Genomic DNA, 57,671 nt, shown 5'->3' with positions numbered 1-57,671 from the left:
ATTGGGAAGCTGAAGTTCAAGATAGAATGCAATCTAAAGTTTTGGGTGATACCAACAAAGATTGGCGGTTAAGAGAACAGAGTAAAGCTAAAGGTTTAACTCAGTAGGAGCCGAAACTTTTTGATGCTAAAAGATGGATTGCCTCTTGATAATTATGCTTGAGTTGTGATGGTAAAGTTGATGAATCTCGCAGATAAAGCCAAGGAATTTGCAATTGCCCAACACGGCAATCAACAATACGGTGAGCATCCCTATTCCTATCATCTAGCTCAAGTATTTCAAGTGCTGGCTGAATTCGGGTATGCAGGCGATGAAGCGATTGCAGCAGCAGGATGGCTCCACGATGTCTTGGAAGATACGCCTACTACCTATGAAATGCTGGTGTCCGAATTTGGGAAAGAGACGGCGGATATTGTGTGGGCTGTAACCACTGAGCCGGGACAAAACCGAGTCGATCGCTTTCGCAAGACAGCCTTAAAAATCCAGTCAAACAAAAAAGCTTTAGCGGTAAAGCTTGCCGATAGAATCGCTAACACCGCAGCTAGCCTCCAAAGCAATCCCAAGCTCTATAAAATGTACGTCAAAGAGTTTCCCCTATTCAAAGAACTGCTGTACAATCCCCAGGATGTCGAGCTAATGCCGATGTGGAATCGATTGGAAAGCTCGAACAAGTAAACTCAATAGAACAGGAATTTTACCGTGAATACCCTCACCAAAACCGTCTCAGGAGAGCAGATTAAGCGCTACTTAGAAAGTGTAGTTGCAGCAATGGAAGTACCACCCGCCCGACCGCATTGGAAGTATCAACGCTATGAAGAATTAGTTTTAGACTGCGGCTTCATTATGGAACCCCAGGCGCTACCCGAAACGATCGAATGTGGCGCACCGAAGTTTGGTTATTGGAATTGCCAACAACTAGCATTTGCCGATAACAGCCTCACCTACGTCGAAGGATACGCCCTTCATGCCGATGTTGGATTTCCAATTAGCCATGCTTGGTTGCTCACACCCGATGGATATGCCATCGACCCGACTTGGGATTCTCCCGGTTGTTATTTTGGAGTTCCGCTCTCTACAACATGGGTAGAGTCTGTTTTAGCAACGCGCACTCGCATGGATGACATCAACATATTTGATGGCAATTACATCGAGAAATTCTCGCTGCTCAAAGAGGGATTGCCTGTTGATGCTTTTGCTAACTTATTGCGGTGAATTCAACTAAACGCTGCGGATTATCTATCGCTTGCACCGTTTCTTTGATGGTTCCACAGCAATTGTACGAGCAGTTGCAGGTGTTCGAGTTCGGGCTCGAAGCCGCAACCTGCTTCCCAAGCCTCGGTTAAAGCTGCCCATCCTTCGGGAGTGTCGGGTTTTTGGCGCATGAGGGCGATGAAGTTGGTGGCGGTGCGGGCTTCTGCTGCATCAATCCCAAACCTAACCAGTTGCATTTCAAACGCGGGGTGGCTACTGTTGGCAAGGATGTCGGCATAGTCCGTGTCCAGCAAATTGATTTGTTCGAGTGGCGAGTCAGTCATTTCTCTGCATTCCATATTTCTTAGTGCCTATCTCACCATCATTTCACGCTTGACTCAGTTGGAGAGCGATCACCAACCCGATGACACAAAATACAAAGCAGCAGAAACTCGCTTGACGATCGCACACAGTCCCGCTCCCCTAAGTTTTTTAGTTTGTGACTCCTGGGCTGATGATGGTGAGGAAACTTGACAAGCAGCGGCTACACAACTTTTGTTAAGCTTGCTAGATTGGGGGAGTAGTCTAAAAAATCAAGGTAGTGCTAAGCAAGTAACGATGCACTGTAATGATGGATGAAATACCAGATAACACCCATATGGTTGGCTAATGACGCAAGAAAACGACAAGCAAACTGTAAATGCCTTGACAAGCTAGAACAGAGCTGGATGTTTATCTTCGCCTGGTCGGCCAGTTTGTTTTGTAGATGGGCAGCCCTGATCAACCAAGAATTCTCCTTGAGACTTAAGATGCCAAATATCTAAGTTATTGCACATTACTTTTGCCGATGCACCTTTTTCCAAGCGCAATTTATCCAAAGAATTAACTTTGTCACCAACATAGGCTTTTTGGTAGTATTTGAGCCCATCTCGCTTAATTTCTACCTTTTCTTTGATCTCAGAGATAAAACCCACGTTCTTTTGCTGACTAATTCCGGGTCTTCCTACACTTATCAAAAATAGACTGAAGGATATTCCAGCCAGCCAGCTCAACGTTTGGAGTTTTCGCATTTTTTTCCTGCCTTATGTAATTTTTGATGAGATAGATGCAACCAGATATCTTCATCGGGATTAAGCCGAGAACCAAGTTGACAGCATTTCTGCCACTGTTCCAACGCAGATGCTTGCTTTTGTTTATCCAGTACCTGTGCCAATAAACAATGTGCTGATGCCTGATTCTCAATATATTTTACTGTCTGTGGATTTTGGGCAATACCGATGGCAACTTGTAGGGTTTGTTGTGCTTCTTCATACCTACCTTGTTCCAGTCTAACCCAACCTAAATTTTTCAACAAGCTATACATAATTTCTGATGTGGAGTTTTGCTTCTGGGCTAACTGTAGACCATTAGCCAGGAGAGAAGCTGCCTGGGGGTATTTTTTTTCCTGTATGTACAAACGACCTAAGTTATTATAAGCATCTGGTAAATTACCTGCAACAGCAATTTGATATTCTTTCTTCGCTTTCTCCCAATATTGCCACTTCTCATACAGACTAGCTAAATTATAATGAGCTTCTACATTATCGGTATTTAGAGAAATTGCTTTTAAGTAATCCTGTTCGGCTTCTCCCAAATTACTGTTCTGATAATTTCTGAATCCATTGCGTTTATAAAAATCAGAAATTAAAGGTAAAGAACACCAAAAAATTACTAAGAATCCTAACATTATCATAGTCGAACCCAACTTAGTTCTTTCATGATATTGTTTAGGAATGTTCAACTTTTCAAGGAATTTCTCAAAACCTTCGCGGCCTGCTTGAGTAAATTCGTTACTAGCCTGTAGCAACGTTAAAATACTAGGTAAAATAACAGCAACTACTCCAGCTAATCCCACTCCGCCACCGAGAAACCGAGTTGCGATATTGACCAATAAACTGACATTCCCCGCCCAAGCCGCAACTGTCAGAACTTTCCACAACCAATCCCAATCATCCCAAGGATGGGGAGATGTAATGCTTTCTAATCTCCACCACCAAGCTTCGGGTGAAGGATTTACGGTTTCACGCCCCTGAGCTAATTGTTCTATTATTTTGTTGCTATTAGGAGCGTTAAGAATCACTTGCAATTCTTCCCTGATAGCTACATCGAGTTCTATAAGTTTATTCAATTTGCTACTAGAAACAAATCTCGATTTTTTTAAAGCAATCTGCACTGTATCTCGTGTATTTAAAGCTATTATAATTTGTTCGCTATTAATAGAAGTAGAAGCTCTCGCCTCTTTGATAAGATTAATTGTTTCTTCATAATGTGCAATAATAGTTTCTAAATAATTGGTCATAATGTCTAATTTAGTGAGGTAAATCGCTTTGATTGTTATTATGTGCGAGGGAGTAGGTTATTTACGGGAAACTAATGCCTTTTTTTTCTGAGTTAAGATACCATAGTCCGGATAATTTTTCAATTGTCCAATGGATTATTCTCGCTTGACTTAGAGCCACGGTGGATAATTAAATCAATGTCAGCTCCACCCCGCTCGTTGCATTTAATTGGACTTTTTTCTGAGCCTTGCCCCGCGTAAGCTTGTAGTATCGTTCCAAAAACGATCCGGAATATTGAGCGGTGGTGACAGCTCGCATACTGGAATGCCAGCATCAAAAAATACATCGCTTGGCGAACGAACTCTTGAATATCAGCGATGCCATCAAGATAACTTTTGCCCACAATGCCTTACTAGTCGCTTTTTTTAGTGACACTCATTTAAGCTACAGTCTGACTCTGCAACCAATAAAACTAAGAATTGCTCAACCGCTCCGAACCATCGCCTCAAACCGCATCATCCATCCACCCGCACTCCGAACAATCCCAATGCACTGGGGGCGTTTCGTACTGGGGATAAGTCATTTCACACCGGGGACACCGACCAGTAAACAAGGGGTGGGTATCCAGTAGCTCTAACTGTTGCTCTGGTGTCCACCGTTGCTTCGGTTGCAGAATGAGTTCGCCGTTGTAGTAGCTCGCCCCTTCGGGTTCCCACAGTTCATCCGGTTCAGCGTTGGAGTCTTCTCGAAAGTCAAGGCAAGTGTTGGTGTTAGGGCCTGTGGGATGCACGGCACAGATGAGGTGGGGGTTGTGCGCGTAGAGGAGACAGCGCTCGCACTCAGGAAGTTTGGGCATAGCGGGTTTGTGGGGTTTTGGTCTGGGTTTAGTTTCTCGCAAATGGGGGTGTTGGTGGTGGCGAGCGCCGTGACTTCACTTTTGTGATTGCTAGCATTGTCGGTAGTATAACAGTTGTCTTTTTTGGAATTATGAGCGCTGCCCGACAGCTTCAGCTCGCAGATTTAGCGCCATTGGATTCGATAATTGTTGCTGATTTTGGCTATGCTGAAGGTGAGCGATTAGCTCAGGTTTTAGGTGGGTGGCAAGTTATTGGTTGGGCATGGGTGATTCTCGATTTTTTCTAGGTTTTACCCACAATTTTGTTGTTTAAAAATAAGAGTTAATAGTTTCACTGAGTGCCTAATTGGGTTTGGCTTATGTGAGTATTTTTAGTCAATTTATCGCATTTTTTGCCTGCTATCATGGTAGGGCAATGGGTGAAGTTGCATAGGTAGGTCAAATTCAGTTGTGGCAACCATTTTTGACGATTCTGGCTTCGGCAATTTTGCTTGGTGAAACTCACCGAGTAGATCGCCCTAGTCACGGTCTGTTTGGTTGTGGCTAGCGTAGCTGCAGGTAAAAAAGCATCAATTAAGCGGGCAGAAGATTTGTGAGGCGCTCATTTTCTCAACAGGCTATTGACTCGGATCATTGACTTTCACATATCGACTCCATCTAACGACAGATGTAAAGCCGGGATTATTTCTGTTCAATACTACCAATCAACTGAATTTTTAAGAGAATAGTCAATCGTTAGGATTTGGCGCGAGTGATGTTTGGCATCCATGCCTTCAGTAAATAAAAACAACCGCTACAACTTAAGTCAATTGAGTTCTGAAAATCTACCCAATAAGGAGAAAATTATGACAGAGATCGTGAGCCGCGAGATTCGGCTAGTCTCTCGCCCCAAGGGGATTCCTACCGCAGATAACTTTGCGATCGCCGAGACCAAACTAGAGCCACTTCAAGATGGACAAGTGCTCGTTCGCAATCTCTACATTTCGGTAGATCCATATATGCGCGGTCGCATGAACGAGGGGAAATCCTATGTTCCATCCTTCGCGTTAGGAAAAGCACTCGAAGGCGGCGCGGTCGGTGAGGTAATCAAGTCTCGTGCCCAGGAATTTAAGCCGGGTGATGTGGTGACTTCCAACTATGGCTGGCGGGAATATTTCATAGCTGCACCAAAAGAATTGCATCAGGTTAGCCGCGATATTCAACCGTCCTCAGTTTACCTCGGTGCCCTCGGCATGACAGGTATGACTGCTTGGGTTGGGTTGAATTTGGTAGAAGTCAAAGCCGGCGATGTTATTTTTGTTTCGGGAGCAGCAGGCGCGGTGGGAAATGTTGCCGGACAACTGGCTTCATTGCGCGGATGCCATGTCATCGGGTCTGCTGGGTCAATGGAAAAAATCAAATTTCTGCGAGAAGAATGCGGATTTGATAGCGCCTTCGATTACAAGGCCGGTCCTGTCCTCGAACAACTGAATCAGGCAGCACCGGACGGAATTGATGTCTATTTCGATAATGTAGGAGGCGAAACGCTGGAAGCGGCGCTCTCGGCATTACGGGTGCATGGTCGGATTATCGCTTGTGGCAGCATCTCCGGTTATAACGATGAAAAACCGCAGCCGGGCCCTTCCAATCTATTTAATATGATTGGCAAACGCTTGACGATGAAAGGGCTAATCGTTAGGGATTGGATCGATCGCCAGAGTGAATTTGAACAAGAAGTGGGCGGCTATTTCCAAGCTGGCAAATTGAAGAACAAGGAAACAGTGGTGGTAGGAATCGAGCGAGCGGTGGATGCGTTCATCGGTCTTTTTGAAGGCAAAAATGTTGGTAAAATGGTGGTAAAATTGGGCTAGGTAGCCACTCATTGAGTGGGTACTTACTTCATTATTTGAGCAAGTTGCAATCCGACATCGCTTAGACATTATTTGGTTGAAGGATAGGATGCCATCGCTGGCATCAGATTTCAAACTATAAATCTAGCGGTACACTTTACTCTCCCAGCATTGGTCGTACCTGCAATTTCCAGAAGTTCCAATTAAAACCTCCAATGATTAGCCTTCATTGGACAACATCAAATGGCTGTGCACAGAGAGTGTAACACCTCTGTACAAAGATAGCTAACAGTTCTAGTCAGCGGTTGTTGGGATCTGAAGCATCTCACCGTATCGGCTTCAGGCAATCCGCTGCACCAGAATGTTATATTTCTTTTGATGCTATCGCCTGAACTACGGCACCAATGCCAGTGTGATAAATACCTTCTACTACATCACGCTCAAGCTCAATTAGATGCCTAAACTTTAAGCCAGCTAACTCAAGGCTTAAAGATTCTTTAGATTGCATCGAATCTACTGAATTTCCGCCACCAGTACCATGTTTCAACTGAGCGGGTGTATAAGCCTCAAGCAGAAACACACCGTTTCGCTTTAACCCGGATTCAACTTTTCTATGAAGTTGTTTTCTGATTGAAGAGGGCAATGGACAAAATATAGAGACAATTCCGTCCCATTGATTCTCGCCTAAATCATAATCTGCTAAATTAGCATGAATAAACTCAACAACCACCCCGTTCTCTTCTGCCAACTTTTTGGCTTTATTCAAACCAACTAGAGAGGCATCTACAGCGGTTACAGAGTAACCCTGTTTCGCAAGGAAAACGGCATTCCGCCCTTCTCCTTCGGCTAAGCTCAGAACTTTACCTTTTGGAATACTGTTGACGTTTGCTTCCAAAAACTCGTTCGGGTTTGTGCCGTATACGTACTCTTGGGCACTGTATCTTTCATCCCACATCTGTTTTCTCCAATTGTTGCTATGAGCACATTTGATGCCAAAAAAATATAACTGTGCATTCAACCGCAGATAGGCTGGATAATACCTTTACCGGGGGGTAGATCATCCATCATATTGGTTAGACAATATCCTAGTTTTAAGGAATTAAACAGAAACGAAAGCAGGTTAAGTCCGGGTTCTTGGGTGTTATCCATCGCGAATGATAGTTTATCCTGGAAGTCTTGGGTTATTCGTCACTTTTGCTGATAATATCCTCTATATCGGTCTTATCCAGCATTAACCTATGTCGCAATCTACCACTCCTATGTGGCTTTGCCGCTTGCTGGAAGCAGAGCCTTCGCGAATCATGTCAAGGCGGAGTATTGGAACGAGTGCGATCGCCCAAAGAGCACCAAGTAAACCTTGAGACTTAACATCTGCACAAGCGAGCTTCTTGAAGTATCTGGCGGCTGGGAATAGCTCGAAGCCCGCCTTTTCATAGGTGTGACGGGCTCTTTCATGACCAGGATCGCCCCCAGTCTCAACCATAGCCACAGACATCCCAGCGCCTTAGTTCCCTGAAGCTGAATTAAAAATCGGAGGTGGCGTTCGTCTAGGTTATTGTTTGACGATCGCACTATTCGAGATTTGGGGAACGGGTTGGTGTTGGGATTTGGTTCGGTTTTCCTCAAAACTGAGGTGTTGGGAGCGATCGCACTTCTGGTCAGTTAATTCCATCTGGCAAGTACAAATCGTCACCAGGAAGCCGCCGTTCGATAACCTCTTTTCGGTTCTCCAACATAACCGAATCAAAGGATTTACCAAACCGCACGTTGTACTCAAATTCAGTGCGCTTGATGCTGAATGCTGCATCAGCCCGCCGTTCGATGGATTCTGCCATACTAGCTTGAACTAAAGCTTGGGCTTTCACGTTGCCTTTGGTTGCTTCATTGAGCCAGTAGGCCGTAGCTAATGCAATGGGAATGGGCTTGATTAATTGAGCGTTGCCTTCCACTGGAATGCTTGGAGCTTGTGTAAAATTGTATCCGCCAAAAGGCAGAGCTAAAGGTGAGTTTCCATTGATAAAGCGGGTCAGCGATTGTTTTTGCTTGTCCACCGCATTCATAACCCCAATCGCATCGACCTTGTAACCGCCGTCGGGTAGCTGGTAAACACTAAGTGGAATTGCACCTAAAAGGATGGTGGCAGAAATAGCTTTAACTGTCATTTTGGAGTTCAAATAAATTACGATTACCAGAGATTAGCTTAATTTGACTAATTAATCAACGATATCTCTGAGCAAATAATTTAGTTGGCGGACTACCGAACCTAGCAAGTAGTGTTTGCTCTACATAGAACAATCCACCGCTAAAGACGATGACTTAAAAGCTGGTGCTGGCCGTTTTAGGTCGCAGAACTTCGACATTCAGCTCTAGTTTTTCTCCCAGCCACAAAGAATGTGTTGTATGGTCTGCCACATCATCTCCTGTTTCGGGATGGACGAGAATATTTAGTTCCTCGCGATGGAGCATCAACCAGGGAACGACTGTGCCAAACTGCGGGGGTAAAAACGCAACTTGATACATCGCTTGGGGGTGGGGCCCAATGGGTGTGTCGTGCCAACGCCCTAGCTGCACCTCAAACCGAGCCAATCCTTCGCGTACACGCGCAGCAGCATCACGGCTATCATTGTCAAAGTAAATATGTGCGTGAAAACCAACAATTTCGATGGTGTCTGCTTTCATGATTTTCAGTGGGGTATTATGGGGAGGTTCATTGCAGCCAAATCCAACAAAGAAGTATACCCTAGCTTATTAATTTTACCTGCGAGTAAACATTACTCTTTCACAATAGCGCCTATATTTTAGGGTGAACCAATGACTCAAGAAAATAACTGGTTTGAGACAGCACGATTGGGAATGTTTGTTCATTGGAGTCATAGCAGCCAGTGTGGGTACGAAATATCTTGGCCGTTGGTCGGAGGCGTCTTTAGCTTGCCGTACTGCCAAGATGTCCCGGTAGCAGACTATCACCGCACCGCCCAAACTTTCAATCCGACTGAATACAACCCTCAAACTTGGGCTCATTTAGCGAAACGCTTGGGGATGCAGTATGTGATTTTGACGGCTAAACATCATGATGGATTTTCCTTATTTCATACCCAGGAATCCGACTTTTCTATCGAGTATGCGCCGTACAAAAAAGATATTGTCCGAGAATTTGTGGAGGCGATGCGGGCGGAGGGTTTGCGAATTGGGTTGTATTTTTCCTTGATTGACTGGCATTACCCTGACTACCCGGCTTTCACAGAAACCGACAAACCGTATCAGTTTGGGAAATTCCGACAGCCGACGAGTCGAGCGTGGGAGCGTTACCTAGAATTTATGTTTGCTCAAGTCAAAGAATTGTTGAGCAACTACGGAAAGATTGACTTGCTTTGGTTTGATGGCGGTTGGGAGCGAAAGCCAGAACAATGGCAAGCTAGAGAGCTACATGAAATGATTCGCTCGCTGCAACCGCATTTGCTAATCAACGATCGCCTCCCTGGATTTGGAGACTTCGATACCTGCGAACAATTCATTCCTCCCCAACCGCCTCCGCGTACTTGGGAAGCTTGCCTAACTCTGAATGAAAGCTGGGGTTACAACCCGCAGGACACCCAATTCAAGTCAGCTCGCCAACTTATTCATACCCTCTGTGAAGTTGCAGGTAAAGGTGGCAATTTACTATTGAATGTCAGTCCTATGGGCAATGGGCAGATTCAATCTGAACAATTGGAATTGTTGCAATTCGTAGAAGAATGGATGGCTGTTCATGCCCAGAGCATCGTAGGAACACAGCCTGGACTGGAACCTTGGCAATTCTACGGCCCTTCTACTCGCCGGGGCAATCGCTTTTACCTACACTTGCTGATGAAGCCCTACGAGTCAGTAACAGTACGAGGTGTACCTATAAAACGGATTCAAGCCGTTTCTAAAGTCGCTGGAGGGGAATCATTACAATACTCAACTCGCTGTGCCATTGTCGATTCTATGTTAAGTGCCGATCCTCTTGGGGAGTTAACGATTCAAGTACCTGAACAAGCTCTCAATCCCTATGCTACGGTGATTGCAGTTGATATTGCTCCAGCCAACGATACTTAAAGCAAGATATAACCAGTGTAGCGATCGCACTTCTTCACTTCCTACCCCAGTTGCAGATCGCCTCCGACGAGGGCAGCCGACAGCACTTTTGCTTCCATTCCGTACAAATCATTCAGCACAAGCTTGACGTTCGGAAACACGAAATATTCCGTTAGTTTCCCAATCCGGTAATTAAAAGCTTTGTACCGGTGTTTGAAGTAAAGCTCGACATTCCCTCGGCTCTCCCAAAGTCCCAGCAAATTAACAACCACATCCGAGTAATGCGCCCTCACATCCCGCTGTACCTCGGCGATGCGTTCTTCAATTGATCGAGTAGTAATTCCAATTTTATAGAAGCAGTGGTCGTCCGCTTTGACCTCCAGAAAATAGAGCGCGTTCACCAAAATCCGACGAAGCTGTGCTCGATAAATCAGCAAATCAGCCCGCCGTTCTTCCAAACAAGATAACCCCGCAGATAAAGCAATCTCTACAGAGCTTTCTAACTTCATCAACTCTGACAGCAGCAGCGGTTCTTGGACTTTGTTGAACAGCGCCAGGGGAAGCGCACCCACTGGGATTTTACCGAGCTGAGTGAATTGATAAGAGCGAGATCCCTCTGACTCTAGCAATCCTTTCAACTGCCACCGAAAGTTTACCAAGTCTTTGGGAATCGATCGCTTTTGGGCCCCGTACTCTTTCCACAGCACTTTCAATTGCTCCAATTCCTCTCCCTTAAGCTGGATGGTGAAATTATCGTAAAGGGGCAGTGATGGGAAAGCTTTGGTTTTAATCCGCTGCGAGACGAATTTGCAAGTTTCCCCGGTGTGCGCGAAGTGATGTTCTTTCACCGAACCCTTTTTTGCTGTTAATCTGCCACCGCAGTAGAGGCAAGCGAGGTCGGTTTTTCCGCGCGCAACCTCATCAATGCTCCTCAGTTCGCCGCTGAGAGCAACACCAAATTTAAGCCACATTGTCAAAAGTTCTCCTTAAAGCAGGTTTCGCAGATACACCCGCTCCACACGATGGCTTACGCCCCGCTTCGCTACGAGAATTGTAACAACAAATCTAGGGGTGAGGGCTTCTGCCTTGGGAAAGAAACCCATCGGCACTCGATGCTCTTGATGCGCGACTTTCATCCTTGGCATCCCAAATCTAAAATCTAAAATCTAAAATCTAAAATCTAAAATCTAAAATCTAAAATCTAAAATCTAAAATCTAAAATCTAAAATTGCTCGTCACCAATCGGGAATTTCTTGGGCCGCGTCGTCTGCTTGGGCTTGTGACAGTTGGTGGGGGGGCAACGGATTTTGTGGGCTTGGGGGTGCTATATCAGGATATGGATGTTTCCTGACGTAAGAAAGGGTAGAGAGTGCAGAGACGGCTCCCCTTACTTGGTCGGGCCGCACTTCTAAGTATTTCTGCAATTGTTCTAAGTTGCGGTGGCCGCTGATTTCTTGAATAATCCGCAATGGGATACCCGCGTTGCTCATCTGAGTGAGTGCTGACCTTCTGAGGCTGTGGGTGGAAGCGCCGATGATGCCAACTTTTTCGCAGGCTTCTTGGAATAGGTGAGAGGCGGCTTCCGGGTTTGCGTGCTTCCAGCGGTGATTGAGGTGGCGGCTGGGGAATAGGTAGGGGTGTTCGGGATGTTTGTAGGTTTCTAACAGCAGCCTCAACTCTTGAATGATGGGGATAGTGCGGGTGCCGAGCTTACCTTTGGTGTTGCCCTTGCGGATGATCATTTCGGAGCGGATGACACCCGCCGGGGTGAAAACATCGATGACTTTCAAGCTGCACGCTTCGGCAATGCGGCAGGCGGTGTACAAACAAATCCCGAATAGGGCGCGGTCGCGATCGCTCTGCAAACCTTCGTTGAACAAAAGTTCGATTTCCTCTTGCGTGAATATCTTGGCCTGTCCGTGTCCCTCTATCTTCATGCTTGGTGTATACTCGACCCGATGCTCCAAAGTCTTGCATACTTACTGCATTACTGCACCGGTAGGCGGGGATTTCTTAATGCGGCGGTTGAGCGAGAGCGAGGGGAAAGAAAGGGCGATCGCAGTCCAGTTTATTGATATGTTTGGTTAATGATACAAGCGCTGCGTTTGAGGTGAAATGATGCCACTGAGAGCATTTTTTGCAGGCCGAGAGCTATTAGCCCCTCTAATGTCCGATGAAGAATGGCTGAATGTGAAAGCTCAGCGCCCAAAAGTTAGACTGTGCTGTTGTGACTCAACTGGATACTTACGCACGTCTAAGCTCGGCACGAAGCATTTTGTTCACGGCAAGGACAGGATTTGTAATTGGGCACTAGAAACGTGGCAGCATCCATTAGCCAAGACTGAAATTGTTCGAGTCTGCCAGCGATTCGGTTACGATGCAAAAACAGAAGTTTCAGGCGTAGATTTTAAGCCTCATTAATTCAGCCAAGTATGACTGTCGCAGGCACACTACATATAGATAGTGCCTGCGGCAGTCCTCCACTATCAAGTCTGATAATGTTTGAAGATTCACTTTAAACCACCAGTGACTGATAGCACCAACTTGGACGCCGCAGCAGATTGAAGGTATCTAGGTATCGAATTCGATCGGGCGCAGAGACTACTGTAGCAGCAGCTTCCTTCGCTTCATTTAATAAGCCTTGAGGGCAATTTATATTCCACAAAGGATGAACGATAATAACGCTGATATCGCCCACGGTAAAGCCCGGTAGAGGACCAAATTCCCTGGCAGTACAATACCCAAAAGATGCACAAAAGTTATTGCGGAGGAAGATAGCATTTTCTGACCAGTATTCTATGTCGGGAAAGTTAAAATTGTCGTCTAAACCGCAAGTAAAACCAGGGTTTGCTAGCACTCTCAGCAGGGAAATACCCAATCGCCAATCCAGCAAGCCGTGATAGTTCATGTTGCGGTACTGCCGCAAGCAGTCGTAACATGAACTATCGCAATTATGGCGATGTTGCGGTGATATTAGATGTCCTGCAAAGGTGTCAGCTTCAGGGTCAGCATTCACAATGCTGCAGAGGATTTCTTGCCAGTGGTGGGCAAGCCAATAGGTAAATCCGGAACCATTTGGCAGGCGATCGCTAATTACAATTTCTCCTACTTTTTGCTCCTCTAGTTCAACTTGTCGCAAACCGCTCACGTCTAATTCTTCTGGATCGATGTCTAACTCCTCAGCAGTAACAGAGCGGACAGTGAAAGCCGCTGAGTAGAACGCGGCTTTAACGGCAGCGCCAAACGCAAGCGGATCTAGACACAAACCAGGAGGTACAGCAGCAGGTTTAATTCGCAAAACACCTGTTGTTTTTGGGGCTGCGATCGCGATCGCCTCTGGTTCTCCTTGTGACTGAAATTGCACCCCCGCGTTGCCACCTTGTTGGAAGCGATCGTCAATCCACTGAGCGGGTAACTCCAACTGATTTCTTGTTAAGGAAGCTGTTCCCATTGCTCCGCGAAAAAGAAGACCTCGATTGTCATTGACGCGGAAAACGCGACCTGTCCTTGCAAATGTAGCATTAGTATTTGTGTTTTCTATGAGCTCAAAATTCTCAAAATGTTGAGGTTGTGACTCTGCTACACTGCCAGCAACAGCAACTATCAATTCATCTTCATCTCTAGCATCAGAGCCGCGACTTAGGCTTGTACGGAAAGCCAAGGGGACAGCCCATTGAAAAATTCGGAATCCCTCATCTTCAGTTGCCGCGCAGTTGGGACACACTTCGTCTGGAAACTCACGATCGGAGGTTTGCGTAAACTGGCAGCGACTGCACCTCAACATCCAGTTACGTTGAGAAAGAGATTCACCGTTGGCGGGACGCAAATTTTGTTCCCAAAGCAACGGGGCAGTAAAACCAATGGATGTATAAATGCGTTTGTCTTTGGTCTTTTGAGATCCTGGCGCAAATTCCGTAATTGCCAAGTCTAAATCTCGGTCAATTTTATAAACCTGCTTCCTGTTCTTGTTGACGCCGTGATACAAATCCCGCACCCTTGAAGGCATACCGTACATGGGCAAAATTCCGCCTTCAGCAAGACGTTCTGCCAACCCGTCTCCTGCCAATTCTAAATTATTAGCGCAATTGTTAATCTGTTGAAATAACTCTTGGCGGGCAAACAATTCAAATTCAACCGGGTCGATGCCTGCAACATTTACAAACAGCGCGTTTACGACCTCATTAACATCAGGAGAAGTTTCCAGCCAGTCGCAAACTCGAGCGCGCCTATCTTCACTATTTCGCCATGCCTCAGTTGTGCCGAATTCCCCGTGACTGTCTGGCGGTGTTGGACTTTCCCACCAATGAACGCCAGCATCTAAGAATGCTCGCCGCAAGCATTCTTTTGCTAATAAACGCCTCGCAATTTCAACCTGTGACATTGACAAAAAAGGAACAGGCGGCCGATCGCCAGTAATTCTCTCAGGATATTGGTAATAAAATTCATCGTGGCTGCGGCCTCGGCAAAGTGTCAACACAATAGCAAAAGCTTGACCGCGACGCCCCGCACGTCCAGCTCGCTGTTGGTAATTAAAGCGCATCGGTGGCATATTTGCCATCACCACAGCCATTAAGCTGCCGATATCAATTCCGACTTCCATCGTAGTAGTAACGCTTAAAATATCGATGGTATCTACCTGACGGATAAACTGCCGTTCCTGATTGGGAGTATTGACCACAATATTGCGGAAATGGCGCTGCCTTTGGCCCTGATCGTCGGTTTGTCCTGTCAATTCCTCACAGTGGAGTCGCAAGGGTTGACGCTGATTTATAGCTTCTTTGGCGTAATAATTGCGCTCGCGCAAAGTTGCACAGGTTTTGTTATGCGATGCAGGCAACGGGGAGAGACAATTGGTACAAATACCGCCTGCACGGTGTAAGTGAGGGCGTCCGCAGGAGTTGCACTGCCACACCTGATCGTCAGGAATAGCCACTCGCACCCATAAATGCCGGGGACGAAGAATAAAGAAATTGTGTTGGCCGCGATCGCAAATAGCTGACCCCAATGAATGACGCAATTCTTGAGGCGAAAGTCCGTTCAGTGCAGCGCACTCATTGACATAATTCCGCAATTTTGCGCGAGCATCCTTCCAATTGCGCCATTCGACGATTGGAAACTGCGAATCGATTTGCTGGTATCGAAACAAGTCGCCTAAAACTCGCAAGCATCCGTCGCAGATATTTTCAAATACTTCAGCAGAAGCACCGCATTGAACAGCCAAGTTCTCGACTGTTTCTAGAGGTGAATTGAGACGGACGTAGCCCAAACCTGACGCCTCAACGCCAAAGTAAAGGCGGCTGAATAGGGGAGTGCAAACCTCAGACTGAACTTTAGGGCGAAGTTGATTTTCGCGCCGTTCTTCTGCAGCAGGAGATAAGTCAGAGTGCCATCTAGGAGATGTCAAGTCGGAATCAAACAACTCCGTCCAATGATGCCAGTCATCGTCATATTGGTACTCTTGATAAAGAATGTCGTTACCAGCAGGATTGACGCCCAAAGCTGCCAATCGCTGAATTAGCAAACCAGGAGCTTGATTTTCACCTTCAAACATCACTCTCAGAGGTACTGTGCGCGTATTTCCTCTTTGCTGAATTTCGTTAAGTGCTGCTTGCGCGCTGTCGCGCTGTACCTGGAGTGTTTGTAAAGCTATAGAAGGAAGCCCAGGGGGTAAAATCATATTACCCAACTCAATCTGCATCTGTAATTCTGCAAATCGATTGGGATTTTGGTCTGCAAATTGAATAGCTCTACGCCTCACAGGCTGACTGTGTTGTTGCAGGTCTTCTAGCAGTTGCAATTCACCGATCGCTAGCTGTGCAAGTTCATCAAATAGGGCTTCTCGGACTAGATCCTCGTAGTGCGATCGCTCGATTCCATTTGATATTGAAGCGGCATCTTCCCGACTGTCAGAAAATACTACCAATTTTCGGGATTCTTCAGTGTTCGGTAGCTGATAAAATAGTTCCTTAGAAAGCAGTTGGCTGACCTTAGAAAAGCCTGTACGGAAGGCGCGAATCGGCGATCTTCGAGTTTGTCGCCTGCTATAGTCGGCTGCACAGCAAGGGCAAATAGAAGGTAACGCTCCTATATTTTCCTGCGTTTCCAGTTGCGCCTGCCGCAAGTTAAAAATATAGCCTCTCACCCATTGGTTAGCTGGTGTATCTGTAGGTGGATCTCCTAAAATAACTCGACCGCTGCGGGTGTCTAGCGCCGCTATATCCCAATAAGCTCTCTGTCCTCGCTCTTCTTGTCTTGAGGGCTGATTCCAGTAGTTAGGGACATCTGCATTAAGAGTTCTGAACGGCCAAAATATAGCAAATTCTTGGTAGGTCCGCCGCTCCAAGAACCTTGCAGCTTGACGGTCAGGAATGCCTTCAATATCTGGTTCTGTAGGCAATAGTTCCCAGCCTTGATTGTTTTGCAGTAACAGGCGATTTCCACCCAGAAAAACCGTGCCGCACTGTTGGCAGTAAAGCAGCTCCAAAACTCGGTAATTTCCCCAGCGGATAGGGGGATTTTGTGCAAATAACCTGCCAACAGGTCGGGTTTGTTCGCCGTTGAATCGATAGCCCGGTTTAATACAAGCCCACAACCCCTCAATATTTCGGAAAAACCAGTGCAGTCTGAAGGATGGTAACGACGACGGGCCCTTATATAGACCGCGAGCCATCAGCAAACCCCTTGCTGCTAGCCGCAGGGTGTTATGTTCCAAATCATTGCCGAAGATTCCGCGGGCAAATTGAGTTAGCGATACAGCGCGAGTTTGTCCTGAAGCATCAGTGCAGGCATTTAGCATTCTGGCATTAACCGCGACACTTTCAGATTCGAGAATTTCGCGGCAGGTGTGATACTGGGGTGTTTCTTCTGAGGTTTCTGGGTTATTAGCATTCGGCAATTCCGCTAAAGCAATGAATGGTTCGCTAGAAAGGAAACCTTCACTTTCGATTGCTGGAATTGGTTCTGAACAGCCAGGAATAATCTGTTTGGGATGCCATTCTGTGCCAAAGAATTGCGACAAAAATTCTAGGCTGTTCTCATCATTTGGATCGAGAGATGCGCTAGAAGCGAGAATTCTTAGCTTGGGATGACCTGGATGAAGTCCTAAGCGTTCCAACAACAGCCGCAAAAGATATGCTACCTCTGTTCCAGCAGTTCCCCGGTAGAGGTGCAACTCGTCTACTATCAAGTGAAAGACGCTGCCATCTTTCTTTAACCATTCTTTCGTTCTGTCAAATATATTTCGATCGACATCCCGCATCAACATAATACTGAGCATACAATAGTTTGTAATTAGGATGTCTGGCGGAGCATCTTGCATATCCCAGCGCGAGCGCATTTCTGCACCATCCAACTTAGGAAAAAAGAATTGCACTTCGTCATTTTCTGTTTCACCAGCATAAATAGCAGCAGCTTGAGCCGATACAGCCATCTTCTGCATACCCTTGACCAGTTCTTCTATTTTGTTTGTGTGGGGGTTGTTGTGCTGGTTAATTTCATGCCCCGGTACGGGTGTAACTCCGTTATATCTTCCAAAGTAAATTCTGTTTCCGTTTCTATTATTTTGAAACCACTCTCTAGCTAAATCGGAATCGAGGGCGCGGCGAAGTCGAGTTAGCTGGTCTTCAACTAAGGCGTTCATCGGGTATAAAATCATTGCCCGAACAGCGACATCGCGGTTTTCATGTTCTCTTTGTGAGACGCGACAAGAACGCTGCTGTCGTCGTCTTTTATTTACCTTTGGGTAACATTCATTCTGCCAAGCCTCGTTTTCCCACCAGTCATTGAGGTGAGGTGGTTGCGCTCCTGGAGCGTCCCACGTTCTTGATTCTTTAGCAAGGTAAGCAAACAGCGGCAACAGGAAAGATTCTGTTTTTCCCGATCCGGTACCGGCCGTTACTACTGCATTTTGCCCCTCTAATGCTTTGCGGAGCATTTCCGCTTGGTGACTGTAGAGTTCGTAAGGGCCAACCAGTCCGCACGAGGCTAGTTCTTTGAAGTCTTGAATGGCTGTTTCATCTAAGCCTGGAACATCTGATAATTCAAGCTCGTGGATAGTTTTTCCAGAACGCTGATAGCGGGCTAACGGCTCAATCCAAGGTTCTTGGTAAAACACGCCTGGTTCCCGCAGTCGCCTTTCCCGTTCTTGTTCTATTTCGGGGAATTGAGTTGCGAAAGCAGTTTTTATGTACAGTAAGAAGTTGTCGCGGATTGTGTTAAATGCGTTAATTGGGTCGTGCATAAATTATCTCACTATGTTGTTATAATGTTGTTATATCTAAAGATTGCTGCAAGAGTGTTTGCCCTAATTTAGCTGCGGTCATCTCTGCTATTTGAGGTGGTACAGCGAAAAATAAATTGAATCCCTGAATTTGCGGAGCGTGCGGCAATTTTTTTACATATGTTGCTGCATAACCGGAACAAAGAGTCAAGGCTCTTTCTAGGAGTCGCGGCAGATTCGCGCTGACCGGTACGGCCATAGTGAATCTGCGTTTGTCGTATATCAGAACATTCAGCCGCCGTGCTTTGAGAATAGCATACCTTCCCCAATCAAGGTCTACTTCAGTACCCATGCCGTCTTGCCAAAGATAATAAATCTTTGTGTTTCGAGAGGGATGACTGTAGCGGCTAAGACGGATATTAATGTCTGTTTCTTTAATTTCTTCGATAAACTGTAAAGAAATAGGGTTAAAAGTTTGGCGATTCCAGTTCAATTCTGGATCGTTAGATTCTTTAAGGGTAGCTAAGTAGTCGTCAATACTGGCAGCAAAATGCAGCAAAGACCAAGCTGAGGGCGTTTCGAGAAAAGGTATGCTGAGAGATGATGCGATCACCTGTAATTCCCTTATATCCTCTGCTTGTACAGCCACTCGCTTCGGTATCAGCCCTAATTCACTCGCTTGTTCTGTGATTTCAACGTTGATGTGATTTCCCACAGACTGACAAGCATCTGATAATTGTTGAATAGTAGTAGGCGATCGCGCTCCTGCTAAAATGGCTTGAGGAAAGCCGGCACTGGGCAATCGCACCAATAGAGGGGGAGCAGCATAAACCTTACTCTTGCTACTATCCTCGCTAAAATTAAAGTCGCAGTGACCCAGAGAAGCTAGAGTGCGAAGTGCTTGAACTCTTCTATTCTTAATTTCGTCTTTGTCCGTGTTTTCTTCCCCCACGCCCGTCTCAAAATTATACAAATAATCAAAGGTTTCCTTAAAGAATAGCCAAGTAACTTCCTTTTTTGCCGAAATAATGTAGAGCAGTTTTTCGCTAGTTTCAGACACGTTCGGCCTCCTTTTGAAACTGTTGCCACAATACTTTCAAGTTAGAACGATCTGGCGGGGAAATTTTCTTGCGATCGTGCCACAATATTTCTTTCCATGCCCGCATTTTCTTGCGGTCTTTGCACTTTGACATCGACGGTTGTGAATCGGCTACGTTGGTGCTGCAAAACATTACTTGACCGCGATGACGACCTTTGGAAATAGCCCAAACAGGCTCCCAATTTGTAGGCAGTGACTCCGCAGGCCAAATTGCTATTTGACCTGGTTCTTTACCTAAAAAGAAAATCCGCTGCTTTCCTTGTATTGGTAAAAAAGTGTTGAAGTTAAAGTCCGGGAAATCAACGCCTTGTACCCATGCCCCAGCAAATCCCGCGCTCCCATTATCCCCAGTCTGAAGCTTTCCGAAACGATCAAACTGTTGCGCGTTGCTTTGGGATGGCAAAGAATAGTTTTCTACCAAGACCAGAGAACAGCGCTTGATAATATCTTCTCCACTACGTGCTTCTATTTGTAAATTTGTTTCTGCTGGAGTATTGGCGGGCAGTTCATAAATATCTGCTGCTTCGGTGCAATTTAACAGGCGATCGTTGCAATATACTTTTATTGATTCGTTACCACCTTGGAGAACCAATTTCGGTCGGGCAAAGTTAAAAAATTTATTGCCTCTTTCCAGGCGAATCCCCCCAGTTAGCTCTAACCGCAAATTAGTCGAAAAAGCCAGGATTGGGTATTCTAGTTTAATTAACTCATCACTACAAGCAGCAGCCGCCTTGAACAAGTGCCACCCGCTTGGAAAACCATCTATTATTTGCAATTTTTCAAAGCCTTGACAGCTAGATTCTCCCCATTCTGTCAGTAACTTTAAACACTGTTCGTGTGCAGCTAAATAAAAGGGCTTTTGAGTGGGCAATTGTCGCACTTCCACAAGACCTGGCAATCCCTCACTATTTCCATCAACGAATACTCGAATCGGCGATGCTGGCAGCTTAAAATACCATTTAGAGTCACCCGAGCGCATCCGCAAACCTTGCAACCAATTAAACTTAGAGGCATCAAGCGGTTTTCTATCTGCCTCAGCTACCACTGAAGACCAACCTCCCCCATGTTCGTAACAAGAAAAGGGGTGAGAATTGTTTTCTACAAATAAGAATAAATCGTCTTCAGGAAATTCGTGTTTTGTACTGCAACGCAAGGTTATAGTGGCGCGTTTGGCAATTGGATCGTGTTGGCAGCCCAATCTCAAGAGTCCGTAGATATGCGTTAGATCTGAAACTTCAGCAGTTCCATCCCAACCGCTCAATTCATCAATAATCCATTCGAGCAATGCTTGGCGAAATTCGTCACTCTCACCAGTTTTTTCTAATAAGCGCAGGGTTCGTGGTCGTAATTGTTTACGCCCATGATGGGCTAAAAAAAGTGCGATGGTGTCCTCAGTAGGATGTGAAAGAGGATCTAAGTCAGTAGTCGCAAAAATAGCAGGTAGTGCACGGCGCTCTTTTTCAGTCAAAAGAGTTTGTGATTGTGGTAAACCGATATGCTTCTTCTTCCCAACAGTAAAACAGTTGAAAATACCCCATTCACCACTTTTCTCTTCATTTGCCCACCGTGCTAAGTCTTCCCACAGTATTTTCATCTGGTCGAAATCTGGATAGTTTCCAGATCTAGGTTTTTCACCCAGTAATGTTCGGAGGCGGGGGTAGTAGGCATGGGAAGCAAAATTTTCTTCGATATCGGCAGCGAGGACGAATAGTGCTAAATAGCCGACGTAAAGAGGATAACCTTTTTGTCGCTGTCGGTACTTCCAGTAATCCATACTATGCAAGGCTTTCTGGCAGATGCTCTTTCCTGGCAACCCAATAATACCAGTCTTTACCGCCTTAATAAAATCTGCAAGATCTGCACCGTAGTTTTGACCAATATTTCTTAGTAGTTCCTCTGTGACACACAGGTGAACGCTGCGCCCTGCCATTTCATTTTTAAAAAAATGAGCAGCGATTGAATTATTCCATTGAAAATAATCCATTTTTATATTTCATATAATTTAACGGAGCTTGGTAATTATAAGTATTATAGTCCATGAATAGGCATTATAGTCCAATGGTTAAGTCGTCAAAAGAAGATAAACTTTTTGTTGTCAGCTTGCGTTAATTTACTGAGTTCAGGTAGCCTTGTAATCGGCACACTTACGAGGGAACCGCCCAACACGGACAAAAAGTGTTAGAAACATTATTTAGAGGAGTTAGTAAACGAAACAGTTACTGTACAAACGTCAGCATCTACTTGCCTAAAGATAAAACAAGTAGCCCCTACTCACTGGGGAAATTAATTGGATACATTCAGTAGACCACCTAACTAAGTATTCTGCTAAACTTGTGAGTCGTCTCGGTTTAGAACAGCTTGTGTTTTGTCCAACCGAGCAAGACAGGTCTTACAAAGTTCGTTAAGCCTTACTGCTTTACATGATGTTCACTTTTCTTAACGTAGAAAAGGGTAGAGAGTGCAGAGACGGCTCCCCTTACTTGGTCGGGCAGCACTTCTAAGTAGTGCTGCAACTGTTCGAGGTTGTTGTGGCCGCTGATTTCTTGAATAATCCGCAGCGGAATCCCGGCGTTGCTCATCTGGGTGAGGGCCGTCCTCCTAAAACTGTGGGTGGAGGCTCCCTCGATGCCGGCGCGATCGAACGCTTCTCTCAAAATCCGATCCGCTGAGTTGGGGTGCAAATGCTTCCAGTGGTGGTTCGGGTGGCGACCGGGGAATAAATAAGTCTGGCCAGCGTTAGGTTTCCAAGATGTCAGAAGCGATCGCAAATCTTCAATCACCGGAATCGTTCTGGTTTGGAGTTGACCTTTGGTGTTGCGCTTGCGGAAGTTGATTGTAGGTCGGACTGTACCTCTGGCAGTGTAAATATCGATGACTTCCAAGGAACAAGCTTCGGCAATCCGGCACGCGGTGTAGAGACAAACTCCGAAGAGGGTGCGATCGCGATCGCTCTGCAAACCTTTGTTGAACAGCAGTTCGATTTCCTCCTGCGTAAGGATTTTTGCTTGTCCGTGCCGTTCTATCTTCATGCTTGGTGTATACCCGACCTGACGCTTGAAAGTCTGGCATATTTGTTGCATTACTGCACCTGTCTGAGGGATTTCTTAACGCGGTTCCATGTCGGGATGGGGGGCGTAGAATACAGACAGCTATCACGGCGGCACTGGACGCAACAGATGGGAATGTGCGGAAGGTTCAGAAACTCAGCAGGCACAGGAACCTCAACACGCTGATGATTTACGATAATAACCGGGGTCGCGACCAAGGAGACGTTACCGATTTATTGGATGAGATGTTTTAGTCGATCAAACAGTTACATACTTGGCTTCAATCAAAAGCGAGCGCATTAATTGAGAACTCGACATCTAAATATTTTGGGCAAAGGTAAGGTTATTCCTGGACAAGCTAAACCTGCGTAACCTAACCCGTTGCCAAATTGAGAACCCAGTAAAAGTTAAATAGGTATTGTTAAAAGCACCAAGTTGTTTATAAATACAAGTAGCGGATTAAGTATAAAAAAATGAATACTGAATTTTCTTTATGGCTTTGTTATGTCAAATTACTGGTCTGTGAGCCAGATAACAACTCCTGTCACTGGAATTTAGTTTATTGTTCATTTCCTGCACTAGCCTGGTATGATTTACTGGGTTTTCAGAATGAGAATCTAAAAATAATTGCTATTTTTAATTTTCATCCTATAAACCGTTGTGCTATCGCAGAGATTGATGAACCTGAACAACTTAAAACCTCAACAAAAGTTTTAATAGTTGAAGATAATTGGTTTAATTTTAGTGTGGTAGCGAAAACATTTAGGTTTAAATCCACTTTTGTTGTATATTATGGGTTTGACGTAGAAACCGTAATGCAACTCGCAACTAATAAACAAGTGGATATAATTATAGTTAATAGTGGTTATGGGGGTAAATATAGAGAAGTGAATTGGACGGAAAATATCCGGCTGTTAAAATCTAACCCAAAAACCGCACAAATTCCCATTATTTTAAAATGGGGCGGTCAATTCATGGCAAGTGACCGGGAGAGATTCTCCGCAAGTGGTGTTGATGCTTTTATTCAGGCAGATCCTGGTAATATAAACTCCCTGATTGAAGAAATCCAATATACCCTCTCTGCGAACGATTCCAGTCCAAACACAATAATTAATTTAGAAAACGCATTGAGCAGTTCCCAGCCAGTTAAAATACAAAGAGAAAAAGAATCAGCATTAGAATTTATAGCCTTTAAAGCGTTCCAGATTTATTTATTGATAGGCTCTGTAATTGTTTATCCTTATTTGTTTATCTTACGTCGCTACAACCCATTTAGGAAATGATGTAAATAACTTGTTTAAGTTTAACTTAGGGGTGAACTCATTTACCGCAGCATTAATATGTCTTGCGGGCGTTCGGTTTCCAAGCTGCCAGGAGGCTTCGCAAGTCTTCGATTGCGGGAATGGTGCGGGTTTGGAGTTTGCCCTTGGTGTTGCCCTTGCGTCCGTTGATTTCGGGGCGGACTTTCCCCAAGGCGCGTATAAATATCTGGGCGGGCGTTGCTTAATCAGGGTATGAAAAAAATAAGTTGAAAATCCAGAAGCTTTGTGGATACTGGTTTCTATGATTTGCATATTTAGTCTTTCATACCGTAAATCAGCAACGCCAATATCTGCAACGGACAGTGAACACGCTTCGGCGATGCGGCAGGCGGTGTAGAGGCACACGCCAAACAAGGTGCGATCGCGATCGGTTTGCAAACCTTTGTTGAACAGCAGCTCGATTTCTTGTTGCGTGAATATCTTGGCCTGCCCGTGCCGTTCTATCTTCATGCAGGCGTGTATACTCGACCCGACGCTCCAAAGTCTTGCATACTTACTGCATTGCTGCATCGGCAGGCGGGGATTTCTTAATGAGGTGGGTGAGGGGTTGGCAGGTTTATATCACAAATCCGTTACAATACGCGAAATTGCGTAATTTTGAAGCGCTTGTATCAAATAAATCAGTATCATGGCATTAAAAAAAGCAGTCTTTTTAGACAAAGACGGAACCTTAGTGGTCGATGTCCCCTGCAACGTTGACCCGAAGAAGATTGTCCTAGTCAGTAATGCAGTTGCGGCATTACGCCTATTGTCGGAACTTGGGTACAAGTTGTTGGTCATCACCAATCAATCGGGTATAGCACGAGGTTATTTCTCTGAACAAGAGCTAATTTTGTACCTACACGAACTTGATACCCTGTTTAGAGAGAGTAACATTATTTTAGATGGGTTTTACTACTGCCCTCATGATAAATCAGCAGATTGTGATTGCCGCAAGCCGAAGCCAGGAATGGTTCAGAAAGCAGCTCACGAGCTGGGTATTGATTTAGCCGCGTCTTGGTTCATTGGCAACACCCTGAACGATGCTGAAGCGGGTTATCGGGCAGGATGCCGAACAATTTTGATTGACGGCGGCAATGAAACATTAGAGGAGTTTAATCGCGATAGCTCTTCGCTGCTGCAAAGCGCAGAGCGCCTCCCTCACTACATTGTTCCCGACCTCTACAGCGCCTCACACATTATCAATAGTAAAAGTAATTCATTGTGAATCGGGGTACGAGCGGGTTAGTAGCACTGCTGTACCTATAGGTCGGCATAGATTCATCCTCATTTTCTAGATTTGTCTATATTTTACTTGAATTATGACCACCTACTTATACACACTTAAAAGTAGAGTGGTGGCGAGGCCGTGTTGAGAGCGCTCCTCTTCGTTAGCTTAGCTAATGCACTTCGCTCCCCCCAATAGCCATGTATAGTGATAGCTTTTTGTATAATCTTGAGATAGACGATAAAACTGGTACACCGTATCATTAAGCATGAAACAAAACAACCAACAACGTGCTACTGCCAATAAAATCAAAAAGTGGATTCAAGCTACTAAGGAAGTTGAAAAAGCTCGACTTGCTATACCAATAACCAGGTTGACGAGTATCAAAAGTCTGTGCACTGATGAAGTTGCTGCCGAAAAGTTTGCGCTCTACATTGCTCGACTGGTGCAGCAACAGATGGAGCGGGCGAATTGTCCCGAACATTTCACGGATGAAGAATGGGAACAGCAACAACAGTTAGTGGAGGAAGCAATCACACTGATGCAAAGTTACTTAGAAAGTCCTAGTTACGAAAGCAGGCAATCTCTCAGAAACTTATTGAGAGACATTGATGGGGTGCAAGGGGATGACTACCGTAATTTTAGATGGGCAACGGTGCGTTTTGTCCGCAGCGGAGATTTACTCAAGCTAGAGTATGCACTACGGTGTTTTGTAGAGACAGATTTTCCCTATTGGGCTTACAAACTAGCTAGAGAATATGTAGAAGGCTATGGATTGCAGTCGGGTTCGGGTATCGTGGCTGAATCTGTACCCAGGTTGTTGGAGATAGCAGAATTTTGGTGTCAGTATTATTTCAATCTGAGTTTGAACGAGAAATTTCCCGATGGGGGCGATCGCTGCGTTCAACCCAACCCGTGAGAATTTTCAGATGCAGATTGAGGGTTTGTTAAGCCTGCAACCCCGTCTATTGTCAAAACCCGTGCCAATACTCAGCATCTAATTCTACAATTTCTGCCGTGACAGGGCGGGTGTACCACTAAAAATCTAGGCGCGGAAACTCAAATTTCTTATCTATGACTTGGAACCGCTACAGCTCCATCAGGATAATCTTATTTCCCCCATCTACGACTCGAAACTGCTAGGGCAAGGTCAGGATATAATAAATAACTTGTTGCGCTAACAGGTTTTTCGTGCTGGCAACTGGTTGGTAGAGGAAAGAAAGCAACAGCGAAGGTTGGTAAAATGGATGAAGTCGTCAAGAAAGTAGCTGCTTTGGGTTTACCAGGTATCATCCTGGTAGTAACGATGGCTGCGACAGGTTTGACAGGAGCGGCTGCAATCACAGCAGCTCTAGCATTTCTAGGTGGCCCAGCAGGAATGCTCGGAGGCATCGCCGTACTAGGTTTGACGGGATTGATTGCAGATGCCTTAACAAAAGTAGGGTTAGAGGACTTGCTAACAGCCATTTATTGCCAAAGGCGTTTATCTGAGCCACACGGAAAACTTTTAGAGGAGATTGAGCAATTATCCCTGTTTGATGGCGATATCAAAGAAAGGCTCAAGCAAACTGTGATAGATGGATGTGGCTGTTCAGCAGCCAGCGCTGCAAACATTTCAGATATTACGAGGCAGGCTCGCGCCATTTTAGAAGCTGTCCCAGGAATGACACCAGCACACCACAGGGATTTTAACAGCTCCAATCCGATTATCAGACTTAGGGATGGAACAGCGGTTAGGGCTTGGAAAAACCCCCTCGGCGTTGACCACATTTTTTTAGCCGATCCCGATGGCAAAATGATTTACGGTGGTTTCGTAGGCTGGATTCACAGCGAGGGCTTGAATCAAGCTATGAAGCAAATGAGAAGAGACTTGACGTAAAGTAGATAAAATAGAAAGCATATTGTAAATAAAAGTTAAGTTTTCAATCTCTACTATCCATGCTCTTATTAAGAGCTAAAGGCAATCTAGCAGAAACTTAAAGACTAAATCACTGAGAATTTACTAAGTGTTGTCAATTCAGATTCATTAATACTATCTTGCTTTACAGCAGCCCAAACTTTCAGAAATATAGCACTCGCTGTTTTCCAAAAAGTAAGCACTGTATATCAAACCAGCACTTATAAATATCTAAAATTCTGATAGTCGTCTTGGGAGGCTTTTTTTACGCCTCACCGCAAAAGCCTCGCACACTTCAAAGAACTCAGAACTCGATCGCTCTAAATCTTGCCTTCAAACCTCTGATGCCAGATGATATACCCCGACACGGTAATAACCAGAGTGATGCCTCCTCCTACCCAAGCCAGCATAGGATTGTAACCGCTAAGGCTGAGGGTCTGCATCCATAGATGGGTGAGATCGGAGGATATTAACCAATCTGCGACGACCGGAAAAAGATACATCAAAGATGCACCAACGATAAGCCAGCCCACCATAGAGGCGACCAGAAAGATAGTTTTGGCTGTAGATTGGCTACCCATGAGCAATTGCGGTAAAGAACTAACTTTGAGATTAGCTCTTGAGATGCGTTATGTCAGCACAGGTATAGACCGAGGTAGTGGGCGATGCAAGCGTGAAACTGTAGAATTGATTTGAAGCGAAAGGTAAAGGGCGTTGCTGATTTAGGGTATGAAGGGCTCAATATGCAAGTCAGAGAAACCAGTATCCACAAAACTTCGGGATTTTCAAGTTATTTTTTTCATACCCTGATTAAGCAACGCCATGATTGCAGTAAAACCTGGCTTTTTGTGCTGAGGAACGCGGGGAGTGGGAGCTTCCCCCGCCCTTGGCATCGCAATGCGCCAGCACCAAAAACAATAATTAGAAGCGCTGAGAAATACAGTTTTAAATACGGGGCTACCCAATGCACCGGAGGCAGATATTCCAAGAATGTTTCTAAATGGGCTAGATGAATTTACAAGCTGGCATTTGATATTGCTCAGGTATTTGCACGAAGGTACTTATAATGCAAGCCAACGGCAAATTTGAAAGCCGATCGACAGAATTTTCTCAATTTTGGCTTAGAATAAGCTGGCAAAATTCTTAGTGCGGGTAATTCAGGATGTGGCACAAAAAGAGTGTTTGGTGGATCTTGGGAGGATTGGGAGGAAGTGCGATCGCTATCTTTGCCCTAGCCAAATTTTCCCACTGGCACCGTCTGCGTAGGTATGAGAAGATTCTTGAATTGAGGGCCGTGCAATGGAGCGGTAAAAACTTAGCCGGTGCCGATTTTTCTCGGCAAGTTTTCCGAGAGGCAGATTTATCAGAGGCGAACCTACGACGGGCAAACCTCCAAGGGACAGACTTCTCTGGTGCCGCTACCCGCCTGATTGACACCGACTTGCGCGGAGCAAATTTAACCAATGCTTTGCTCTCCTATACTCAGGCTACCAGAGCCAATTTCTCTAATGCCATCCTCCAAGAGGCAGACTTAAGCAACGCTAGCCTGAATGGTGCGCGTTTTAGAGAGGCCAATTTGCAGGGAGCGATTATGATTGGGGCAAAACTGGTAGGCGCTGACTTCAGCGAACTCAAACATGATCCGGCTTATCTCGATCGAGCGGATTTGACCGATACGGGTATTACGAGTTTTCGCGATACACGGCTTTGCAACGCCACCATGACAAATGGCGCAATTTCTAAGCAGGGTTGCTTTTGGCCTTCATACGATTTGAAGAAAGCAGCACAAGCTGGGGATTGGCGATGGATGGATTCGGCAATCAGCGATCTATTTAAAGAGGCGGTGATTTCAACGGATGCCTTGGCACTTAAACAAACTGTAGACGAGATTACACCCGAACAAATCCGCTCGATGCCCTGTAAACATCTCAAAACTCTAGATCAACTTTGGCGACAAGCAAGCGGCTCACGTTTTGGGTTCGGTATCCAGCGCCAAATTTGGGAAAGTCCTCAAGTGAATCGAGATTACACGAAGTTTGGAGAAGTTGTGGGATGGAAGCAAAACGGAACCTGGCTCAAATTTAAGGATTTAACCACTAAACAGTCCGCTTCCAATAGCAGTGTTCTTCCAATCGGTCATTTTCCCTGGCACTCTTGGCAAGTCCTGGAACCTACTAAGATCGAGCCTACTCGCTTTCGCCGTGTGGGATTTGGGGAATGGATGGCACAGCTTAAAGCTTGTAAAATTTGACGCCAAGAAAGGCAATCGGGAATTCTTACCGGGCGGTCTAGATACCCCTCTTCTGCCACTAAGCGAAAGAAACAAATAAAAGTTCACTCTCATTGATCAAGTGAGCTTGACGAGGCCTAACCATATATCCAGCTCGGGTTTGAGAGATTTTGTTCTCTTATACTTTGGCGCAAAAGTGACATAAGAGTGACATCAGAGTAATATAGAGGAATAAGAAATGAGACGATATCTGTATAGGAGCACCATTAGCACTACCACACAGTAAAATTTAGGCTCAATGTCAAGTTAAGTATTCGTGAGCATGATTGATTAAGGACTCATTATGACTACTGGGAAGATCGCTAGAAACATCCCAGAAGAACATTCCCCCTAAACCCATGTTTTTGATATAATTAGTTTTGAGCTCTATTGATTGACTATCTTCATAGGTGCTAAAGAATCCTCCTTCAACGATGGGACTATAAATATAAGGAACTTTAGCCTCATCGTCCCAATACCTAGTATAGTTTTCTGGTTGAGTTTCTAACCGATTGTAAAGATCATCGTAGTCTAATACTCCATTTTCCCAAGTTCCTGTTGCTGCACCTGTAGCGGATTGAAAAAGTCCTCCATTGCTACTACTATTAGAAACCCCAGACCAAGCACGTCCATAAAGAGGTGCACCTAGAATGATATCTTGAGGATCTACTCCGGCTTGTAAATAAGCCTCAACGGCAGAATGAATATTCAATGTATCAACGATTTCTGCTGCTGAAGGAGCATTGGGATTAGCAAATAAAGCGGCTTGATGGTTCGTAGTATTTGGTTCCCAAGTCGAGCCATGAAAATCATAAGCCATGAGATTGAAAAAGTCGATATATTTCGAGACTTCTTGCAATTCTATATTTTCAATATTCTCCAAACCGGCGGGAGAAGCAATGCTGAGTTGATAGTCTCTCCCATCAGTAACTTCTTGTATTTTTATTTGTTCGTCCAACTCCGCTAGCAATAGAGTGTAATTGTGCTTGTCATCAGAGCTATCGTTAACTTCTTTATTAAGACGATTAGGGGCAAGAGTTTCCACTTCAGCTAAAGAAGCTCCTCCTTCACCAGGGTATTCCCAGTCAATATCAAGACCGTCAAATCCATATTCAACCATGAATTCAACCGCCGACTGAGCAAATTTTTCTCGTGATACCTCTGTAGAGGCTACTGTAGAAAATGGGCCACTAAGAGACCATCCTCCGATTGAAAGCATGAGATGTAGATGAGGATTTGCGGCTTTGAGTTTTTGTAATTCAGCAAAATTTCCGGCTTCGTTTGCCTGTGATTGTTCATAAGTATATTTTGCTTCACCTGTTGCTTCATTGAGGAAAGGAGTTTGGGTTGCTGCCCAAGTATCAAAGATTGCCACTTCTCCATTTTGATCGATTTGGGCAAAACTGTAAAAAAGATGGGTGAGCTTATCAGCAGGAATATCCTCGACCTGGAAATCACGACCATATATTCCCCACTCAGGAAAATAACCACCTATAACATAATCCCGGTCAGGAGCATCACTACTACTTACTAAGTGAGAGTGGAGTTTCTTCTTTGTTCTAAAATCATAAGTATTATTTAAGTAGTCAACAACTTGCTTGGTTTCATATCCAAAGGTATCATAAAAGTCAACAGTGACAAAATTGGGAAGCTGATTAGGTTTTTGATTATTCCCGGAATCTAATCCGTCTTCTATTCTCTTTTTGATTTTGTTAAAATCATTATCTATCTCCGATGAAACCATATCAGGAAGCACAGAGGGTGCTTGTATTCCAAAGTGATTGAAGACATATAGTTTAGGATAAGATTTATATTTATAAGTACCATTGTCCCATCTTGATTGAAGTCCATCATTTTCATATACATTCTGTATAATGTACTTTCTGTCGTAAGCTACTCCAGAAAGCGTCCCATTATCTTCCCTGCCACTAAAAATAAGTAATCGCTTATTCTCCTTAACCATTTCGGAGATTAAAGGCCATTGTTTTGCACTTTCTATATTCTCATTAATTAATATTGTATTAGGATCATCATAGTCAGGATCAAATAATAAATTATTTATATTAGGAACTTTTTCTAGTTCTTGCTCTAAATTCTCTTTAGTAGTGTAATCCTCTAAAAAAATAGTCACTATTTCTGAGGGATTTTGATTGAGAAAATCTACAATTTCATTTAAGGTTTGATGAAGTCGTTTTGTTGGACGCGAAGGATAAGTCGCGCCAGCTATCCAGCCAAGTTTATCTACTCCATGCAATAAATATACTCCAGGTTCGGGAATCACCTTAAACACGTCTCCAGAGCCTGGTTCCTTGTAATATGTATCCAACATTAAGCCTCTTACACCATCTGCAAGTTGCTGAGTAATTGTCTGGCGCTGGTTAGCTGAGAGCCAACCATCTGGGAGAGTAACATGGGAATTATGGGTTGTTAAAAAAGCATATTCATTATATCTAACTCCTTTTGGTATGACGCTATTCTGTTCAATTCCAATCATCTGACCATCCAACATCACAGTTGCAGTATCATCCTCAGCTCGTAAAACCTCTAACTCTTGCTGGCTTAAACTCTTTCCTTGCACTAACCGGGCAAAAATATCTCCTTCATCTCCTGCTGCATCTGTTAAATTAATTTTGGCGTCTATATAATGGCCTATTTCTTCCAGCAGCACATTAACAACTGCTTGAGGATTATCAATATTTGCCTCAATAAATTCTTGTGCCAAATAAATCTTACCTGTATCCGCAGAATATGCTCCAGATGCCCCATTTATTTCAGTAGTGCTACAGATTTTAACAGAAGGTAAATTGGTGAAATTTCCATTACTAAAAGTTAACTGCAACTCCCTTTCATCAATCTCTTCGCCAAAAGCTATACTAATACTGTTTCTGAAAATAAACTCATCTCTTGCAAACTGCTGCAATGTTTTTAAAGTGGTTTGCATAGATTTGTTAACCAATAATAGAAGTGAATTTTGAACAGCCATACGGTTATCCTCAATGATTAGTTATATTTGCGATCAAAAAAGGTTATAGCTTGAAGCAATTTAGCATAACAGGTACGGAAGAACCGTCATCCTTGATGGATTGGGATCTTCAAAAACCCGTCGGCAAAGTTAATATCGGATAGTACAACCACTATAGAAGGACAAATCCAATAATGGGACTAACCCATTCATTAGTTGTTTAGCTAGCCAAAAGTACAGGTGTGACTGATACTGAGTTGGAGCAAACCTAAAGTTTCATTATTTGCTTACTAGAGATAAACGCTGGGTAGAAGAAAGGGGTTTTTCCTAGGGTATGTACCTGTTTAAACTCTGGACTGACCAAATAGTTAGTTATCAAACTTTACGTTTAAACGAAACTTCCCCCGCACGCGAGACAAGTTCCAATTAAGTAACGGTTTTTTGCTCCAGAAGCCTATCTTTCTTGCCCCCACTTTTAGCGGATATTATTCCTAAACTTGGGAAATGTACAATTAAGGTGAAAGACCGAAGTCTTCCGGTTCCCACAAACTCGATGCCGCGCGACCGAACATGAGGACATCCTGAATTTGTTCCTCGGTCATGCTTTCATCGAACAGCCAAACTTTAGTGGTGGGGATGCCGGTTTCGCCGTCTCCTTTCGTCCAAATCTTCATAGTTCGAGTTTCACCAATCGCAACTTTAGAGCGGTCTGCTTCTGCAATAAATCCCAGCGGATAGAACCCGACTAATTCAGCGCTTTGGGGGTACATCAAATCTACGGCTAGCGTGGGGACAATCTTGCCGGTGCGGGGAGCTGCCCAATCCCGCAGCACGACTCTAATTTGAACCGTGCGTCCTTTCCACTTAGCCTTCGACCAATGGTTGGGCTGTTGTTTGTGGACGTTGTAGACCTCGAAGAAACTGGGCGGGTCTGGGTTTTCTTTAAGTTCGGCCATAATTTCATCGGGGAATAGGTTGAATACTAAGGAGCCAGAACTTCTCGAATCTTCTTTGACCGTATGGCTGGCCCGCCAGTAAGCTGCTGCCCAAGATTTAACGGTGTAGGGAGTGCCGTCTGTTTGAGTGACTTGTTCGATGGCTGCATCTCTTAAAGCTTGATACTTAAAGGCCACTTCGCGGATTCTAGTAGTGTCGCCCTCGTTTTCTTCTTTCCAGGCGATGGCAGCGCTCATTTCCGAAGCATACCCGTTTCTTTGCTGGAATGCGTAATTTTGTTGAGCCTCGGATACCGATACTGCGGAAAAAAGCGAATTCGCAAAGGAGGTAAGGTTTAAATTAGTTTCTAGCTGGGCTGGTTGCCAATAGCTGTTTACCAACCGAACGAGCCGAGACACTGTATCAATCGCATCGGGTGCTACGCTGCAAGGTCGGCTCAAATAGCAATCATCCTTTTTAAAATCAGAGAGCCACGGAATTTGAGCTGCATCACCGAGGCCGTTTAAATAATCTCCCACTGCTTTGAGTCCTGCATCGTTGTTGGGATACGCCGATTTGAGTGAATCAACAGCGATTTGGAGCTGCTGGGAAAGGAAATCGATAATTGCCATTTCTTCGGGTTCTGTTTGTCTCCCGCCGGGGGGAATCATCAGCACTATCCCTTCAACTCCTGCACCCCTAGCTCGTCCCATCAACGATGCGACAATGCCCGTGCTGTCGTTCATGCTGTCGATCGCTACTTGTTGGAGGTTGCCTGCAAGGGGAACCTTGGGGAGTTTCTTTACCTGCGGTGGTTGGGAGAAATTGGCGATCGCATTGCGGAGATTCGGATATTCAGTCGAGCGAATCAGTTGAATAAAATCTCCGTCTGTGTCCCGTCCCAGATTGAGCAGTAACTTCCGAGAAGCGGCCATCAATCCACCACCCTGGGCGTAAGTACCCTCGTGTACGTTTTCCCACAATTGGCAATCACCCCAGTGGCGCATGGGGTTGCAGAACACGATGTACTCACCCGTTGCCATGCCGGGGGCGCAAAACACTTTTCTGCTAAAAATTGTATTTCCGCTAGCGTCGGTAATTTCGTACTTCGCAAAATATTCATCGGGCTGTGCCATCAGCGACCAGAACCTAACTCCTGCAGCTTTCGCTAAATTCAACCAAATTACTCTCAGACGCTCTTTAACCTTGGCGATAATATAGGGGTGAAGCAGCAGTTTTCCGCGCACGTCGTATTTGATGATTTGCATCGCCGTGTTGACATATTCCGCCTCTGATTGCAGCCCTTCATTGCCCTGCTGTATTTCCTGCTCTGCTTCATTTTGGTCGATTCTCAACAACTCGGCTAAGTTTTGAATTGAGTTGAGAGCGCCGACTAAACGCTCGCATTTATTAATTAAACGGCTGATGATTCTGTCTTGTTCTAGCGTTTCGTAATCAAACCACTGAAATAGCATCCACCCAGCTTTTGCGGTGCGCTGCTCTGCCTCAAATACCAACCCGCACAGCAGTTTATCCGTATAATTTCCTAGGGCTGGTTTGTTACCCTTCAAGGATGATAGGGGAATTACCAAATCCAAACCTGAATCGTCGAGTTCGGGATTGTAGGCGATGGTACCTTTGGCTACCCATTGTTTGAATGAGGCTATCCTAAATTGGAGCGGAATTTCTGGATTAGGTTCAATCTCGGTTTCCACTGTTCCCGCTCCCAGCAATTCCATAAAATAGCGAGAAGCTTTACCGTGGCTGTCCCCGGTTTTCCAATGCCGTTGATTGGTCGGGTCATCTTGCGGATTGCCCTGAGCATCTTTTAGTTCATCATCAACCACCACATAATTGAACTTTTGAGCTACTAAATGTTTGCATCCGGTATGCAGGATGCTACCATAAATAATTCGCTTCCATTGGTCTGTTCCTTTAGTTCCGTAGTAGCTCGAACCCACGGGCGCTAAGTTAAAGGTGAATCGACCGCGATTGCGGGAGTTGCTTGCTAAATCTAGGGTGTAGCGCTCTTTATCCGCAACGAATGGATTTAACAAAAATGGGTCTTTTGCAGTTTCCGGGATTTCTCCGATACAGAATCTTTCCTTACCCGCATCTTGGTGCAAGCCTGAAAGCAGGGTATTTCGGAGAGTTACTTTAGGTTTGGTTGACCAGCTTTGGGCGACGCAATCCCACACCGACCAAACAGCAATTGTGGAAACCATCGCTACGCTTTCGTCAATCCAAGAATAAGTTAATTTATAATCGGTAGCCATCTCAGTAATTATTCCCAATCAAAAAAGCCAAATTGTCCTGATGCTATTCTCGCAATCTTATCGGCTCCAAGTGCTGCTGCAATTGCTTCGTTTCCTGACACTTGAACAGGAGAGTCGGGGTTGGTCAAAATGTAACAAACCGCATATTCTTTTTGGCGATCTAAACCGACTCCGATAATGCGTTCAATCGGCAATCGAGCTTCAGAGATTAGGTCTTTAGCGCAAGTTTTAAACTCTTCTAGGATTTCAACTCGATTGGTGTCAATCATGTGCGCCTGGGTTAAATTAAACTTGCCGGGTACATCCCTCAGTTCGGCAAAAGTATACAGCATATCCGCCAATAAAAGCTTATTCCGCATGGCTTGAATAATGATCACGGCTGCTCCGATTATCGGTGTTGCCCAAGCCATTAGGTAAGCCCAGCCACTCGCTTGCATCCCGGTTGCTCCAAAGAGTTTGGGTAGTAAGGATTGCCCTGCCTTCAGGGCGGAAGCGGCTAAATATCTCGTTGCATTAGCACCAGCGCTACCCATTACTTTCAGGACAATCGACACTACCGTATTCGTGAGCGCTGGTAGCAGTGTAGCTGGGATGTTCACCGCTTTGAGAAAGAAACTGCTCAACAACCAACTTGCAATTCCAGTGAGGATAGTTGCAGCTCCTGCTACTGTTGCTGCACCTCCAACAGCAATAGGAACTATGGCATTAAGAACAACGGGCGCTTTCCGAAAGGTGGAATGTATGGAAAGGTCGAACTGTGAGCTAATTTCATAAGGATTCATGGCGATAATTGGCGGGATATTCCCAGTTTGCATAGCTGCTATCCCGGCTTCTACTTTTCTGAGTCTGGCGCGGGCGTTGCTTCTGGGATTGCCTTGGAGTCTTTCAATTAAGGCTAAGAGTTCATTTTTCAGCTCTTCTAGCTTGGTGATAGCGTCGTTCTTCCACTGCTCTATTTGCTCAGTTGCTGTTGCTCCTTGCTGTTGAATGGCGGTGATTTCTGCTTCGATGGCGGCTACTTTTACCGAGAGTTCGGGCAAGTTGAGTGATTCGTTGTGCGCCATAACCGAGGCTTCGTAAATCGCTTTTTCGGTGTTGTTAGCGGCAAGTTTGGCTAACTCAACTTGAGCTTTACCCGCTAGGTCTTTGTGAACTTTGCTATTAAAAGCTTTGTTGATGCCGTAAACCGTTTCTAGAAACACGAGATTGCAATCAACAACCGTCCCTCCTAAATCTTGGGAAGCGGTCAGTAAATCCTTAATCCCTCCCATCACTGGGTTTGCCATAATAAATTGGAGGTGAGGCAGACTAAAGTACCATTCTTGACCCTCGTTTAGTGCTGTTGTAACTGCTTCGGATATTTGTAAGATTTCTTTATCGATCCAGATATTGTTACTAATCTGGTCGCGTAGGTAATCGAATTGTCCCATGATTTTAAGTGGAAAGCTCCTTTTCCTAATTTAACGAATATTTCATTCATTTACTACTTCAATACGTTCTCATATTGGACTATGAATCAGTCCTTGTAAATCTTGCATAACTATTAATGAATGTTACTACCAAGCAAATTCACATCAATGCGAGTATGGGCTGAATTGAGATGCACACTCTTTTATAAAAACTAACCTTTTTTCTGTGCTTTGGTATGCAGGGTTCAATCCCTGATTGGCCGGATGGTTCGTGGGCCAGCCACTATGCCACCAGCCCGCTACCAGATTTTGATGGTTTAGAGAAGTTTTTCGCTACCTTGATGCCGCTAAAACGATCGCTTTTACCCGTCCACCTCCTTAAGCCCCTCTTCCAACAGCATTCGCACTCTGGTCCACTTTCTTGCGCCCCGTCCTAGCCGCCAACATAGACAGTTTGCGGTGCAGAGTTTCGGACATATCCACGGTAAACCTGACCGTCGCTTCTTTATCCGGTGCTTGCAGTTTGCTCATCAGGCTAGGCTCCTTTGATTGAATGGGTACGGGGTCTGGTGCAGGTACTTCCGGTTTGGGTGTTAGCGTTAGCGCTGGCAATGCAGCTTCCGGTGGTGGTGATGTTGGTGCGTTGGTGCTGGCGATGCAGCTTCCATCAAAAGACTTTGGCTCGTTTTAGCGCCCAGGAGCGTGTAACAGAAAGGTTGAGGGCGATTTCCTACGGGATAGCTTCGCTAGGCGCGCTCATCTCCAGATACCAAGTGCATAAATCTTGAATTACTTACCCAGACATCTAGACGTTTAGATGATTAAATCAACCGCAGGTGATGCGACGATGCGACCCACGACAGTATCACACATTCGAGAGAGCGCATAGGGGCAAACTCTTGCAGTGTAGCAACTGCTTGATTTTGGGGAAAATCCACCGCCTCCAATTACCTGTAACCGAGCGCTACGTTGTTATCGTTAATTAGCCGAGCCAACCCGCACTATAACTCGCTCAATACGGCATCGTTTTAAACGTTCAATCATTCAAATGTCTAGACATTTAGATGATTAACAGATAAAGTTGAGTTAATCAACGTAGCGATAAACCTATGATCGTGACAATCGCCTCATTCAAGGGCGGAGTCGGCAAGACAACTACAGCACTGCACTTAGCAGCTTACTTGCAAACCAAAGCGCCCACGCTTTTGGTAGACGGCGACCTCAACCGCAGTGCTTTGGATTGGGCAGCGCGGGGTTCCCTCCCGTTCAAAGTGGTGGATGAAAAGCAAGGAGTTCGCTTTGCCAGAGATTACGAGCACATCGTGATAGACACGCCTGCCCGACCAGACCCCGATGAACTCAAAACTGTAGCTGAAGGTTGTGACTTGCTGATTTTGCCCAGCTCTCCCGATGCGATGGCCCTCACCGCTATGGTGCAAATGGTGGAAGCTCTGCATTCCCTAAACTCGAATTACCGCATTTTGCTCACGCTCATCCCACCTGCTCCCAGCAAAGTCGGGATAGAATCTCGGAGAACGATCGAGAAAGCTCAGTTGCCGATATTTAAAGCTGAGGTCAGGAGGCTGGCGGTATTTCAAAAAGCAGCGCTGGCAGGGGTTCCCGTAAGTGCTGTCAAAGATGCCTACGCCAAAGCTGCTTGGGGTTGTTATGCCGCTGTCGGTAAGGAGATATTGCCATGAGCCGCTTTGATGATTTACTGAAAGCCAAGAAACTCAAGCCTGGGGAACCTGACCTCGAACCTGCACCAACTCCGGCGTTACCCAAAAGCAAAGACCCAAACTTTGTCAGGGCCACTGTTTATTTGCCCAAACAAATGCACCGCGACCTCAAATCTGCTGCCGCACAGTCAGGTGAAGAAATTAGCGAGTTGGTTGAAAAGTCCGTCGCTCAATACCTCCAGCAGCTTAAGGTCAACAAAGACATTTGAATGCTTGGACGTTTGAACGTTTGGACGCTTGAATATTTGTCTTATCTGTTGCAGTTATCTCTCCCGTCAATTGCTGCATTCTTGAGGCAAGCGTACTGTTGTTGGTAAGCTGGCACAGGAATCATAAGGGAGCGGTGCAGCATGAACAAAATATGGCAGTTGGGGGCGATCGCTCTGATTTTGGGGATGATGGCTGGCTGCAATCTGACATCAGCCCCGCCATCTTCACGAACGCCTGTTTCTCCTAAACCAAGAGTGCAGAAACCCACAACGCAGCCACCGATCGCTTCGGCAACCAACAACCGCAATTTGCTCCTGGGCAATCCCAGCAATGCAGCTCCCAATGTTGCCAACATCGACAATTACTTGATGGTGAAGTCGCAGTTTGTGATGAGCTACAACAGTAAAACAAAGACCGCCAACTGGGTTTCGTGGCAACTGAACCGCTCTTGGATGGGAGCAGCCGATCGCCAAGACAACTTCCGCCCCGATGATTCCCTCCCAGATGCTTGGTACAAAGTGCGACCAACAGATTACACCGGAAGTGGTTACGACCGGGGACACATTGCACCCAGTGCCGATCGCACCCGCAACGAAGCGGATAACAGCAGCACATTCCTGATGACCAACATGATGCCCCAAGTGCCAGAACTCAACAGAGGCGTGTGGGGAGATTTGGAGGAATATTGCAGAGAATTAGTGCAGCAAGGAAAAGAACTTTACATCGTAGCTGGGCCCGTGGGGAGGAAAGGCAGCATCGGCAAAAAAGAAAAGATTGCGGTGCCGGCAAGGAATTGGAAAGTTATCGTGGTGATGGATAGACAAGGATTAGGGATGCAGGGAATTAGAGCCGACACTAGGACGATCGCTGTGATGATGCCCAACGATGCCAGCGTCAAAGGTTCGGGATGGAAAAGCTTTCGAGTTTCCGTGGCAAAAGTTGAGAAGGAAACAGGGCTGAACTTCTTATCGAATGTGTCTCCCCAGGTTCAGCAGGTGATTGAAAGCAAAGTGGACAGTCAGTAAAGAAGGGATACAACTTTTATCAAGTATACTTTTTTGCTTGATAATTTTAACCAACTGCATTAATATTTGCCATTACGAATCCGTAACAACCAATCCATAAAATAAACTTGATTAGCCAGTAAATTCTGACATTATATTCTCGATCAAGGAACGACCAGAGGGGAGGAAAAACAATTAGCAGCATAAGAAAGGAAGCTATAATACCCATCTGGTATGGCTTGTTCTCTGTGTAAGAGAGGAATAATAAAATCCCTAGCATACCAAAACTGTAAAGAGAAGCAAGCCAACTAAATACTTTGCCGGGTTTGTTCATATTACAACTTCTCTTCCTGACTCTAATTATGGTTGCTATGTAACTCAATGATTAACAAACAATCATAGTTCATCCTGTCTGTTGCAATCAAGTCTCGACCAATTTCGTAGACAGCCCCGCCAATCCGCCACCGTCCGTCTCCCCGACGATGTAGACATCAATCTCAATGCTGCCAACTCGGTAAACTTGCAATTGCGAGAGGTTTTGCTTCAACACGCTCACTAAGTTCTGAAAGCGCTTCGCCGTTTCCTCTTCCTCTTCATCGTGCCAATCTTCTTCTTGAGTGGAGATCGCAAAGAACTTATCAACGCTCACTAATTTTACGGGAGCATCGGGTGAATGTTCGGTGAGTTGCAGCAACTTCGCTGGAGTGAGTTCTCCCTGTGCCGGCCAATGAATGACCTCAAAAGGGGCATCGGTTTCGCTTCCGAAGAGTAAGCCCTCGGAAGCTTGTTTGAGTTGGGTGGCGATCGAGTCGGTCATAGTGGCTGTTAGTTAGCTAAAAATAAGGCAAGTTAGAACCTTTAGGGATGAAGAATTGGGGCAAACGCATCCATCAACGCTGGCTGGATAATCTTCCACAAGTGTAAACCATCGCTGTCTGTAGGTTTTGGTCTCCCAGCAATTCTAAAACCGTCCTGATGTGGCAACCAGGCTCTAGTAAGTGAGTAGAATTGGTCAAGCTTGGATGTATGCTGGAGTTTTACCAGACTTGTCGAAGCACGATGATGCGATGGCTCAGGTGGCGTTTGACGAGGTAGTGCGAACGGCGGATAGCCTCAAAGAAAGTGGAAGTCGTCAGTTCGTTCACCAGTTGCGAGTGCAGTAACTTCAGGGCTGATAAAGCATCTGATTTACTCCTATTATTCTTTAACCTAAAAATTAGGGGAGCTAGCAGTATGACAGCAAAGATTTTATGTCCGGGATGGGACAATCTCTCTAAGGAGCAAAAAGAGCTTGCAACAGAATGGATTAAGTCACTCATCAGCTTCAGAATAACTACGGTTCAATTATCTGATTCTCTTTTCGACGAGTCTTCAGATAACTCCTTAAATCCAATAGATAATGCCATCAAAAATTTTCAGTTTGAGGTAGTAGACTCTTCAAGTACGTCGGAAGGAATTAATATTAAAAGAATTATTCCACCAGGAGTATTTGATATACCAGACCGCCCCCCTGACGCTATTCCTCAATTAGTATGCCTAGTTAATTGCTGGAGAAACGGTCATGCTGACTGTGACAAAAGGTGTAGTGAAGTAGGCTGATAATTCAGTAGCTTATCATTATTTAAGAAATGCAACGACCGCATGATGTAGGGTGGGCAGAAACCTGTTTTGATTTTGCTGTTTTACAAGGAATAGATTTTACTAAGGTAAACCTTGAAAAATCAAAGTTCCATAATGTTAATTTTGGAATTAAATGGAGCTGGCAAGTTTTCCTGCTTTTTGCAACACTACTGTTAGCTAGCTTAGCTGGTTGTTTCCTAGGAGCAGGAAGCTTACTAGCAACGGGATTATTGACAAAATCTTCATTCCCTTATGGGGTTTCAGTTTTACTTTCTTTAAGTATCACATTATTTAGTAGTATACGAAAAAACTTTGTTCTGGGAACTATTATAGGTATAGGAGCCTTACTGCCACTTCTATTATTATCGATCACTCTGCCTTCCCCAACGAATAGCCTTGACGTAAGTGTTCCTTTTTTTTTAGGATCTGGAGCCATAGTGTTAGTTTCAATAAGTATAGAACTAGCCACTTTATCGCTAATTTTATTGAGAGTTTCACTAGGCTCTATTGTGATAGCTACTGTAAGTACATTTATCCCAATGCTTGCAGTAACTATTATAAGTGTACCCCTAACCAAAGTAATGCCGATCGTAATTGTAACTATTGCAATTTCCTGGCATCTTAGCCAGAAAGCACTCACTTGCAGTTTGGGTGGATTATGGAGGCTGCAAGCAGTAATAGCAATAGTGACAAGAGGAGGAAATTCCTTTAAGGGAGCCAACTTAACTGATGTAGACTTTACTGGTGCAACGCTTAAGTTTTGCGACTTCCGAGAGGCTAGTCTTACTTGTACTCGTTTCTATGAAGTTAAAGCACTTAATTATGCTCGTCTAGACAATACCTACCTTGCCAATCCGCAAATTCGGCAACTGGTCGTCACACTTAACGGACAGGCTCAAAACTTTGATGGTTTGAATTTGGAAGGAGTGAACCTACAAGGTGCAAATCTACAAGATGCCAGTTTTATTGGAACAAACCTCAACAACGCTAATTTGCGGAATGCTAATTTGTCCAGAGCCATCCTGAAGCAAGCACAACTCGATGGTACAAATATGACGGGAGCAATTCTCACGGGAGCTTGTATCGAAGATTGGGGGATTACAGGTAGCACCAAGCTAGAGGACGTGCAATGCGACTATGTATTCATGCGCCTGGAAACCAAAGATAATCCCAACCGATTGCGGAAACCGGATAACTGGGGGGAAACTTTTGCTCAGGGTGAGTTTGCTGATTTCATCAAGCCTTACGTGGATACTCTAGATTTGTACCACAGTCAGGATATTGACCCCCGCGCTATCTCCATTGCACTTAAAAACTTATCCACCAACCATCCAGAGCAAGAGCTGCGGTTTGTGGCTATCGAACGGCGGGGCAACAATGGCTTGAATCTCAGGTTTACAACTGCGCCAGGAGCCGACAAATCAGAGTTAAGCCATCAGTATTTTAGAGATTACGCTCGAATCAAGAAAGAATTGCCGCTTGCCGTTCAGCTAAAACTGGCCGAACAAGATGGTGAAATTCGTACACTTAAGGATACGATTGAGCAGTTTATCGAAACAGGTACGCATCAATCTAAGATTCACGCAGAAACAATTCAAATCATTAAAGGAGAATTAGTAATGACTCAAAACAAAGGAATCAACATTCATTCAGGGGGTGGCAGCATTGGCGACATCAGCGGGTTAGTTGGCGGTGATGGAGTCGTTAATTTGGGCACGATTAGCGGCAGCGTGACCAACACTCTCAATCAGTTGCCCGATTCCTCGGAACCTTCGGAACCCAACATCAAAGAACTCCTGGCACAACTCCAACAAGCCATCGAAAGTGATTCCGATCTATCCGACCCCGACAAAGTGGATTTATTAGAGCAGGTGCAAGCTTTAGCAGAAGCTAAGCAAACAGAGGAACCTGCTAAAAAACAAGGGCTGACACGGAAAGCGAGGAAGATGTTTGAGGCAACATTGAGCAGTTTGCCCCAGACTGCCAGCATTGTAGAGGCGTGTACCAAGTTATTACCCATGATTCTGAAGGGGTTAGGGTTGCCTGCTTAACGTTGCAGTATTTGTAGGCATAGTGCAAGATACCCCTATCCGACTGATTGGTATTCAGGATATGCACCTGATGATGCGATTCAACAGACTGCTGAAAGGTTACTCATTCAGGTGCAATCAAGGGCTTTGAAGCTGAAGTAATTGTGTGTTAAGCTCCGGTAGTTTGCTGGGGCTTTCTGAAAGCATTGACCGCTTGCACATCAGGTCTGGTTTAGAGTTGATTAACTGACTAATTTTTCAAGGGTGACGTGGATTTCAATAAACGGGAAAGGGGAACGGAGGTAAGTTAGCTCTCAAGTATAAACCAACAACCAGAACCCATCCCCACAACCAAAACTCCCATTCTTTTAGGAAATTGCCGAAAAGCGTTATCAATAAAGAATTAAAGACCTTTTAGGACAGCCCAACTTTTCTGTTAACTAGCTGTTCCCTAATTCTCAAACAGACTGCTAAACCACATTAATTGTTTGACCGTTGGTTAGACGGCTGAAGTCATACTTTGTGCTACCAGCTATGAGTTCTTCAAACTCGGAAGTTATCAAAATGTCATTTATCCCAACGTCATTAAGCTGAGTGAACTTCACCGTTGTTCCCGATATACCGACGGTATAACTTCTCGACCCCGACGTTAATTCCAGTATGTCCTTACCGTTTCCACCATTTAAAACACCACTACCAAAGCCCTTAAAATAGTCTTTACCATCTCCTAAAAATACGCTACCAATCTGATTATATCCCTCAAGAATGATGGAGTCGGTACCATTACCAGTATTAATGCTACCAAAGTTGTAAAGACCTGCCTGGCTAATGGCAGTGATTATGTCGTTACCATCACCAGTATCGATGTTGCCGCCTTCCTCGTTCCAAATACCGACACCACCACCGATAATGTTAGTGCCAGTGATTACGTCATTGCCATTGCCAGTATCCATAGATCCAGAGTTGCGGATCCCCCAGCCATATAATTCGTTGGTAGTGCCAGTTATTATATCGTTACCGTCCCCAGTATTAAAGGTGGCCATAAAGTTGTTGATGCCACTCCTGCCAATACCCGTGATTACATCATTCCCTTTTCCAGTATCGAGGGTGCCACCGTAATTAATAAATATACCTAAATCCTGGCTACCAGTACCCGTAATTGTGTCATTACCATCACCAGTATAGATAGTGCCATAGTCGCTTTGAATTCCCACACCGACCTGGCTAATACCAGTGATTATTCCCTCAACAGTGCCAGTAATTATGTCATTACCATCCCCGGTATTTATGGTAGCATAGTGGTTATAAATACCAGCAGTAGGAGAGTTATAGGAGCCGGGAGTTTGGAGAATTCCTGTGATTATGTCGTTACCATCATCGGTATGAATAATCCCATAGTTGTTTAAAATACCAGCATGGGAATCGTAAAGGAATACGTCATCGCCATTGACGGTGCCCGTGATTATGTCGTTACCGTGGGCGGTATTAAGTGTGCCGTTGTTATAGAATCCGCTAATATTAACAAAGAAAAAATTGTTGCTGTAGACTCCGGTAACAATTTTCCCCGTACCAGTAATTATGTCGTTGCCACCAAGAGGATTAGCAACACCTGTATTGAGTATTTCCTCGACCCCCGACGCGGGGACAATATCCGCCCGATTGGTAAATGTTAGATTTGACAGTTCAATCGCCATAGCAAGACCTCTGAATGAAGAGAGAAATGAAAGTAGGTTAGATGTTATCCCTTATATTTGTAACCCAAACTACAATACTCTATTTTATATTGTTTTATTTCTTAACAGATTCAAAGCTATTTTTATGAGAAAGCTAGCTCCGAATGTGGTTTTAGTTCATAATAAAATTCAATAATGGACAACAAAGGTTAAAACAGCAATTTTGTCAGCAGGTTCTCAAGTAAGCTATCGATCGCTTTCACTTTTTCTTACTGCGGGGGAATTTGAGCAATTCACTTACCAAACGGTTGTCCCCACCACTGCCAGCATTCTTTGTTAAATGGCGACTTCCACTTGTAGATAAGCTCTGACTCCAGTTGCAGTCTTTGTTTCCGATTAATCGGCGCTCCATACCAAAAAGCTATGGCTACACTCACATTCAGGGAGTAGCGACGATGCAGTTCGATGTAGTTGGCAATGTAGCTGTGGCAATCGTGGCTTATCCATCTTTGCTTGGGAGTGCGCTCTGTTTCTCCTACATACAGCAACAATGGAAGCGCGTTGTCGATAACGAAGTAGAGGCAAGTGCGATCGCCCCAATCGGGTTTCTCACAAAAGGAGAGATTGTGCAGTTCCAAAATAAACGGGTCAATGCTGTTGGAGTCACAGGCACTGGGTGCGAGCTCGAACAATGTTCCTTGTTGCGGTTGTTCGGAAGCAGCAAATTGTTGATGTTCGAGGATGCGCTGTTTCCAAGAATGCAGCCTCTCGGAACTCATCGTTAATTGAGGCAATTTAACAGAATATTTTGGTTGAAATTCAGGAAAAAGTTCTAGTTGGTGTGGCACGAATTCAAAGGATTGTTGAGGATTAATGTTGTGATAAAGAGGATAGTTAATGCAACCAATGTTACATTACTTTTTCCATCTCTACCGCAATTAAACGAGCTTGGAGTACGAGCAAATTCACCGGGTCGATGCCGATGCTGAAGGTCATTAATTTCCCAGTTGGGGGAATGTACCTGTTCAATTGATTCTCAACTTGGCTCGAACATACCACTAAATCAAATCCTGGGAGTTCTGCCACATTATTTTGTACAAATTCTAAGGTAACGGCTTGGGATTCTACGTGATGCACGTTATAGTCGATAATTTGCTTCATTGCTTCGCTGCTGCTTTGTTCTTGACACACAAACAACACCTTGGCATTGCGGGGTAGCGATGAGATATGGCTCAATAACGGCATATCAGGTTGCACTTCAATTCCGATTACTTCCTTATTGGGGTCAGCTATCTGAGCTACATCCCACAGGTTTTTGATGGTAGTGACGATTAAATCTGCCGACAATAATTGTTCCAACGCGCCCGGTTCTTTTGTGTGTAAATGCGTCCAAGGTATCGATACGAAAGCTAATCCTGTTGCTGCTTCTAAACGCGCACTGATATCGATACTATCCGGGTAGAAGTTCACGAAAGCTACATTTATTTGATGGCGCTCGACCATGACTGCTTGAGCGTAAGCTGCTGCTGAAAACTCGGATGCGGTTAACCCGTATTGAGATGCTGAATGAAAAGCTTGACTGAGCAAGTCGTAGAAGCTTTTGCGAGCAACCATCTGTCTGATGAAAGAAGAATCGGCAACCACCGTTCTTTTACCTCGGTTGCCTACGAAATATCCCAAAGCAATCAGTTCGTTGTACACCTGCGCCACAGTGGTGTGATTCACTCCTAAGTGTTTAGCTAACTGGATAATCGACGGCAAAGGTTGATTCGGTTTGAGATTACCGCGCGCAATCAATAACTTAATTTGTTCGGTGATTTGAGCGCCAATGGTGACGGGCGAAGCAGTATCTACAACAATAAACGGTAAAACCGGGTCTGTCATACAAGTTGGCATAATTCTTTCTCATATTATTGATTCATACTTTACCCAGTGAAAGCCACTACTAAAAGACAGAGTGGCGCTAAGAATTCTCTGTTATCTATTACACTAATTTACTTGAAACATCCACAATCTACCGACATAAACTCCAGTAAACCATAAGGGGTGGGAATGGCGCTCGATGATGCGACCGTCCCTGAGCTGCACTTTTTCCCTAATCTCTAGGTGCGTTTGTTCGTAGATTTCTGTCATATCCTTGAGGAACAATTGCGGATTATCAAACTGCTCGGATACAAACTCTAATGCGAGTTGGTCGGATAATGACCGCACAATGAGTTCGGGTAGTTGCCAAATCCTCAATAAGTTGGGCGTGACTCCTACCATTTGGCGGTGGTGGTTGACAATTAATATACCCGCATTCTCTTGATTATGTAGTCGATCTGAAATTGACAGCATCAGAAATTCTCAACTCACAAATCTTTACTTTTTTCGCTCCCCATTGTTAGAAATCCAGGAGTCTACCTTTTGAATTAGCTTAGCGCATTCTATCACACCTTTGATAGGGGTGTACCGCAAAAATACTGATTGACTCATATTATAATACTGGTGTACTATAGAACACACATATTTATTGTCATAATTTGTAAAGAGGGGATACCAAAATGAAGTGGTTATTGGATTTGGGAGCCAAGTACCGCCAGGATCTACTGGCTGGGTCTTTTTATAAGCACTTAGCTGCTGCCCAGCATTTCGATGATGTTCGGGGTTGGGTCAGGCAACTCTACTATCAATCGAGTGATTTTACTGCCGCACTCGCCATGCGCTACTCTATGTGCCGAAACTTTCGGTATCAAGAATGCTTCGCCCACCACGCTACCGAAGAGGTAGACCACGCATCAATGCTGCTTGATTGGATGCACAAGCACGAGTTCCTGCACCCTGAAGAAAACCCAACTTCCATCACCGCCACCCTAGAAACGCAGTTGGTGAGCGCCTATTGTTTCCGCTCCGTGTTACGAGAATCCTACGAGCATCAAGTCATTGCCATGAATCTCATTTCTGAGGGCGTGAGCTACGATTTCTTTTCAGCGGTCATCCCCGTGTTCACGCGCCTGGGACTCAAAACGAATCGCTATTGGACGGTGCACCGGGAAATCGACCAAGAACATTTAGCAATGGGCATTGACCTCATCCCGCAATGTGATGAAGATTCAGCACAGGGAAAAGAGTACAGCCGCATTGCTTACGAGACTAGCGTGCTGTACGGGCGGATGCTGGATTCTTGGTGTACCGCCGAGCAGGGCAATCAGGAACCACCTTCGCTTATTGAATTGGTGGCAGCAAGAAGGTAGGAAGCGCCTGATGAAAATAACCGCTTCATCAAGGTGGCGATACTCACCCAGCGTCACCATTTTCGGTGTCGCAACGCATCGCTTAAAGTTGACTTTCCTAAAAATTAATCAAAGTAACCTTATTTTGCGATTCCCTCAAGCGCCTTGCCATTAATAGCATGGCTTGGTTTTCTTCAGTCTCGTCTTTGAGTTCGGACAAGGCGCGTTCAATCCTCAAGAGCGGGTGCTCTTCTCTCTCCCTTTTCTTCCTCTCCAAGTCATTTTGAGAGGTGACAATACGAACCACCTGAGCGCACTCGCTGCGCGGGCGCAACCGGGCAATCACCTCCATACACCGCCACAGCAAGTCGCTGCTGAGATCTTGCTTTCCCTGCCGCACTTTGCTCCAAGTCTGCCGCGCAATACCGCTTAGTTCAGCTAATTCTGTGCCGTGAATGTCCGCCTGTTCTTCACAAAGCCACCTCAATAAAGGTGATACGGGTTCAGTCATTGTAAATATTTATTACATATCTGTCGCTTATGGGTGACAGAGGGGATAATTGGTCAATGATTGGCGAATCGATTGACTCGTAAGATAACTCAAAGTTAACACATCGGTAGAGCAGAAAAAAACACTCGCCAAAAAAATAAACCCTCTTTGAAAGGAAGAGGGCTCAAAAATTATTAATAAGGATTTTTATCATGACAGATTTTTCAGAAAACTGCAACCCCCCGGCTAAAGATGTCAGTTTGTTGAGGTTTTGGGAACAGGAGGTGCTGCCTCGACTCACTGCCGACTTGGTGTACGACCATCCATCGCATCAATTCCAGCGCAGCGCCCAGAAGTGGCGGGGAGGTAGTCCGTTTCGCAAAAGTAAATCTGGAACTTCGTTTGCCGTGTGGCCCGACTCTCTCCGCTTCTATGATGCCGGGTGTGAGTTTGCAGGCGACCCCATTGCTTACATCCACAGCATTAAGGTGAATCGCTGGCAGCATCCCAAGGGTCTTGATTGGGTAGAAGCGCTGCGAGAAGCAGCATCCAGGGTGGGAGTCACGCTGCCCGAACGCGAACACACTCCCAGGGAAATTGAAGTAGCGGCGAAGTGGGAAGCGCGCCGGGGGATATTGGCTGCGGTGTATGCTCAGTGCCGGGATTGGCTGTGGAGCGAAGTAGGAAGCGGTGCTCTCAACCACTTGATTGCAGAGAGGGGCATGAGCCGAGAAGCGATCGCCGAGTTGGGATTGGGCTACTACCTGAGCAAGGATGAAGTTGCAGCAGCGCTCAAAGCACAAGATTACAGCTTAGAGATTGCGGAAGAAGTGGGCGTGTTGACCCGCAAGTGGGAAGGATACGTTACTTTTCCTTGGCACACGGCATTGGGTCAACCGCTCACGGTGTACGGTCACTGTCCGACAAAACCTTTGCCACTCAAAAAGCATCACCGGGGGTGGAAGGGCGAGAGAGATGCAGCTTATCGGGGTTGGGGGAAACTTTCGGAAGCTCAGAAGGCAGAGCAACCTTGGCTCGAACCGACCATCCCGAAGAAATACGCTTGCTGGAATCCCAAGGATGAGGAGGGGGCATGGCTGACAACGAAGGAATCGCCGCTTTACTTCGACAGGGCTTTGGCGGCGGGTCACAAAGAAGTAGTGGTGGTCGAAGGCGTTACCGATGCAGCGGTGGCTCAAGCGCTAGGAGATACCAGAGTTATAGCTTGTGTCGCTGCTAGCTTATCTGGAGAACAGGTGCAATCCCTACGGCGATCGGGAATCGAGAGAGCGATTATTTGCCTCGACCCAGATAGCGCGGGGGATAAGGGGATTGAAAGCTGCATCAAATCTTTGTTGTTGGCAGGCATCGTTCCTTATGTAGCTCCCCGATTGCCGGTGGGTGAAGATGGCGATGGCGACCCGGATAAGTTCATTATCCGCAACGGCATCGATGCTTGGTTGCAACATACCCACTTAGAAAAAGCTCAGCACGGGTTGAGGTGGAAAGCGCAACAAATAGCTCGCTTTAAGGGCAACACCGATGCGGATAAGCAAGCAGTGCTCTTAGAAGCAACCAAATGGGCCACTAATATTAAGGATGCAGCAGCGCTCAACATCTTCTATTGGCCGACCATTGGTGAAACTCTGGGAAATTCACCACCACCTTGGTTGCTGGAGTTTGGTAAAGAATTGGGTGCGGGCAATCAGGATAATTCAGCAAGCAAGGAAGTTACCAAATGTCCCGACCGCAAGCGAGATGCGTTTTATCGAAATCTCTGCGACAAATTGGGTCTGGACTTTAATTACTACACTAGGGGGCGAACCTTTGATGACTTTGCGGTGAGGAAGCTCTTCGGAACGCATTACAAAGCCATCAACAGCGCCATGTATCAGTACACCGGGGCGGGGTGGTGGCAGCGCCAGGATGAGAAGCGGTGCGAACACATGATTGCGGTGTGCAGCGAGAAGGTGTTCAAACTCCATCAAGTAAGCAAGTGGGAATGGGAGGAAACGTTTCCCTTTTCTAGTGACACCTGCGCTAAATCTGCACTCAAGTACGCTATGAAGCGCCTGTACTTAGAACCTCCCCCCAATCGACACTTTAGAGCATTCCAGAACGGCACCGTGGATATGAGAACGGGAGAACTCTTGCCCCACGACCCCGCTCACTATCTCACTTCGGTCATTGAAGCGGATTACGTGCGAGATCGCCCCTGCCCCCAAGTTTTCCTCGACTTCATCATCTCCGCTTTTGGTGAAGACCAACTAGATGCGGTGAGAGCTTACACTTCAATGCTGATTGACCCGACTGCACCCTATGGCAAGTTCGTGCACATCATCGGGCCTTCGGGTTCGGGTAAGGGAACTCTACTCAGGCTCTGGGGTGAAATCTTCGGGTTGGAGGATTCCCATTCTGGAGACTTCACAGAATTGAGCAATCCAGAATCTCGGCATCAACACTTAACCGGTAAATCTTTGTACACCATTCCCGACACCGGGGGCTACATCACGGGGGTTCGACCTTTTTATGAATTGGTGGACAACGGCCAACTTTCGGGTCGGAGTCTTTATTCATCCTGCGGGTACACGAAAGAATGGAATTGCCGCTTTGTTGCAGCTTCTGTTGACCACCTGCAAATTGAGAATGCTGGTGATGGCTGGGATAGGCGGTGTTTGCCACTACTCTCAAAAGGGCGAGAAGGATTGGAAGATCCCTATTTGCGCCATAAACTCTCTGCCGTGAAGGCGGATATCGTATCTTGGGCGTTGGCAATGCCCCGAAGTGAACGCGATGCCATACTGCTGCAACCTTCCAAGAACAACCGCATCCGCCTTGCTAAACTCGATGCCGCTACCTACGGCGACCCAGTACGCAGCTTCATAGACCTTTGCTTCCGACCGACTGAAAGTGCCTCACCAATCCAAAACCACGAACTCCACAGTTGGTTTATCGCTTACTGCAAGGCACACGGCTACTCGGATAACCGGGGGATGAGCAAGTTCATCGCTCACTTGAAAACAGTAATCCCCCAACACCACATACCCCGACACCGCCAAGATGGCGAGTTACAACCCGCTCACTGGACTCACATGACTCTATTACCGGGTGTCATGGTCGATGTTTCACTCGCTGAGGATGCTTCTAACGGCTATCAAGGTAAACCAAACCAACCACATCCCGAACCTGAATGGCGGTGTGCCAAATTCCGTTGTTCTGAAGGTGGGTTGCTGGCTTTTGAAGAATGGAACGAACAACAAAAGATGGGGAGCCTTGCACCTGATTTGAATCAACAAGGTGATCAGGGCATAAAGGGGGATGTCACCACACAGTCTACCTTGATCAGCAAAAACATCACGCAAACTCAAGGGTTTGAAGGAAGTGATCAGGGTGATCAGGGTGATCAGGGTGATCAGGGTGATCAGGGTGATCAGGGTGATCAGGGTGATCAGGGTGATCAGGGTACTACTTCCCTAACAAATGAAAGGGTGGGCGAGGTTCCGAATCAACCAGACACCCCCCCTCAGCAAATAGATGAGGAGTTGCCATCTACCTCGATCTACGCCACTCGTTCACTCAGCATAGATGAATGGGTAGCCAAGCTCTCTGAAGTAGCCAACAGAGATGGAACAACCTATGAAGTGGTGAAGGGATTGGGCGTACCGAATCACCAGCGCCCTGAAATCTTTGCTGCACTGACACCCTCGGTAAAAGACCGGCTCAAAGGATTGAGGGAAGAGTTCGAGAGGCGGATTCCTCAAGATGTTGAGAAGTGGAGGAATGCCATAAAAACTTGGTCGGTGTTGGATGCAGATGCACTGAACCATCAATGGCAACAATTTGACTTGTGGAGCCAGTGTTTGTTGGGTATCGGTGACTGGGTGGAAAGAATCAATAAATCTGGATTATTTGACTTAGGAGCATCGGTGTACGCCCAAGCCCTGGAATTAGGTAGTGAGAAATCTGAGGTTGTGGTGGATTTGGAAGTAACAAATACCGAGCTAGAAATCACCAATTCTGAACCCAAGCAACTCAATTTATTACCAGATGCTCAACCGCCTTCCGAGCATCAAAGCAGATTTTCACCACAATCGGAGGATTGGTTTTAATTATGAATAAACAATGCCCGAATTGCGCTTCTCCTGATATTTACCGCCGCCATCCCCAGAGTTTAGAGATATGTTGCGACAACTGCAACCACCGATGGCAAGCAAAGCAAGTTTTAGCTCCAATTCTTCGAGATAAGTTCTGGCTCAGCACACCATTGAAAGGCTGGCACTATGTCGAAGTATGGCGCTCGTTAACCAATCACCAGAAGTTCGCTTATCGGTTGGCTTATAGTGCTTCGCTATTCGGTGATTTAAAGGGTGAATTTGATACACCAGGATTAGCTTTAGAAGCCGGAATTAGGGATGCTAAGGGATTAGTAGCACCCATTGAGTCACCCCTTTAATCAACCCTGTTGTGATTCCGAAAAAGGAGGAGCAAGGATGATGCGAACGCTTTCACTTTTCAGCGGCATAGGCGGTTTTGAGTTAGCAGCCACCGCCCTAAATTGTTTCACAGTCGAACAGTTGGTAGAAATCGATGAGAATGCTCAATATGTACTCCGACAGCACTATCCCCACATCCCAATTCACAGCGACATCCGAACTTTTAGCGCGACAACAGGACAATATGATTGCATCTGGGGAGGATTCCCCTGCACCGGGACGAGTAATGCCGGAAAGCGGGGAGGATTGGCTCATCCAGAATCCAGTTTGTGGTGGCAAATGCTCCGAGTTATCCTCGAAGCTAGACCCAGCTTTGTGGTTGTCGAGAATCCAGAAGGCTTGCTCGTCCGAGGCGGTAGAGAAGTCGTTGCCTCTTTACGAATGGCAGGATATTGTATCGAAGACCCGCTCCTCGTATCGGCAAAGGAAATCGGAGCGAGCCATCAACGAAACCGAGTCTTTATCGTCGCTTTCCTTCAGGACTTTGCACAGCAGCAATACGAGCACCAATTCCAAACCAGCGGGGCTGACGAAGTGCCAACAATCGCTCAGGAAGCTCGGCATCATTTCCCCATCGCATTATTTATCCGCGACGGGGATGGAGTTGATATTCGGGTTCCCCCTGGGCTGGATGGATTGCCTTGCTACCAAAGCATCACTCTCTCCCACTTTGGAGTCAAGAGCAGAACTAAAGGTAGAATCAGAGCCAGATATCTCTTTGCCAAAACAGTCATGCCAGGACTTGCTTACATTGCCCTCAAACGAGTGCAGCATCTTGCTCAAGCTTTCGGAATCATCGATTGAGGATAACCCAGAGTTTGCATTATCGGGTTTGGGTATTAGTTTCGGTAAAACGTTGCCGTATCTTACCCACAAAACGGTGACACGCCGTGCTTGGAAAGACAGCCACGCCCAGAAGTTTATCCATGCTTTTGAGCAGAATAAACTAATCAAAGCCCTCGATAAAGATATCCGCTATGGAGGTAAACAAATCGCTTGGTGTCGCTTGCTTGGCGCTCCCTACAAAGAGCAACTTGGAGCCATGCCCGATGCTGATTTGCAGGCTGAGGGGGGAATGTGTTCCTCAGTCCCAGAGTTCATCACACGCTACTTTAAAGGCGACACCAACCAAAAAGTGTGGGTGATTCGGTTTGAATTTGTGCCATTGGAGCAAGTAGCATCAACCCAGACTCCCAAACCTCTTGGTGTATACTCTGACTCTACAATTGAAGCTAGTAGCAATGCTGCCATTACTTTGTCAGACCAGAGTATACACCAAGCTCAATTATTCAAGTTTAGTTTATGTGATAACTCTGCCAGCACAACTGACAGCACCTCTCCCATTACTTCAGAAACAGATAGTATACACCAAACGCCTGTAATTCAGGGAGGTAGCGGGTTGGTGTACAGCTTTTGGAAGGGTGAAAGCATAGTCAATCACTACCGTTACAAAGTTAAAAACAACGGCAAGTGGCAGGTAAAGAGTGTCTATATTCCGGTTGGTAAACTTCCTAAAGTAAAAGAAGCTATTGCTAATAAGTTGAGTGTAGCTGCGATAGTGGTTGAAGTATTGAAGAGAAACTTGTAATTGATTGCCCTCTCTTTTTCAAACAATGCGGTAGCCCTTTCTTTGGACTCTCTTAGTTTTTTGATGGCTCTACAACTCATTGACCATCCATCCGCTTCACTCCATCGTTGATGTAGAGTCCATTCCTGCATCCCATCTCTCACAAACTAATCAGGGGTCTTACCCCTCATTTTTATTGACTGAGTGATCAGGGCATAATGGGGGGTCTCACCCCTTGTTTTACCCTGATCATCTAACACATTACGCAATATCAATACTTTGAGCCGTATAAGGGTGATCAAGGCAAAGTAGAGGGTCTTACCCCTCATTCCGCCCTGATCACTAGAAATACAACGCAATATCAAAGGTTTAAAGAAAGTGATCAGGGTGATCAGGGTGATCAGGGTACTACTTCTTAAAAATAGAGAGGGGGGGCTACTTCCTGGCAACAACAAAAACACCCCTTAATAAAAAAGGTAAGGAGTTGCCGATCGCCCTGATCACCTTGATCGCTTTTACCCAAACTCCTATACCACAAGGGAATCGGAAGGCGATCAAGGCACAATAAGGGGTAAGACCCTCTACTTTGCCCTGATCACCTTGATTGCTGATATGGTTTCTGCTCAAACCCATACAGAGCATAGAAATCCCATAACGATCAGGGTGCAATGAGGGGTTTAGCCCCTTGTTCTAGCTTGATCGGCTAATCATGAGTCTGTGGATAGTGAAGCTGGGAGGATGTGCTGGAGTGACCAGGAGAACGGAAGGACGTGTGGTGGCTTAACAGGATTCCAAAATGGCTACTTTCAAGGCAAGGGCAATATTGAAGCGTGAATGACTCGTCTTGAATGGATGGCAGCAGGAATGCTGGGTATGTGCCGTGTTATGAAAAATGAAAGTGATAGCAACTCTTTTGTTACTTAGCAAACAAGCAGTATACACCAAACTTTCTCAAAAGCCTTGGTGTATACCATAGCGCTCAAATTAAAACTGATAGTAACTCTCTCATTAGTTTGCCAAACCAAAGGGCTGCTAATGTGCCTCATCACATAGAAAAGTGCTGTAAATTCCGTGCGATTGCGGATGGCAGTGCTGCTGAAATAGGGGAAACTGATAGATAGGTTAAATAAAATGAGCAAAATAAACAAGGTCGCTGACAGTTTCCGAAGCTTTGAATCCAAGGCTGTATCTACCCCTAAACTCACTCTTGGAGGACGCAAGATGGGGCTTCTTTAAGGAAACGACTAGCGCCCCATCCAAAAGCTTTTTACTCAAGGACTCTAGCATCAATGATGGTGAATATTTGGTTTCCATAATTATCTGGGGAATCTGACTGCATCGAGAAAATTACTTCGATCCTTCAAAAATATGCCTCTATCCGTAGAGAGAGGGACAAAGTTCGCACAACTTCTGACAGTCGCTCGGACTAACTGCAATTAGGCTCTGTTATCCTCAGTTCAGATTACCTCGATTCATACAAAAGCTAACTGCTAAAATCGCATAGTTATCAAAGAATTTTGATGAGATTGCTCCGGGGCGTATCTACCAATAATGCCCTTAGTGGAGTATTCAATATGAGTTCTAAATTCGCTCAAGTTAACTCACAATCTGCTTTTGAAAAACGACCGCTGCGCTCCTTAGTCTTCATTGACTCCGGCGTGAAAGATTACGAGTCAATGGCAGCGGGAGTTCTGCCGAAACAGCAGGTAGTAATACTCGATCGCACCAAAAACGGCATCGAACAAATCAGCTCTGAAATCGAACACTTCGCCTCTACTAACGGAGCGATAGACTCGGTTCACATTATTTCTCACGGCAGTTCTGGCAGCCTACAATTAGGCAACACCGCACTGGGTTCAGATAACATAGAGCAATACGAAAACGAGTTGGAAAAGTGGCAAAATTCACTAGCCCCACAAGCAGACATCATGCTCTACGGCTGTGATGTAGCAGGCGGTACAGGTGCTAATTTCGTCGATCGATTTAGTCAATTAACCGGGGCTGACGTTGCGGCATCCACCAACAAAACCGGTAGTGGTGGTGACTGGAATTTAGAATTTGCTAGGGGTCAAATTGAATCTCCCTTAGCCTTGGCTCCAGAAGCAATGGCGGATTACCAAGGGACTTTAGCGACGATTACCGTTACTAACAATAGCGATAGCGGGCCGGGTTCATTGAGAAATGCTATCGCCAGCGCTGTTGCAGGGGATATCATTACCTTCGCTCCAGGTTTAGCCGCCCAAACCATTACCCTCACCAGTGGTCAACTCGATATTCCCGTTGGCAGAAACATTACCATTGACGGTGCAGCAGCACCCGGTGTAACTATCAGTGGCAACAATGCTTCGCGGGTAATCCGCACTGGAAGTTCGACCAATGTGACTCTAAAAAACCTAATTATTGCCAACGGCAAAGTTTCTGGAACCGATCAGAATAATGAGGCAACTAGCGCTGGTGGTGGCATTCAAACAGGAAGTAGCAGCACTTTAACTTTAGAAAATAGCCAAGTCAATAATAATGTTGCTGGTTTTGGTGGCGGCATTTACACGGGTTTCCGCAGCACGACGACTGTAATTAACACCAAGTTTAGCGGCAATGATGGTTCACTAGCGGATAATACCGAACGTGGTGGCGGTGCGATTGCAACTAAAAGCGGCGGTGTTCTGACTATCAGAGATAGCGAATTTACCAACAACAAAGGCAGCTACGGCGGAGCTGTTAATAACCTGTTGGGCAGCATG

The 57,671-nt window shown here is 45.5% G+C and carries 52 protein-coding genes (1 of these 52 running past the window's edge); 25 read left to right on the top strand and 27 right to left on the bottom strand.

The annotated features are described in order from the left end of the window. From QUA07_RS16515 to QUA07_RS16505, 3 genes are all read left to right on the top strand, one after another. Positions 1–107: the end of a hypothetical protein gene (locus QUA07_RS16515; protein WP_333326888.1), read on the top strand. It extends 268 nt beyond the left edge of the window; the window shows 107 of its 375 coding nt (coding positions 269–375); its start codon lies beyond the left edge, outside the window; it ends in the stop codon at positions 105–107. A gap of 73 nt (positions 108–180) precedes the next feature. Then, positions 181–675 carry an HD domain-containing protein gene (locus tag QUA07_RS16510; protein WP_333326886.1) on the top strand — a complete coding sequence of 165 codons (495 nt, stop codon included), beginning with the start codon at positions 181–183 and terminating at the stop codon, positions 673–675. Positions 676–699: 24 nt separating this feature from the next. Continuing rightward, entirely contained in the window at positions 700–1,212 is a 513-nt protein-coding gene (locus QUA07_RS16505) for a hypothetical protein (protein WP_333326884.1), read from the top strand. A 20-nt stretch (positions 1,213–1,232) separates the two neighbouring features. Here QUA07_RS16505 and QUA07_RS16500 read toward each other — a convergent pair whose 3' ends face one another. After that, positions 1,233–1,535, bottom strand: a complete 303-nt coding sequence (locus QUA07_RS16500) for a hypothetical protein (RefSeq protein WP_333326882.1) — start codon at positions 1,533–1,535, stop codon at positions 1,233–1,235. A gap of 49 nt (positions 1,536–1,584) precedes the next feature. Between QUA07_RS16500 and QUA07_RS16495 the strand changes: the two genes are divergently transcribed. Next, complete coding sequence (locus QUA07_RS16495) at positions 1,585–1,725, top strand: hypothetical protein (RefSeq protein ID WP_333326880.1); 141 nt, start codon at positions 1,585–1,587, stop codon at positions 1,723–1,725. Between the two features lie 179 nt (positions 1,726–1,904). Here QUA07_RS16495 and QUA07_RS16490 read toward each other — a convergent pair whose 3' ends face one another. From QUA07_RS16490 to QUA07_RS16480, 3 genes are all read right to left on the bottom strand, one after another. Further along, positions 1,905–2,261: a hypothetical protein gene (locus QUA07_RS16490; protein ID WP_333326878.1), complete on the bottom strand. Its 357-nt coding sequence runs from the start codon at positions 2,259–2,261 to the stop codon at positions 1,905–1,907. Then, on the bottom strand, positions 2,240–3,529 hold the full coding sequence (locus tag QUA07_RS16485) for a tetratricopeptide repeat protein (protein WP_333326876.1): 1,290 nt from the start codon (positions 3,527–3,529) through the stop codon (positions 2,240–2,242). The genes QUA07_RS16490 and QUA07_RS16485 overlap by 22 nt, the downstream gene beginning before the upstream one ends. Before the next feature lie 485 nt (positions 3,530–4,014). Next, positions 4,015–4,365 (bottom strand): hypothetical protein, encoded by a 351-nt coding sequence (locus QUA07_RS16480; RefSeq protein ID WP_333326874.1) that lies wholly within the window; start codon positions 4,363–4,365, stop codon positions 4,015–4,017. A gap of 131 nt (positions 4,366–4,496) precedes the next feature. On the opposite strand from QUA07_RS16480, the gene QUA07_RS16475 reads away from it, so the two are divergent. Next, on the top strand, positions 4,497–4,652 hold the full coding sequence (locus tag QUA07_RS16475; protein WP_333326872.1) for a hypothetical protein: 156 nt from the start codon (positions 4,497–4,499) through the stop codon (positions 4,650–4,652). 558 nt (positions 4,653–5,210) lie between these two features. Next, on the top strand, positions 5,211–6,215 hold the full coding sequence (locus tag QUA07_RS16470) for an NADP-dependent oxidoreductase (protein WP_333326870.1): 1,005 nt from the start codon (positions 5,211–5,213) through the stop codon (positions 6,213–6,215). A gap of 343 nt (positions 6,216–6,558) precedes the next feature. Here QUA07_RS16470 and QUA07_RS16465 read toward each other — a convergent pair whose 3' ends face one another. From QUA07_RS16465 to QUA07_RS16450, 4 genes are all read right to left on the bottom strand, one after another. Further along, positions 6,559–7,149 (bottom strand): class I SAM-dependent methyltransferase, encoded by a 591-nt coding sequence (locus QUA07_RS16465; RefSeq protein ID WP_333326868.1) that lies wholly within the window; start codon positions 7,147–7,149, stop codon positions 6,559–6,561. A 276-nt stretch (positions 7,150–7,425) separates the two neighbouring features. After that, complete coding sequence (locus QUA07_RS16460; RefSeq protein ID WP_333326866.1) at positions 7,426–7,683, bottom strand: hypothetical protein; 258 nt, start codon at positions 7,681–7,683, stop codon at positions 7,426–7,428. 169 nt (positions 7,684–7,852) lie between these two features. Further along, positions 7,853–8,356 carry a hypothetical protein gene (locus QUA07_RS16455; protein WP_333326864.1) on the bottom strand — a complete coding sequence of 168 codons (504 nt, stop codon included), beginning with the start codon at positions 8,354–8,356 and terminating at the stop codon, positions 7,853–7,855. Positions 8,357–8,510: 154 nt separating this feature from the next. Next, positions 8,511–8,873 carry a DOPA 4,5-dioxygenase family protein gene (locus QUA07_RS16450; protein WP_333326862.1) on the bottom strand — a complete coding sequence of 121 codons (363 nt, stop codon included), beginning with the start codon at positions 8,871–8,873 and terminating at the stop codon, positions 8,511–8,513. Between the two features lie 132 nt (positions 8,874–9,005). On the opposite strand from QUA07_RS16450, the gene QUA07_RS16445 reads away from it, so the two are divergent. After that, the gene (locus QUA07_RS16445) at positions 9,006–10,271 is read left to right on the top strand and encodes an alpha-L-fucosidase (protein ID WP_333326860.1); all 1,266 of its coding nucleotides are present in this window, start codon (positions 9,006–9,008) and stop codon (positions 10,269–10,271) included. Positions 10,272–10,312: 41 nt separating this feature from the next. Here QUA07_RS16445 and QUA07_RS16440 read toward each other — a convergent pair whose 3' ends face one another. From QUA07_RS16440 to QUA07_RS16430, 3 genes are all read right to left on the bottom strand, one after another. Further along, entirely contained in the window at positions 10,313–11,221 is a 909-nt protein-coding gene (locus QUA07_RS16440; RefSeq protein ID WP_333326858.1) for a GIY-YIG nuclease family protein, read from the bottom strand. A gap of 15 nt (positions 11,222–11,236) precedes the next feature. Beyond that, positions 11,237–11,386: a hypothetical protein gene (locus QUA07_RS16435; protein ID WP_333326856.1), complete on the bottom strand. Its 150-nt coding sequence runs from the start codon at positions 11,384–11,386 to the stop codon at positions 11,237–11,239. Between the two features lie 99 nt (positions 11,387–11,485). Then, on the bottom strand, positions 11,486–12,187 hold the full coding sequence (locus QUA07_RS16430; RefSeq protein ID WP_333326854.1) for a site-specific integrase: 702 nt from the start codon (positions 12,185–12,187) through the stop codon (positions 11,486–11,488). 178 nt (positions 12,188–12,365) lie between these two features. Here QUA07_RS16430 and QUA07_RS16425 point away from each other — a divergent pair, with 178 nt between their 5' ends. Then, positions 12,366–12,671 (top strand): hypothetical protein, encoded by a 306-nt coding sequence (locus tag QUA07_RS16425; RefSeq protein WP_333326852.1) that lies wholly within the window; start codon positions 12,366–12,368, stop codon positions 12,669–12,671. Positions 12,672–12,765: 94 nt separating this feature from the next. On the opposite strand, the gene QUA07_RS16420 is transcribed toward QUA07_RS16425, so the two are convergent. From QUA07_RS16420 to QUA07_RS16405, 4 genes are all read right to left on the bottom strand, one after another. Then, on the bottom strand, positions 12,766–18,489 hold the full coding sequence (locus QUA07_RS16420) for a DEAD/DEAH box helicase (protein WP_333326850.1): 5,724 nt from the start codon (positions 18,487–18,489) through the stop codon (positions 12,766–12,768). A 19-nt stretch (positions 18,490–18,508) separates the two neighbouring features. Next, entirely contained in the window at positions 18,509–19,528 is a 1,020-nt protein-coding gene (locus QUA07_RS16415) for a hypothetical protein (protein ID WP_333326848.1), read from the bottom strand. Further along, positions 19,521–21,551, bottom strand: a complete 2,031-nt coding sequence (locus QUA07_RS16410; protein ID WP_333326846.1) for a hypothetical protein — start codon at positions 21,549–21,551, stop codon at positions 19,521–19,523. The genes QUA07_RS16415 and QUA07_RS16410 overlap by 8 nt, the downstream gene beginning before the upstream one ends. A 424-nt stretch (positions 21,552–21,975) precedes the next feature. Then, entirely contained in the window at positions 21,976–22,596 is a 621-nt protein-coding gene (locus QUA07_RS16405) for a tyrosine-type recombinase/integrase (RefSeq protein WP_333326844.1), read from the bottom strand. 491 nt (positions 22,597–23,087) lie between these two features. On the opposite strand from QUA07_RS16405, the gene QUA07_RS16400 reads away from it, so the two are divergent. Next, positions 23,088–23,897 carry a hypothetical protein gene (locus tag QUA07_RS16400; RefSeq protein WP_333326842.1) on the top strand — a complete coding sequence of 270 codons (810 nt, stop codon included), beginning with the start codon at positions 23,088–23,090 and terminating at the stop codon, positions 23,895–23,897. On the opposite strand, the gene QUA07_RS16395 is transcribed toward QUA07_RS16400, so the two are convergent. Continuing rightward, positions 23,868–24,386 carry a hypothetical protein gene (locus QUA07_RS16395; RefSeq protein WP_333326841.1) on the bottom strand — a complete coding sequence of 173 codons (519 nt, stop codon included), beginning with the start codon at positions 24,384–24,386 and terminating at the stop codon, positions 23,868–23,870. The two genes, QUA07_RS16400 and QUA07_RS16395, sit on opposite strands and share 30 nt — an antisense overlap. Before the next feature lie 178 nt (positions 24,387–24,564). Between QUA07_RS16395 and QUA07_RS16390 the strand changes: the two genes are divergently transcribed. From QUA07_RS16390 to QUA07_RS16380, 3 genes are all read left to right on the top strand, one after another. Next, positions 24,565–25,143 carry an HAD family hydrolase gene (locus QUA07_RS16390; RefSeq protein WP_333326839.1) on the top strand — a complete coding sequence of 193 codons (579 nt, stop codon included), beginning with the start codon at positions 24,565–24,567 and terminating at the stop codon, positions 25,141–25,143. A 268-nt stretch (positions 25,144–25,411) separates the two neighbouring features. Further along, positions 25,412–26,062 (top strand): hypothetical protein, encoded by a 651-nt coding sequence (locus QUA07_RS16385; RefSeq protein ID WP_333326836.1) that lies wholly within the window; start codon positions 25,412–25,414, stop codon positions 26,060–26,062. A gap of 324 nt (positions 26,063–26,386) precedes the next feature. Next, positions 26,387–27,022, top strand: coding sequence for a hypothetical protein (locus tag QUA07_RS16380; RefSeq protein WP_333326835.1), 636 nt, complete (start codon positions 26,387–26,389; stop codon positions 27,020–27,022). Positions 27,023–27,360: 338 nt separating this feature from the next. Here QUA07_RS16380 and QUA07_RS16375 read toward each other — a convergent pair whose 3' ends face one another. Continuing rightward, complete coding sequence (locus QUA07_RS16375) at positions 27,361–27,621, bottom strand: hypothetical protein (RefSeq protein ID WP_333326833.1); 261 nt, start codon at positions 27,619–27,621, stop codon at positions 27,361–27,363. 581 nt (positions 27,622–28,202) lie between these two features. On the opposite strand from QUA07_RS16375, the gene QUA07_RS16370 reads away from it, so the two are divergent. Next, positions 28,203–29,291 (top strand): pentapeptide repeat-containing protein, encoded by a 1,089-nt coding sequence (locus tag QUA07_RS16370; protein WP_333326831.1) that lies wholly within the window; start codon positions 28,203–28,205, stop codon positions 29,289–29,291. Positions 29,292–29,571: 280 nt separating this feature from the next. Here QUA07_RS16370 and QUA07_RS16365 read toward each other — a convergent pair whose 3' ends face one another. From QUA07_RS16365 to QUA07_RS16350, 4 genes are all read right to left on the bottom strand, one after another. Further along, on the bottom strand, positions 29,572–32,292 hold the full coding sequence (locus QUA07_RS16365) for a glycosyl hydrolase family 18 protein (RefSeq protein WP_333326828.1): 2,721 nt from the start codon (positions 32,290–32,292) through the stop codon (positions 29,572–29,574). Between the two features lie 491 nt (positions 32,293–32,783). Beyond that, positions 32,784–35,483, bottom strand: a complete 2,700-nt coding sequence (locus QUA07_RS16360; protein WP_333326826.1) for a hypothetical protein — start codon at positions 35,481–35,483, stop codon at positions 32,784–32,786. Positions 35,484–35,491: 8 nt separating this feature from the next. Beyond that, positions 35,492–36,913, bottom strand: coding sequence for a hypothetical protein (locus QUA07_RS16355; RefSeq protein WP_333326824.1), 1,422 nt, complete (start codon positions 36,911–36,913; stop codon positions 35,492–35,494). A 357-nt stretch (positions 36,914–37,270) separates the two neighbouring features. Further along, entirely contained in the window at positions 37,271–37,504 is a 234-nt protein-coding gene (locus QUA07_RS16350; RefSeq protein ID WP_333326822.1) for a hypothetical protein, read from the bottom strand. A gap of 497 nt (positions 37,505–38,001) precedes the next feature. Between QUA07_RS16350 and QUA07_RS16345 the strand changes: the two genes are divergently transcribed. The 3 genes from QUA07_RS16345 to QUA07_RS16335 all read left to right on the top strand — a co-directional run bounded on the left by QUA07_RS16345 (position 38,002) and on the right by QUA07_RS16335 (position 39,866). Then, on the top strand, positions 38,002–38,592 hold the full coding sequence (locus QUA07_RS16345) for a ParA family protein (protein WP_333323506.1): 591 nt from the start codon (positions 38,002–38,004) through the stop codon (positions 38,590–38,592). Then, the gene (locus QUA07_RS16340; RefSeq protein WP_333209942.1) at positions 38,589–38,840 is read left to right on the top strand and encodes a CopG family transcriptional regulator; all 252 of its coding nucleotides are present in this window, start codon (positions 38,589–38,591) and stop codon (positions 38,838–38,840) included. The genes QUA07_RS16345 and QUA07_RS16340 overlap by 4 nt, the downstream gene beginning before the upstream one ends. Before the next feature lie 141 nt (positions 38,841–38,981). Then, positions 38,982–39,866: a DNA/RNA non-specific endonuclease gene (locus QUA07_RS16335; RefSeq protein ID WP_333214300.1), complete on the top strand. Its 885-nt coding sequence runs from the start codon at positions 38,982–38,984 to the stop codon at positions 39,864–39,866. A gap of 400 nt (positions 39,867–40,266) precedes the next feature. Here the strand turns inward: QUA07_RS16335 and QUA07_RS16330 are convergent, their stop codons facing one another. Next, complete coding sequence (locus tag QUA07_RS16330) at positions 40,267–40,662, bottom strand: nuclease A inhibitor family protein (protein ID WP_333279077.1); 396 nt, start codon at positions 40,660–40,662, stop codon at positions 40,267–40,269. A gap of 181 nt (positions 40,663–40,843) precedes the next feature. Between QUA07_RS16330 and QUA07_RS16325 the strand changes: the two genes are divergently transcribed. From QUA07_RS16325 to QUA07_RS16315, 3 genes are all read left to right on the top strand, one after another. Next, positions 40,844–41,008 (top strand): hypothetical protein, encoded by a 165-nt coding sequence (locus tag QUA07_RS16325; RefSeq protein ID WP_333214296.1) that lies wholly within the window; start codon positions 40,844–40,846, stop codon positions 41,006–41,008. Between the two features lie 70 nt (positions 41,009–41,078). Further along, positions 41,079–41,444, top strand: coding sequence for a hypothetical protein (locus QUA07_RS16320; protein ID WP_333214294.1), 366 nt, complete (start codon positions 41,079–41,081; stop codon positions 41,442–41,444). A 560-nt stretch (positions 41,445–42,004) separates the two neighbouring features. Then, positions 42,005–43,516, top strand: a complete 1,512-nt coding sequence (locus QUA07_RS16315; RefSeq protein WP_333214292.1) for a pentapeptide repeat-containing protein — start codon at positions 42,005–42,007, stop codon at positions 43,514–43,516. Positions 43,517–43,965: 449 nt separating this feature from the next. Here QUA07_RS16315 and QUA07_RS16310 read toward each other — a convergent pair whose 3' ends face one another. The 4 genes from QUA07_RS16310 to QUA07_RS16295 form a co-directional block, all read right to left on the bottom strand. Then, positions 43,966–45,189 (bottom strand): hypothetical protein, encoded by a 1,224-nt coding sequence (locus QUA07_RS16310; RefSeq protein WP_333214290.1) that lies wholly within the window; start codon positions 45,187–45,189, stop codon positions 43,966–43,968. 272 nt (positions 45,190–45,461) lie between these two features. After that, positions 45,462–46,016, bottom strand: a complete 555-nt coding sequence (locus tag QUA07_RS16305) for a hypothetical protein (RefSeq protein WP_333326819.1) — start codon at positions 46,014–46,016, stop codon at positions 45,462–45,464. Positions 46,017–46,077: 61 nt separating this feature from the next. Next, positions 46,078–47,064, bottom strand: coding sequence for a GntR family transcriptional regulator (locus tag QUA07_RS16300; RefSeq protein WP_333326817.1), 987 nt, complete (start codon positions 47,062–47,064; stop codon positions 46,078–46,080). Positions 47,065–47,157: 93 nt separating this feature from the next. Further along, positions 47,158–47,505 carry a hypothetical protein gene (locus QUA07_RS16295; RefSeq protein ID WP_333326815.1) on the bottom strand — a complete coding sequence of 116 codons (348 nt, stop codon included), beginning with the start codon at positions 47,503–47,505 and terminating at the stop codon, positions 47,158–47,160. Positions 47,506–47,711: 206 nt separating this feature from the next. Here QUA07_RS16295 and QUA07_RS16290 point away from each other — a divergent pair, with 206 nt between their 5' ends. Then, the gene (locus tag QUA07_RS16290) at positions 47,712–48,401 is read left to right on the top strand and encodes an iron-containing redox enzyme family protein (RefSeq protein WP_333326812.1); all 690 of its coding nucleotides are present in this window, start codon (positions 47,712–47,714) and stop codon (positions 48,399–48,401) included. Positions 48,402–48,498: 97 nt separating this feature from the next. On the opposite strand, the gene QUA07_RS16285 is transcribed toward QUA07_RS16290, so the two are convergent. Continuing rightward, positions 48,499–48,891: a hypothetical protein gene (locus QUA07_RS16285; RefSeq protein WP_333326810.1), complete on the bottom strand. Its 393-nt coding sequence runs from the start codon at positions 48,889–48,891 to the stop codon at positions 48,499–48,501. 191 nt (positions 48,892–49,082) lie between these two features. On the opposite strand from QUA07_RS16285, the gene QUA07_RS16280 reads away from it, so the two are divergent. The 5 genes from QUA07_RS16280 to QUA07_RS16260 form a co-directional block, all read left to right on the top strand. After that, the gene (locus QUA07_RS16280; RefSeq protein WP_333326807.1) at positions 49,083–52,979 is read left to right on the top strand and encodes a toprim domain-containing protein; all 3,897 of its coding nucleotides are present in this window, start codon (positions 49,083–49,085) and stop codon (positions 52,977–52,979) included. Positions 52,980–52,981: 2 nt separating this feature from the next. Continuing rightward, positions 52,982–53,323 (top strand): hypothetical protein, encoded by a 342-nt coding sequence (locus QUA07_RS16275; protein ID WP_333326806.1) that lies wholly within the window; start codon positions 52,982–52,984, stop codon positions 53,321–53,323. A 37-nt stretch (positions 53,324–53,360) separates the two neighbouring features. Then, the gene (locus tag QUA07_RS16270) at positions 53,361–54,167 is read left to right on the top strand and encodes a DNA cytosine methyltransferase (RefSeq protein ID WP_333326804.1); all 807 of its coding nucleotides are present in this window, start codon (positions 53,361–53,363) and stop codon (positions 54,165–54,167) included. Positions 54,168–54,243: 76 nt separating this feature from the next. Next, on the top strand, positions 54,244–54,951 hold the full coding sequence (locus QUA07_RS16265; RefSeq protein ID WP_333326802.1) for a hypothetical protein: 708 nt from the start codon (positions 54,244–54,246) through the stop codon (positions 54,949–54,951). A 1,553-nt stretch (positions 54,952–56,504) separates the two neighbouring features. Further along, positions 56,505–57,671 (top strand): DUF4347 domain-containing protein (locus tag QUA07_RS16260; RefSeq protein WP_333326800.1); only part of this gene is annotated, 1,167 nt, incomplete at its 3' end.

Source organism: Microcoleus sp. T3_A4 (genome assembly GCF_036700465.1).
Classification (GTDB): Bacteria; Cyanobacteriota; Cyanobacteriia; order Cyanobacteriales; family Microcoleaceae; genus Microcoleus.
This window is presented reverse-complemented; position numbering and strand designations above follow the sequence as displayed.

Coding starts and splice junctions, on each gene's coding strand:
- QUA07_RS16335 (WP_333214300.1), top strand. CDS start 38,982: ATGAACAAAATATGGCAGTTGGGGGCGATCGCTCTGATTTTGGGGATG.
- QUA07_RS16470 (WP_333326870.1), top strand. CDS start 5,211: ATGACAGAGATCGTGAGCCGCGAGATTCGGCTAGTCTCTCGCCCCAAG.
- QUA07_RS16475 (WP_333326872.1), top strand. CDS start 4,497: ATGAGCGCTGCCCGACAGCTTCAGCTCGCAGATTTAGCGCCATTGGAT.
- QUA07_RS16365 (WP_333326828.1), bottom strand. CDS start 32,292: ATGGCTGTTCAAAATTCACTTCTATTATTGGTTAACAAATCTATGCAA.
- QUA07_RS16485 (WP_333326876.1), bottom strand. CDS start 3,529: ATGACCAATTATTTAGAAACTATTATTGCACATTATGAAGAAACAATT.
- QUA07_RS16510 (WP_333326886.1), top strand. CDS start 181: ATGAATCTCGCAGATAAAGCCAAGGAATTTGCAATTGCCCAACACGGC.
- QUA07_RS16340 (WP_333209942.1), top strand. CDS start 38,589: ATGAGCCGCTTTGATGATTTACTGAAAGCCAAGAAACTCAAGCCTGGG.
- QUA07_RS16430 (WP_333326854.1), bottom strand. CDS start 12,187: ATGAAGATAGAGGGACACGGACAGGCCAAGATATTCACGCAAGAGGAA.
- QUA07_RS16490 (WP_333326878.1), bottom strand. CDS start 2,261: ATGCGAAAACTCCAAACGTTGAGCTGGCTGGCTGGAATATCCTTCAGT.
- QUA07_RS16500 (WP_333326882.1), bottom strand. CDS start 1,535: ATGACTGACTCGCCACTCGAACAAATCAATTTGCTGGACACGGACTAT.
- QUA07_RS16410 (WP_333326846.1), bottom strand. CDS start 21,551: ATGGATTATTTTCAATGGAATAATTCAATCGCTGCTCATTTTTTTAAA.
- QUA07_RS16360 (WP_333326826.1), bottom strand. CDS start 35,483: ATGGCTACCGATTATAAATTAACTTATTCTTGGATTGACGAAAGCGTA.
- QUA07_RS16330 (WP_333279077.1), bottom strand. CDS start 40,662: ATGACCGACTCGATCGCCACCCAACTCAAACAAGCTTCCGAGGGCTTA.
- QUA07_RS16425 (WP_333326852.1), top strand. CDS start 12,366: ATGATGCCACTGAGAGCATTTTTTGCAGGCCGAGAGCTATTAGCCCCT.
- QUA07_RS16395 (WP_333326841.1), bottom strand. CDS start 24,386: ATGAAGATAGAACGGCACGGGCAGGCCAAGATATTCACGCAACAAGAA.
- QUA07_RS16375 (WP_333326833.1), bottom strand. CDS start 27,621: ATGGGTAGCCAATCTACAGCCAAAACTATCTTTCTGGTCGCCTCTATG.
- QUA07_RS16435 (WP_333326856.1), bottom strand. CDS start 11,386: ATGAAAGTCGCGCATCAAGAGCATCGAGTGCCGATGGGTTTCTTTCCC.
- QUA07_RS16465 (WP_333326868.1), bottom strand. CDS start 7,149: ATGTGGGATGAAAGATACAGTGCCCAAGAGTACGTATACGGCACAAAC.
- QUA07_RS16385 (WP_333326836.1), top strand. CDS start 25,412: ATGAAACAAAACAACCAACAACGTGCTACTGCCAATAAAATCAAAAAG.
- QUA07_RS16275 (WP_333326806.1), top strand. CDS start 52,982: ATGAATAAACAATGCCCGAATTGCGCTTCTCCTGATATTTACCGCCGC.
- QUA07_RS16310 (WP_333214290.1), bottom strand. CDS start 45,189: ATGGCGATTGAACTGTCAAATCTAACATTTACCAATCGGGCGGATATT.
- QUA07_RS16290 (WP_333326812.1), top strand. CDS start 47,712: ATGAAGTGGTTATTGGATTTGGGAGCCAAGTACCGCCAGGATCTACTG.
- QUA07_RS16380 (WP_333326835.1), top strand. CDS start 26,387: ATGGATGAAGTCGTCAAGAAAGTAGCTGCTTTGGGTTTACCAGGTATC.
- QUA07_RS16285 (WP_333326810.1), bottom strand. CDS start 48,891: ATGACTGAACCCGTATCACCTTTATTGAGGTGGCTTTGTGAAGAACAG.
- QUA07_RS16370 (WP_333326831.1), top strand. CDS start 28,203: ATGTGGCACAAAAAGAGTGTTTGGTGGATCTTGGGAGGATTGGGAGGA.
- QUA07_RS16320 (WP_333214294.1), top strand. CDS start 41,079: ATGACAGCAAAGATTTTATGTCCGGGATGGGACAATCTCTCTAAGGAG.
- QUA07_RS16280 (WP_333326807.1), top strand. CDS start 49,083: ATGACAGATTTTTCAGAAAACTGCAACCCCCCGGCTAAAGATGTCAGT.
- QUA07_RS16405 (WP_333326844.1), bottom strand. CDS start 22,596: ATGAAGATAGAACGGCACGGACAAGCAAAAATCCTTACGCAGGAGGAA.
- QUA07_RS16295 (WP_333326815.1), bottom strand. CDS start 47,505: ATGCTGTCAATTTCAGATCGACTACATAATCAAGAGAATGCGGGTATA.
- QUA07_RS16420 (WP_333326850.1), bottom strand. CDS start 18,489: ATGCACGACCCAATTAACGCATTTAACACAATCCGCGACAACTTCTTA.
- QUA07_RS16445 (WP_333326860.1), top strand. CDS start 9,006: ATGACTCAAGAAAATAACTGGTTTGAGACAGCACGATTGGGAATGTTT.
- QUA07_RS16300 (WP_333326817.1), bottom strand. CDS start 47,064: ATGCCAACTTGTATGACAGACCCGGTTTTACCGTTTATTGTTGTAGAT.
- QUA07_RS16450 (WP_333326862.1), bottom strand. CDS start 8,873: ATGAAAGCAGACACCATCGAAATTGTTGGTTTTCACGCACATATTTAC.
- QUA07_RS16440 (WP_333326858.1), bottom strand. CDS start 11,221: ATGTGGCTTAAATTTGGTGTTGCTCTCAGCGGCGAACTGAGGAGCATT.
- QUA07_RS16480 (WP_333326874.1), bottom strand. CDS start 4,365: ATGCCCAAACTTCCTGAGTGCGAGCGCTGTCTCCTCTACGCGCACAAC.
- QUA07_RS16270 (WP_333326804.1), top strand. CDS start 53,361: ATGATGCGAACGCTTTCACTTTTCAGCGGCATAGGCGGTTTTGAGTTA.
- QUA07_RS16345 (WP_333323506.1), top strand. CDS start 38,002: ATGATCGTGACAATCGCCTCATTCAAGGGCGGAGTCGGCAAGACAACT.
- QUA07_RS16455 (WP_333326864.1), bottom strand. CDS start 8,356: ATGACAGTTAAAGCTATTTCTGCCACCATCCTTTTAGGTGCAATTCCA.
- QUA07_RS16315 (WP_333214292.1), top strand. CDS start 42,005: ATGCTTGCAGTAACTATTATAAGTGTACCCCTAACCAAAGTAATGCCG.
- QUA07_RS16390 (WP_333326839.1), top strand. CDS start 24,565: ATGGCATTAAAAAAAGCAGTCTTTTTAGACAAAGACGGAACCTTAGTG.
- QUA07_RS16400 (WP_333326842.1), top strand. CDS start 23,088: ATGAATACTGAATTTTCTTTATGGCTTTGTTATGTCAAATTACTGGTC.
- QUA07_RS16355 (WP_333326824.1), bottom strand. CDS start 36,913: ATGGGACAATTCGATTACCTACGCGACCAGATTAGTAACAATATCTGG.